At 42.1% G+C, this 57,671-nt stretch carries 46 protein-coding genes (1 of these 46 only partly in view); 36 read left to right on the top strand and 10 right to left on the bottom strand.

Going from position 1 to position 57,671, the window contains the following annotated elements:
• Positions 1 to 305: 305 nt before the first annotated feature.
• A complete protein-coding gene (locus F9Y84_RS10670; RefSeq protein ID WP_147389994.1) occupies positions 306 to 1,139 on the top strand; it encodes a trypsin-like serine protease in 834 nt (277 codons plus the stop codon).
• Positions 1,140 to 1,194: 55 nt separating this feature from the next.
• Here the strand turns inward: F9Y84_RS10670 and F9Y84_RS10665 are convergent, their stop codons facing one another.
• From F9Y84_RS10665 to F9Y84_RS10655, 3 genes are all read right to left on the bottom strand, one after another.
• Positions 1,195 to 1,998: a DUF1338 domain-containing protein gene (locus F9Y84_RS10665; RefSeq protein WP_125253168.1), complete on the bottom strand. Its 804-nt coding sequence runs from the start codon at positions 1,996 to 1,998 to the stop codon at positions 1,195 to 1,197.
• A 73-nt stretch (positions 1,999 to 2,071) separates the two neighbouring features.
• On the bottom strand, positions 2,072 to 3,097 hold the full coding sequence (gene astA, locus F9Y84_RS10660; protein WP_147389993.1) for an arginine N-succinyltransferase: 1,026 nt from the start codon (positions 3,095 to 3,097) through the stop codon (positions 2,072 to 2,074).
• Between the two features lie 30 nt (positions 3,098 to 3,127).
• Positions 3,128 to 4,333 (bottom strand): aspartate aminotransferase family protein, encoded by a 1,206-nt coding sequence (locus F9Y84_RS10655; protein WP_147389992.1) that lies wholly within the window; start codon positions 4,331 to 4,333, stop codon positions 3,128 to 3,130.
• Between the two features lie 184 nt (positions 4,334 to 4,517).
• Between F9Y84_RS10655 and F9Y84_RS10650 the strand changes: the two genes are divergently transcribed.
• Positions 4,518 to 4,946, top strand: a complete 429-nt coding sequence (locus tag F9Y84_RS10650) for an Lrp/AsnC family transcriptional regulator (protein WP_125253165.1) — start codon at positions 4,518 to 4,520, stop codon at positions 4,944 to 4,946.
• A 69-nt stretch (positions 4,947 to 5,015) separates the two neighbouring features.
• Here F9Y84_RS10650 and F9Y84_RS10645 read toward each other — a convergent pair whose 3' ends face one another.
• The gene (locus F9Y84_RS10645; protein ID WP_147389991.1) at positions 5,016 to 6,917 is read right to left on the bottom strand and encodes a putative bifunctional diguanylate cyclase/phosphodiesterase; all 1,902 of its coding nucleotides are present in this window, start codon (positions 6,915 to 6,917) and stop codon (positions 5,016 to 5,018) included.
• Positions 6,918 to 7,462: 545 nt separating this feature from the next.
• Here F9Y84_RS10645 and F9Y84_RS10640 point away from each other — a divergent pair.
• From F9Y84_RS10640 to rluF, 11 genes are all read left to right on the top strand, one after another.
• Positions 7,463 to 7,762, top strand: coding sequence for an isoamylase early set domain-containing protein (locus tag F9Y84_RS10640; RefSeq protein ID WP_125253163.1), 300 nt, complete (start codon positions 7,463 to 7,465; stop codon positions 7,760 to 7,762).
• 8 nt (positions 7,763 to 7,770) lie between these two features.
• Entirely contained in the window at positions 7,771 to 9,750 is a 1,980-nt protein-coding gene (gene malQ, locus F9Y84_RS10635; RefSeq protein ID WP_147389990.1) for a 4-alpha-glucanotransferase, read from the top strand.
• Positions 9,751 to 11,988 (top strand): 1,4-alpha-glucan branching protein GlgB, encoded by a 2,238-nt coding sequence (glgB, locus tag F9Y84_RS10630; RefSeq protein WP_147389989.1) that lies wholly within the window; start codon positions 9,751 to 9,753, stop codon positions 11,986 to 11,988. It abuts the gene before it with no gap.
• A complete protein-coding gene (gene glgX / locus F9Y84_RS10625) occupies positions 11,982 to 14,024 on the top strand; it encodes a glycogen debranching protein GlgX (RefSeq protein ID WP_128732473.1) in 2,043 nt (680 codons plus the stop codon). Before glgB ends, glgX begins: the two co-directional genes overlap by 7 nt.
• 1 nt (position 14,025) lies before the next feature.
• Positions 14,026 to 16,509 (top strand): glycogen/starch/alpha-glucan phosphorylase, encoded by a 2,484-nt coding sequence (locus F9Y84_RS10620; protein WP_147389988.1) that lies wholly within the window; start codon positions 14,026 to 14,028, stop codon positions 16,507 to 16,509.
• Between the two features lie 32 nt (positions 16,510 to 16,541).
• Complete coding sequence (gene glgC / locus F9Y84_RS10615) at positions 16,542 to 17,816, top strand: glucose-1-phosphate adenylyltransferase (RefSeq protein WP_128732475.1); 1,275 nt, start codon at positions 16,542 to 16,544, stop codon at positions 17,814 to 17,816.
• A gap of 16 nt (positions 17,817 to 17,832) precedes the next feature.
• Positions 17,833 to 19,371: a glycogen synthase gene (locus F9Y84_RS10610; RefSeq protein ID WP_147389987.1), complete on the top strand. Its 1,539-nt coding sequence runs from the start codon at positions 17,833 to 17,835 to the stop codon at positions 19,369 to 19,371.
• A gap of 725 nt (positions 19,372 to 20,096) precedes the next feature.
• Positions 20,097 to 21,314 (top strand): EAL and HDOD domain-containing protein, encoded by a 1,218-nt coding sequence (locus F9Y84_RS10605; protein ID WP_125253156.1) that lies wholly within the window; start codon positions 20,097 to 20,099, stop codon positions 21,312 to 21,314.
• Positions 21,314 to 22,411: a DUF418 domain-containing protein gene (locus tag F9Y84_RS10600; protein WP_225740818.1), complete on the top strand. Its 1,098-nt coding sequence runs from the start codon at positions 21,314 to 21,316 to the stop codon at positions 22,409 to 22,411. The genes F9Y84_RS10605 and F9Y84_RS10600 overlap by 1 nt, the downstream gene beginning before the upstream one ends.
• Positions 22,404 to 23,477, top strand: coding sequence for an ABC transporter substrate-binding protein (locus F9Y84_RS10595; protein ID WP_147390579.1), 1,074 nt, complete (start codon positions 22,404 to 22,406; stop codon positions 23,475 to 23,477). The genes F9Y84_RS10600 and F9Y84_RS10595 overlap by 8 nt, the downstream gene beginning before the upstream one ends.
• Before the next feature lie 67 nt (positions 23,478 to 23,544).
• Complete coding sequence (gene rluF, locus F9Y84_RS10590; protein WP_128732526.1) at positions 23,545 to 24,540, top strand: 23S rRNA pseudouridine(2604) synthase RluF; 996 nt, start codon at positions 23,545 to 23,547, stop codon at positions 24,538 to 24,540.
• A gap of 62 nt (positions 24,541 to 24,602) precedes the next feature.
• On the opposite strand, the gene F9Y84_RS10585 is transcribed toward rluF, so the two are convergent.
• Together F9Y84_RS10585 and F9Y84_RS10580 are read right to left on the bottom strand one after the other, a co-directional pair.
• A complete protein-coding gene (locus F9Y84_RS10585) occupies positions 24,603 to 27,671 on the bottom strand; it encodes an efflux RND transporter permease subunit (RefSeq protein WP_147390578.1) in 3,069 nt (1,022 codons plus the stop codon).
• Position 27,672: 1 nt separating this feature from the next.
• Entirely contained in the window at positions 27,673 to 28,752 is a 1,080-nt protein-coding gene (locus F9Y84_RS10580; protein ID WP_125253152.1) for an efflux RND transporter periplasmic adaptor subunit, read from the bottom strand.
• A gap of 100 nt (positions 28,753 to 28,852) precedes the next feature.
• On the opposite strand from F9Y84_RS10580, the gene F9Y84_RS10575 reads away from it, so the two are divergent.
• The 18 genes from F9Y84_RS10575 to F9Y84_RS10490 all read left to right on the top strand — a co-directional run bounded on the left by F9Y84_RS10575 (position 28,853) and on the right by F9Y84_RS10490 (position 44,199).
• Positions 28,853 to 29,755, top strand: a complete 903-nt coding sequence (locus tag F9Y84_RS10575; protein WP_147390577.1) for a LysR family transcriptional regulator — start codon at positions 28,853 to 28,855, stop codon at positions 29,753 to 29,755.
• Complete coding sequence (locus tag F9Y84_RS10570) at positions 29,733 to 30,050, top strand: MGMT family protein (protein ID WP_147390576.1); 318 nt, start codon at positions 29,733 to 29,735, stop codon at positions 30,048 to 30,050. Before F9Y84_RS10575 ends, F9Y84_RS10570 begins: the two co-directional genes overlap by 23 nt.
• Before the next feature lie 87 nt (positions 30,051 to 30,137).
• On the top strand, positions 30,138 to 30,710 hold the full coding sequence (locus F9Y84_RS10565) for an LON peptidase substrate-binding domain-containing protein (RefSeq protein WP_147390575.1): 573 nt from the start codon (positions 30,138 to 30,140) through the stop codon (positions 30,708 to 30,710).
• Positions 30,711 to 30,774: 64 nt separating this feature from the next.
• Positions 30,775 to 31,395, top strand: a complete 621-nt coding sequence (locus F9Y84_RS10560; RefSeq protein ID WP_147390574.1) for a sigma-70 family RNA polymerase sigma factor — start codon at positions 30,775 to 30,777, stop codon at positions 31,393 to 31,395.
• Positions 31,392 to 32,042: a ChrR family anti-sigma-E factor gene (locus F9Y84_RS10555; RefSeq protein ID WP_147390573.1), complete on the top strand. Its 651-nt coding sequence runs from the start codon at positions 31,392 to 31,394 to the stop codon at positions 32,040 to 32,042. Before F9Y84_RS10560 ends, F9Y84_RS10555 begins: the two co-directional genes overlap by 4 nt.
• 15 nt (positions 32,043 to 32,057) lie before the next feature.
• Positions 32,058 to 33,017: a YbgA family protein gene (locus F9Y84_RS10550; protein WP_147390572.1), complete on the top strand. Its 960-nt coding sequence runs from the start codon at positions 32,058 to 32,060 to the stop codon at positions 33,015 to 33,017.
• 2 nt (positions 33,018 to 33,019) lie between these two features.
• Positions 33,020 to 34,393, top strand: coding sequence for a deoxyribodipyrimidine photo-lyase (gene phrB, locus F9Y84_RS10545; protein ID WP_147390571.1), 1,374 nt, complete (start codon positions 33,020 to 33,022; stop codon positions 34,391 to 34,393).
• A 5-nt stretch (positions 34,394 to 34,398) separates the two neighbouring features.
• On the top strand, positions 34,399 to 34,824 hold the full coding sequence (locus tag F9Y84_RS10540) for a nuclear transport factor 2 family protein (RefSeq protein WP_125253144.1): 426 nt from the start codon (positions 34,399 to 34,401) through the stop codon (positions 34,822 to 34,824).
• On the top strand, positions 34,821 to 35,537 hold the full coding sequence (locus F9Y84_RS10535) for an SDR family NAD(P)-dependent oxidoreductase (protein ID WP_147390570.1): 717 nt from the start codon (positions 34,821 to 34,823) through the stop codon (positions 35,535 to 35,537). Before F9Y84_RS10540 ends, F9Y84_RS10535 begins: the two co-directional genes overlap by 4 nt.
• Entirely contained in the window at positions 35,530 to 36,783 is a 1,254-nt protein-coding gene (locus F9Y84_RS10530; protein WP_147390569.1) for an NAD(P)/FAD-dependent oxidoreductase, read from the top strand. The genes F9Y84_RS10535 and F9Y84_RS10530 overlap by 8 nt, the downstream gene beginning before the upstream one ends.
• On the top strand, positions 36,780 to 37,511 hold the full coding sequence (locus F9Y84_RS10525) for a DUF1365 domain-containing protein (RefSeq protein ID WP_125253141.1): 732 nt from the start codon (positions 36,780 to 36,782) through the stop codon (positions 37,509 to 37,511). Before F9Y84_RS10530 ends, F9Y84_RS10525 begins: the two co-directional genes overlap by 4 nt.
• Before the next feature lies 1 nt (position 37,512).
• Positions 37,513 to 38,775, top strand: a complete 1,263-nt coding sequence (locus tag F9Y84_RS10520; RefSeq protein ID WP_125253140.1) for an SAM-dependent methyltransferase — start codon at positions 37,513 to 37,515, stop codon at positions 38,773 to 38,775.
• The gene (locus F9Y84_RS10515) at positions 38,747 to 39,271 is read left to right on the top strand and encodes a DUF2878 domain-containing protein (RefSeq protein ID WP_147390568.1); all 525 of its coding nucleotides are present in this window, start codon (positions 38,747 to 38,749) and stop codon (positions 39,269 to 39,271) included. The genes F9Y84_RS10520 and F9Y84_RS10515 overlap by 29 nt, the downstream gene beginning before the upstream one ends.
• A gap of 153 nt (positions 39,272 to 39,424) precedes the next feature.
• Entirely contained in the window at positions 39,425 to 39,700 is a 276-nt protein-coding gene (locus F9Y84_RS10510) for an HU family DNA-binding protein (protein WP_125253138.1), read from the top strand.
• Between the two features lie 117 nt (positions 39,701 to 39,817).
• Positions 39,818 to 40,285 (top strand): hypothetical protein, encoded by a 468-nt coding sequence (locus tag F9Y84_RS10505; RefSeq protein WP_147390567.1) that lies wholly within the window; start codon positions 39,818 to 39,820, stop codon positions 40,283 to 40,285.
• A 634-nt stretch (positions 40,286 to 40,919) separates the two neighbouring features.
• Positions 40,920 to 42,749, top strand: a complete 1,830-nt coding sequence (gene secD / locus F9Y84_RS10500; RefSeq protein WP_147391430.1) for a protein translocase subunit SecD — start codon at positions 40,920 to 40,922, stop codon at positions 42,747 to 42,749.
• Between the two features lies 1 nt (position 42,750).
• Positions 42,751 to 43,662, top strand: a complete 912-nt coding sequence (secF, locus tag F9Y84_RS10495; RefSeq protein ID WP_147391429.1) for a protein translocase subunit SecF — start codon at positions 42,751 to 42,753, stop codon at positions 43,660 to 43,662.
• A gap of 111 nt (positions 43,663 to 43,773) precedes the next feature.
• Positions 43,774 to 44,199 (top strand): hypothetical protein, encoded by a 426-nt coding sequence (locus tag F9Y84_RS10490; protein WP_125253134.1) that lies wholly within the window; start codon positions 43,774 to 43,776, stop codon positions 44,197 to 44,199.
• Between the two features lie 256 nt (positions 44,200 to 44,455).
• On the opposite strand, the gene F9Y84_RS10485 is transcribed toward F9Y84_RS10490, so the two are convergent.
• A complete protein-coding gene (locus tag F9Y84_RS10485) occupies positions 44,456 to 47,641 on the bottom strand; it encodes an efflux RND transporter permease subunit (protein ID WP_147391005.1) in 3,186 nt (1,061 codons plus the stop codon).
• A 2-nt stretch (positions 47,642 to 47,643) separates the two neighbouring features.
• Positions 47,644 to 48,819 (bottom strand): efflux RND transporter periplasmic adaptor subunit, encoded by a 1,176-nt coding sequence (locus F9Y84_RS10480; protein ID WP_147391004.1) that lies wholly within the window; start codon positions 48,817 to 48,819, stop codon positions 47,644 to 47,646.
• Between the two features lie 204 nt (positions 48,820 to 49,023).
• On the opposite strand from F9Y84_RS10480, the gene F9Y84_RS10475 reads away from it, so the two are divergent.
• A complete protein-coding gene (locus tag F9Y84_RS10475) occupies positions 49,024 to 49,944 on the top strand; it encodes a sensor domain-containing diguanylate cyclase (protein WP_225740819.1) in 921 nt (306 codons plus the stop codon).
• A gap of 143 nt (positions 49,945 to 50,087) precedes the next feature.
• Positions 50,088 to 51,794, top strand: a complete 1,707-nt coding sequence (locus F9Y84_RS10470) for an alkaline phosphatase D family protein (protein ID WP_147391002.1) — start codon at positions 50,088 to 50,090, stop codon at positions 51,792 to 51,794.
• A 26-nt stretch (positions 51,795 to 51,820) separates the two neighbouring features.
• Here the strand turns inward: F9Y84_RS10470 and F9Y84_RS10465 are convergent, their stop codons facing one another.
• Positions 51,821 to 52,765, bottom strand: coding sequence for a metallophosphoesterase (locus F9Y84_RS10465; RefSeq protein WP_147391001.1), 945 nt, complete (start codon positions 52,763 to 52,765; stop codon positions 51,821 to 51,823).
• 204 nt (positions 52,766 to 52,969) lie between these two features.
• Positions 52,970 to 53,860 carry a LysR family transcriptional regulator gene (locus F9Y84_RS10460; RefSeq protein WP_128732522.1) on the bottom strand — a complete coding sequence of 297 codons (891 nt, stop codon included), beginning with the start codon at positions 53,858 to 53,860 and terminating at the stop codon, positions 52,970 to 52,972.
• A 112-nt stretch (positions 53,861 to 53,972) separates the two neighbouring features.
• Between F9Y84_RS10460 and F9Y84_RS10455 the strand changes: the two genes are divergently transcribed.
• The 3 genes from F9Y84_RS10455 to F9Y84_RS10445 all read left to right on the top strand — a co-directional run.
• Positions 53,973 to 55,160, top strand: a complete 1,188-nt coding sequence (locus F9Y84_RS10455) for an MFS transporter (RefSeq protein ID WP_147391000.1) — start codon at positions 53,973 to 53,975, stop codon at positions 55,158 to 55,160.
• 260 nt (positions 55,161 to 55,420) lie between these two features.
• Complete coding sequence (locus F9Y84_RS10450; RefSeq protein ID WP_225740820.1) at positions 55,421 to 56,365, top strand: substrate-binding domain-containing protein; 945 nt, start codon at positions 55,421 to 55,423, stop codon at positions 56,363 to 56,365.
• 258 nt (positions 56,366 to 56,623) lie between these two features.
• Positions 56,624 to 57,671 carry the 5' portion of a DUF642 domain-containing protein gene (locus F9Y84_RS10445; RefSeq protein ID WP_168756757.1) on the top strand. 176 nt of this gene lie beyond the right edge of the window, so 1,048 of the gene's 1,224 nt are visible here — the first part of the coding sequence; it begins with the start codon at positions 56,624 to 56,626; the stop codon falls past the right edge of the window.

Here is a 57,671-nt window from a genome sequence, read left to right as displayed (position 1 = left end):
GTAAGGAAGTCAATCTGACACTCGCTATGTTCAAAATTTTTATTTAGAACAACCAAATAAAAAATTCTCACCTTGTCTGCTTTGATGTAGACACCTTTACGTTAGCAAAATAAGTGGTATAAAGCCGAATTTTCCGTAAGACCATTTCTTTGTATTCAATAGCGGTAAGATACAAAAAGCCCTAGTCATTGAGCGAAAAAGTACGCAGGGGTTGAGCATCGTATTATTATGTTTTATGGTGGTTTTTTACCCATTATAGGACACCACCTTGATGGCTCACTCTGTTTTGATAAAGGAAGTATAAAATGCGGTTTTGGCTTTTGATAATATTAGGTATTTCTTTTAATTCACATAGTATAGTGATCCGACATGACGTAGATGACGCAGACTATAGAGTATCGAGCGATGTATTGCCGCAATTAGCAACTTTTTACATCGATGGTGGGCATGGCACACTGATAGGATCAAAGTGGGTATTAACCGCCGCTCATGCAACATTTTGCCTGCGGCCGAATTCGACAATACTCATAAATAATGTCCCTACTGTGATTGACCAAGTATTTGTTCACTCAGACTATATGCCAGGGAAAAGTCACGATATTGCACTTATCAAGATCCAGCAAGCGCTAAGTGATGTTAAGCCACTGATGATTAACCGTGAAAAAGAAGAGCTTGATGAAGTTTTATGGTTTATCGGCATAGGAGGAACTGGTAATGGTATAACTGGGCAAACGATTGACAATTTAGCTAACCAAGGTCAAATGCGACGGGCACAAAATACCGTAAAAGTAGCCCAAGGTCCGGTTATTAAATTTAGCTTCGACCGTGGTGAAAATGGGCTCCCTTTGGAAGGTGTGTCGGGTGGGGGAGATAGCGGCGGTCCAGCCTATCAATATGAGAATGGGCAAGGTATTGTGTTTGGGGTAAGCTCAAGAGTAGAGGGCGGAAAAATTGGCCGTTACGGTGTGACAGAAGTCTATAGTCGCGTTTCTTATTTCGCTGATTGGATTGATAATATTATTGCTGGTAACAATGTAACCAAGTTGGCTACGCCTAAGTTAACCCAGCTGCCAGCAGGCATTACTGAAGCGATATTGCCGCAAGTTTGTGAAGCAATTAATATAAAAAGCAGCCTTTAAGGCTGCTTCGCAATTTGGGCAGAGTGCTTGAGTACAAGCACTGTCATTTCAGTGACTATCTTGCGTTGGTACTTTCAAAAATCTTGTCAGCAGAGGCTGCAACAAAACCGGTGTAGATCTCTCCATCTGGTTTTTTATAGCGCAGTGCAAACTCATAAAAACAACTAGGGATACTAAATTCACCGTCGCTGAACTTCACTGATTGGTGATCAGCAAGTGTAGAAGATTGCTCAAGTAGCACTTCTGGTGAGCCTTTGATCTCGCCACCTGAGGTGTTTAGCTCAAAGCCATTGTCTTTTAGTGCTTGGTTGACTGCTTCAATTGTGGTGAAGTTTTTCAGATAGTTGATACTGACCGTGAAGTGGTTAGCACGGTAACCCCAGGCCGACATCCATGCTGCGTATTCACTTTCTGCTAATAGTTTTTTATATGTGTCGTGAGATACACTCCAATGCGTCCCTGAGTACAAAAAGTTTTCAGCACTAACCGCTGACTCGTCAATTTGCTCAACCATGTCTTTAACTATTGCTTGTAGCTCTTCAGAGCATTTCTCAACTAGCAGCTCAGAGATGAACACTTTTGGTTTAGTAGGATCTTGGTGCTCATAGTGCTTTGCATATAGTTTTTTTGCTTCGAAGTGATATTCACCACACTCTTTATAACCGACAGCTTTGAAGTGTGCTGCGAGTTTTTCTAGCCCAACTTTTTCGATATTGAAGGTGCGAAGCGCGATATGGTCATTAATCACGTCATCTTTTTGTGTCGAGCCCAGCAGTTCGTGGACCTTTACCGCAGAGGGCGTTACTGCTAGGTAATTATCCCACAGCTGTTCAAATAATGTATCTACGTTGTTGTGCATAATGGTTTCCTAATTTTTTGTCTCGGTGACAGTTGTTAACGTTATACCTTTTGGTATTAGCACGACATGAAATTTATAATTTAAATGCGCTTATTAACTCGCCTTGAGTGACTTCAAGTGCATTTGCAACTTCGGTGGTGAGTTGAATTTTTTCCTCAGCTTCGCACAAATATGCTTGATCGGTAAAAATGGCTTTAAACACGTCTAGTCGACCATTGGAAATTGCGAGGCTGGGGAGGTTATTTGGTACTGAGGTTACAATTTCAACCTCGCCCTTAAAAGATTCTCTTACTGTGCTGATATTTTCGAGTTTAGCCTCAACAGTGGGTCCCGCATCAAATAAATCAACGTAACCACGGTGCTCAAATCCTTCTTTTTGTAATAATCTTAATGCAGGTTTGGTCTTTTCGTGTACATGACCGATAACGGCTTGTGCTTCTGGGCTTAGTAAGTTTGCGTAAATAGGGTACTTCGGCATCAGCTCACAAATAAAAACCTTGTCTCCCAGTCCTACTAAGTGATCAGCTTGTGGAAATTCGATACTAAAAAAGTGTTCTTGTAACCACTGCCAAAATGGTGAATGACCATGCTCATCGCTAACGCCTCGCATTTCTGCAATAACAGTATCGCTAAAACGCTCTGCATGCTCGGCCATAAATAAAAAACGGCTGCGTGATAAAAAACGCCCCGCTAACCCTTGGCGATGACCTTCTCGTAAAAACAGCGTGCAAATCTCTGAACTGCCAGTGTAATCGTTACACATGGACAAAATATCTACGGTGTTGTAAACCCCAAGCGTACTTGAATGATGTACAGTTTTACCCAAGTGGTAGTGATACAGAGGTACAGACATACCAACAGCGGCCTCGATTGCCGTGGTGCCGATAATTTCTCCCGTTTGGGTGTCTTCAAGAACGAATAAATAGCCTTCGTCATACGGTTTTGTAACTGACTTTGTGAAGCTTTTAACTGAGCGATCAATTTTATTCGATAGCAATTCATCGTCGACAGGTAATGAGGTAAACCCGTGACCAGATTCAATCGCAATCGTTTTTAGCGCATCAAAGTCAGTTTTTTGTATTGGTCTTAATACTAACATGAGAAAGAGGGGATCAAGATCCCCAGCTCCTTAGCCGTTAACTACTGCAGCAACCGCTTGTTCAAAGCGTGCTAAACCTTCTGCGATCTCTTCATTTGTGATCACAAGAGAAGGTGTGAAACGAACGACATTAGTGCCTGCCACTAGTGACATTAAACCGTGCTGTGCACTTGCTACAAGGAAATCACGTGCACGGCCTTCAAATTTGTCATTGAGCACGGCACCAAGAAGAAGACCTTTACCGCGCACCTCAGAAAATACATTGTATTTGTCGTTAATAGCGTTTAGACCATCTCTGAATAGTTGCTCTTTGGCTTTTACACCTGATAGCACCGCTTCGGTATTTACTGTATCAAACGCGGCTTCTGCAACGGCACAGGCTAACGGGTTACCACCGTATGTTGAACCATGTGTACCTACTTTTAAGTGTGACGCAATGTCAGTTGTTGTTAACATCGCACCAATAGGAAAGCCGCCACCAAGTGCCTTTGCAGTGGTTAAAATATCAGGTGTTACACCTAGGCCTTGATAAGCATATAGGTCACCCGTACGACCAACACCAGTCTGAACTTCATCAAAAATAAGTAAAGCATTATGCTTGTCGCAAAGCTCACGTACAGCCTGTACAAATTCAGGGTTTGGAGAAATTATTCCACCTTCGCCTTGAAGCGGTTCCATCATTACAGCACAGGTATTATCTGAGATTGTTTTCTCAAACGCAGATAGGTCGTTGTAATCAACATGAGTAACATCAGCAGGCTTTGGACCAAAGCCGTCAGAATAGGCTGCTTGACCACCCACAGTTACGGTGAAAAAAGTACGTCCATGGAAGCCTTTGTTAAATGCAATGATTTGCGACTTCTCTGCACCAAATTTATCTAAAGCCCAGCGCCGAGCAAGCTTAAGCGCAGCCTCATTTGCTTCAGCACCTGAGTTTGCGAAGTATACTTTCTCTGCAAATGTCGCATCGGTTAATTTTTTGGCAAGGCGTAATGCTGGCTCATTCGTCATTACGTTCGATAGGTGCCAAATTTTTTCGCCTTGCTCTTTTAGTGCAGAGACAAGCGCAGGGTGGCAGTGACCGAGACAATTTACCGCGATACCACCAGCAAAATCGATGAACTCTTTGCCTGTTTGATCCCATACACGAGAGCCTTCACCTTTGACAGGGATCACAGCAGATGGGTTGTAATTTGGAACCATGACTTCATCGAATAATTCGCGGTTTGCTTGCATGACGCTTTCTCCTAAATTTTTATCATTGTGCGTTATTTCTGTTGAGCAAAAATTGTTTATTTGATGTTCTGCTCACAGCCAACTTGCTATTTCCTCATTATTACGCGCTTTTATAATAATTTGCAGTGCAATAATTCACATATTTGCTATTATTTATATCAAATTGACATGGTTAAATTGCAAAATGATAAGTTTACAAGACGAAAAGCTCATTGCACTGTTGCGAAATAATGCACGGGAGAGCATCTCAGAGTTAGCACGAAAACTCGATATTTCTAGAACGACAGTACAGAACCGTATTGCGAAATTAGAACAAAATGGAGTGATCAAGGGCTATCGGGTCGAATTTGCTGAACAATATATCGATGACCTTGTGTCTGCCCATGTTGCAATAAAGGTAAAGCAAAAGCTCACCGCAAAAGCAAACTTGGCATTACAACAGTTACCGAATGTTTCAGCACTTTATGCTATAAGTGGAGAATATGACTTGATTGCTATTGTTGAAGCGCAGAGTCTGGAGCAGCTGAGTCATCTACTTGACGAAATCGGTAATTTGGAAGGAATAGAGCGTACTAATTCGTCAGTTATCTTAGAAACAAAATTTAAGCGTTAGAACAATTCATGGATAACGTGAAGTGAGTTTTATAAGACTGTATCTATTTTTCAACGTAAGGCGAGGGGATCACCCTACGTGTTCTGGCAACCAAATACTCGTGCCCGTAGCTGCGATGTGATTTACATTGCCATTGAGCACTTTGCTACCAACGTTGTTGGAGCTTTCTGGTCTGCTGACTAAGTAGCCTTGTACACAACTGATCCCAAGGTTTTTAACTAACTCAAATTGCTCAATTTGCTCAACTCCCTCGGCGACAACTTTTAGCTCTAATTGCTGTCCAAGTTCACTGATCGAATTTAATATTTTACGATATTTCGGATTGCTATTTGCTTGAGTGATAAATAGCTTGTCGATTTTGATTACATCGATAGGAAGGTCAGCGAGTGTGCTCAAAGAGCTAAAACCAGTACCAAAATCGTCAATAGCAACGCTTATTCCTGCATCTCTGCATTGCTGTAGCTGAGAAATTGTTTCATTGCTGGCTTTGATCAGCGTTGATTCGGTAATTTCTAGCATCAATGCACTTGCAGGTAGCCCAGTTTTTTCCAGTGCTGTATTGACCCATTCAAAAATTTTCCGATGTTTAAGCTGAATACCCGAGACATTGACCGAAATTTTTACCTTCTTCATACCTGCATTATGCCAAGCAGACATTTGCCTGCATGACTCAAGCAAGATCCAGTCGCCAAGCTCTAGGATTAAATTAGACTCTTCAGCAATAGGAATAAATTCAGCTGGGGGGATAAGCCCCTCTATTGGATGGTTCCAGCGGATCAGCGCTTCAAAATAATCAATCGCGCAATCTTCAACATGTACGATAGGCTGGAATGAGAGATAAAAGCTTTGTGCTGCAATGGCTAGTCTCAGTTCTTCAAGCAGGTAATGATAGCGCCGCATTTTAGAGCCCATTTCAGGTGAATAGACTTTAAATATGCCGCGACCGTCTGATTTTGCACGGTACATAGCTACATCGGCCATTTGCAACAGCGAGTTTGGCGTTGCTGCACTGTCGGGATAAACCGCGATACCAATACTTGCGCCAATTTTTACCAATTTATTGCCAAGTAAAAAGTCACGCTCTATATCGCACAAGATAGACTGTGCAATTTCAGTACATAAATTAGGGTTAGGAAGTGTGGGAATAAAAATCGAAAACTCATCGCCCCCTAGGCGTGATAAGTTTTGTTCAAGTCCATAGATTGGGTGGGTGTCTTCAAGTCCAAACTGACGAACTACTTTTGATAGTCGTAGTGCAACTTGAATAAGAATTTCATCTCCAAAACTGTGACCGAAAGAGTCATTCACTTGTTTAAAGCCATCTAAGTCAATAAATAGCAGGCCGCATTTTGCTTGATTGAGTTCTGCTTGTTTTAATTTTACCTCGATATGGTCAATGTAGGCATGGCGGTCAATTAACTTGGTGAGCTTATCTTGAAAAATTTGCGACTCGGAATGACGTTTAACCCTCGCCAGGTGACTAGATAAATCATGAATAGAGTGACTTAACCCAGCAAGAGGTGACTTGTGATGAAGCGGTGCACTGTCAACTTCAAGGCGAGTCAGGATATTATGTACATCATTGTTTATCTTGTCCACGTCTCTATCTTGATTACGGTATCGACATTCTGCCTTCAGTAAATAAAAAATAATCGTGAGTAAGGTCGCTAAAGCCGTCAGTGTGATGGGGGAAGTAAATACGTCATACCATACTAAGTTGACGTCAATAAATTTGCGTGTATCAGCTGCAAGGTCAATCACCACAAATAGGTCACTTTCGCTGCTACTAAAATGTATTCCATGTAATAAAAAGGCATACCAAGGTGATGCCACTGAGTTTTCTAATGAACTAACCGCAAAACCAGTAGATAGTAATTCAAAAACGTGCGCTTTAAACGATAGATGAAGCAATATGACAACAAATAACGCGCCTAAAACTAGGGTACTTGTTAGTCTTATAGCACGTGTCATGAATAGGCTTTCCTTAAAAATTCGCTACTCACGTTATCAAGCTAAGATGACATGGTAGGCGATAATGATTTGGTCTGTAAGATAGTTTTTTACACATTTTAGCATTCAGTTGCAAACTTCATCGTGCAAAAGTACCAAAAATCTCATATTGGTCGTGACTTTATATGCGCTTGATCAATTATTAGTTAAATTCACTTTACATGAGAACGGTTCTTTACTAGCTTTCATCTTAACTTTTAACGTAATTGGCTCAGCGATTGCAAGGATCTCATAGCAACCTGGAATTACGACTTGTCAGATTTAGGTTGCGACAAAGTGGTGCAAAAGCGCACCAAATTAGTACTGTCATACAAACTCAATATTTGTTTGCTGTACTTGAGGTTCGTGATTGATAGAGCAGGCTTGATGGTGCTGTGTTAGTACAGTGTCAGATAGCTGGGTTCTTAAAAAATACCCAAAATAAATCGTACACAGTTACCAGTCGTTTGCAGTATTAGCGTACGTCACTGTGAAATATGGACTCACACAAGGTAAATGGGGGTTATATGCTCACCAAACGGTTTTTTAAAACAAAAGACGAAGCAGAAGTTACATTTTCATTTTCACACCCACAAGCTAAAACTGTAGCGCTGGTCGGGGATTTTAATGGCTGGCAACCTGAGCCAATGAAGTTTGTTAAAAAAGAGTGTGCTTTTAAACTTAAACACCGTTTACCAACCGACAAAGATTACCATTTTAGATATTTGATTGATGGCGAGGTCTGGGATAACGATCATCAAGCGGATGATTACGTGCCAAATGGATTTGGGGAAGACAACAGCGTTGTATCCACTTGCAGGGCTTAAGACAATAAATGGACCATATTGCTCAGCTTTTATATTTATATGGTATTGGTTATGAATATCATAAATATACAGGTGATCATGTTATCTTTGATCACCAGACTCGCTTGTCAGCCCTCAAAGAATGTGGTGTAAATACAGATGATATTGATGAAGTAAATGCACTTAATTTTGCTTTGGATATTGCAAAATGGCTAACACCTATCGAAGCTATTACGTTAACAAAAGAAGCCCAGCCTAAGTTAACGTTGAGACTTGAAGCGTGTAGTAGCTTATCTGAGCTTACTATCTCTATTCCTGCATTAAATTATCATTTTGTTTGTGAATGCAACAACCTGTCAGAAGTGGGTGACTACGTTTATCAAGGAACGCGTTATGTAGCATTGTCAGTCGCCATTGCTCCAGTTGTTGTTGGTTATCATCAAGCCAAAGTAACTATAAATGGACAATGCTACGAAACTGAGCTTTGGGTTACTCCCGAGCATTGCTACGATCCCATCTCGGATAATAAAAAGTTACTTGGGATCTCTGTACAACTTTATTCGCTTAAACCTGAAAACTCAAAACTAAGCGCTGATTTTTTTGAGTTGAAAGAGCTGATTGTTTTGGCAGCTGGCGAGGGAGTTGATTACATTTTATTGAACCCACTCCACCTACTGTTTGTTGAACAACCAGAAAAGGCAAGCCCATATAGCCCAAATGATAGGCGCTTACTTCACCCTTTTTATATATCTATTGAGCTGTTATGTGAGCGATTCAATGTAGATAAAAACGTGTTTTTTAAGCAAAGTAATATCGATAAAAGTGACCGTAATCACAGTTACCTTGATATGTCTCGTTGTATGAACGACAAATTAGCTAAGCTGCATAGCTTATGGCAGTACTTACAAAATCAACGCAATGACTGGGATGCTGATTTTAAACAGTTTTGTCAGCGCAAAAAAGAAGAGTTGAGTGGGTTTACTGACGATGAGTTCGCCAGGTTTTTACAGTGGGTAGCGTTTGAGCAGTTGGCACATTGTCAGCTAGTGGCACTAGAACACGGTATGGCAATAGGGCTTATTAATGATTTAGCCGTTGGTTGTGCTGACGGCTCGAGTGAATATGAGAGTAATCGGTCACTCTATGCCGAACATGCGAGAGTTGGAGCGCCGCCAGATCCATGGGCTGAGCAGGGACAAAATTGGGGACTGCCAGCGCTTAACCCTGTCAAGTTAAAAGCTGAACGGTTCGAGTTTTTTAAACAGCTGATTAGAGCAAATATCAGCGGAGTCGGGGGGCTACGGATTGATCATGTGATGGGGTTAAGACGCTTATGGTGGTGCTTTGTAAGTGGGGAGTCTCAGAGTGGCTGTTACGTTTATTATCCTTTTGAATACTTACTCGCAATATTGAAGATAGAGTCGGCGCTACACAAAGTCATGGTGATCGGAGAAGATTTGGGAGTGGTGCCAACGGAAATTAAGTTAGCAATGGCAGAGTCCCACATATACAGCAATATTCTATTTTATTTTGAAAAAGATCATGATGATCAGTTTCTTGCCGTTGAACATTATAAAAAAAATGCTTTGTTAATGGTTGCTAATCATGACGTACCACCTTTTTTTGGCTGGTGGGAGCACGATGATTTGCGGCTCAAAAAGCAATATCAGCTACTCGATGAGCAGCAAACCTCAGTTGCAAATGCACAAAGGGAGACGGAGCGAGACAAGCTTTGTCGTTGGTTGAGTCTTCATGGTGTGCGAGGTATAGACCTAAAAAGCGAGGCTGCTTTAGTTTATCCGGCGTTAATAAAGGTGCTAGCTCAGTCACCGGCAAAAATGCTGACGCTACAATTGGATGATCTCGACTGTCAGCGGCTACCAGTAAATATCCCCGGTACCGATAAGGAATATCCAAACTGGAGGCGGCAGTTAACGCAAACATCAACAGAGATTATCGCAAAATCCCAAATGCTGATCCGCGACGCTGTCACAAGCAGGAATTTATAGATGAATACAAGACCAAATTTAGAAGACGCTCAAATGCCTCATTATGATTGCCAAGTTACCGCGCTGGCGGCAGGTAAGTGTCGTGATCCGTTTGCTTTTTTAGGGCTACATCAATTTAATGATAATCAGTCGGTGGTACGATGCTACATTCCAGGGGCGCAAGAGGTATTTGTACTTACAAAACATAGTAGGTATCCGCTAACGCAATTTCGTCAAAGCGCTCTATTTTCATCGGTTTTAGACAAAAATTTTGCCAATCAAGAATATCAGTTAGAAGTTGTTTATCCAAATCAGACAGTAACCGGTAGAGATGTATATTCGTTTGCGAGCACCTTATCAGATGAAGCTTTGTATTTATTTAATGAAGGTACACAGGCGCAAGCCTATCTGCACCTCGGCGCACATCAACTTACAGTGGATGGTGTTGAAGGGTTTCGCTTTAGCGTTTGGGCACCAAACGCATTATCTGTTTCGGTGATCGGTGACTTTAACCATTGGAACAACACTCAACATCCAATGAGATTGCACCCTGCCAGTGGCGTATGGGAACTTTTTATACCTGAGCTGAATGTCGACCGTTGCTATAAGTTTGCTATTACAACATTTGATGGAGAGCGAATTGAAAAGGCAGATCCACTTGCATTCAAAATGGAGCAAGCGCCAGGGACTGCAAGTATTACGCAATCAAAGCCAACAGCAGTGGTGACTCAACCTGAGCAAATAGAAAAAGCATCTCGCAATAGGATTGATGCACCAATTAGTATATACGAGGTACATCTTGGGTCTTGGAAGCGCCGAGAACAAGAAGGTAATCGCTATTTAACGTACCGTGAACTTGGAGATGACTTAATCCCTTATGTGAAGTCTTTGGGATTCACACATCTGCAATTGATGCCAATCAGCGAATATCCTTTTGATGGCTCTTGGGGTTATCAACCTGTTGGCTTGTTCTCACCCACCAGTCGGTTTGGAGGAGTAGAAGATTTTGCATACTTTGTTGAATGTTGTCATCAAGCTGAGTTGGGGTTGTTAATAGATTGGGTTCCTGGACATTTTCCTTCCGACCCTCACGGCTTGCATAAATTTGATGGCACGCACTTGTATGAACATGCTGACAAAAGACAGGGATTCCACCCTGATTGGAACACATACATTTTTAATTATGACCGCGCAGAAGTAAAAAGCTTCTTATTGTCTAACGCGATGTACTGGATTAAGGAATACGGCATTGATGGCTTGCGTGTCGATGCCGTGGCATCGATGTTGTACTTGGATTACAGCAGAAAGCAAGGCGAGTGGATCCCTAACCAATATGGTGGACGTGAAAACTTGGGTGCGATTGAATGTTTAAAGTCAGTAAATACTCAATGTTACGGTGAAAATGATGGGATCATGATGGTAGCTGAGGAATCTACTGCTTGGCCTGGGGTAACGCGTAGTGTTGAACATGATGGATTGGGTTTTGGCTATAAATGGAATATGGGATGGATGAACGACACTCTGAATTATATGTCAAAAGACCCCATTCACCGTAAGTACCATCATCATGAAATGACCTTTTCCATGGTCTATGCTTACTCTGAAAATTATATTTTACCATTAAGCCACGACGAAGTCGTTCACGGGAAAGGTGCGTTATTGAGCAAAATGCCAGGGGATGATTGGCAGCAATTTGCTAACTTAAGGGCTTATTATGGGTTTATGTTCGCACACCCTGGCAAAAAGCTGCTATTTATGGGGTCTGAGTTGGCACCGCGTGAGGAATGGAACCACAACCAGCAATTAAATTGGCATTTGTTAGAGAGTGAAGCGCATCGCGGTATCTATAAATGTATCAAATCCCTAAATGAAACCTACAAGACAACGCCTCAATTGTTCGAGTGTGATACTAAGTCCACTGGATTCAATTGGATAGATGGTGGAAATGCTGAACAAAGTATCTTTAGTTTTATCCGTTATGGAAACGATGGCTTGACCCCACTTGTCGTAGTGGCAAATTTCACCCCCCAGACACATTTTCATTTCCGTTTAGGCGTGCCGGCTTCTGGCGTTTATCAAGTGATTTTAAACACTGATGACACGGAATTTTGGGGCAGTGGCGTTGGTATTGTTGCACATAAGCAACAATTGATAGAGTCGAAAGAGATTGAAAGCCACGGACTTAGTCAAAGTATTGATATAACCATCCCGCCGCTGGCGACTATTTATTTACAGCTGATCTCTGGTGGCACATGCTAATAAGCTATCGTGGCCACCCTTATACGCTTGGCGCAACTGTTACGGGCAAAGGCGTTAACTTTTGTGTTTATGCGCCAAAAGCGGCAAAAGTGACACTGTGTTTGTTTGATAAAAGCGGGCATAGTGAAGTCAATCGTTTGCCCATGTTTCGCCACGAAGGGGGAAATTGGTCGCTATTTATCGAAGGGGCAAAAGCAGGTGATTTATATGGATACCGGGTTGATGGCGATTATCGTGCAGAGAAAGGTTTATTATTCAACGTCAATAAACTTTTACTAGACCCATATTGCAAAGATTTTTTTGGTGAGTTTACATGGAGTGAGCGACATTTTTGCCACCTGCCTGTGGGGCATTTGAATCCATCAGACAACGCATGTGACATGCCAAAAAGCAAAGTCGTAGCGACCGAAAAGTATGTAGGGGTGCGCCCAAACACACCTTGGAGTAAAACCGTAATATATGAGTGTCATGTAAAAGGAGCCACGGTACGCCATCCTGAGGTACCTGCTAAGCTGCAAGGTAAATATCTGGGCCTTGCCGAACCTGTATTTATTGATCATCTGAAGCATATTGGTGTGACAGCTGTGCAGCTCTTGCCAGTGCATGCCTTTATTAACGAACAGTTTTTGACTACTAAGGGATTAAAAAATTACTGGGGTTACAATACGCTTAGCTTTTTTACTCCACACAAAAGTTACCTCGTCAGTGATGATATTAATGAATTTAAGTTAATGGTCGAGCGACTGCATCAGGCTGGAATAGAGGTGATTTTAGATGTGGTCTTTAATCACACAGCCGAAGGCGGCATAGATGGACCTACGATTAGCTTTAAAGGGTTTGATAATCTCACCTATTACAGCACCTTACCAAATAAACCAAATGTTTATATAAATGACACTGGATGTGGAAATACCCTTAATATTTCAAACCCCGTCGTATTGAAACTGGTATTAGACAGCTTGCGATATTGGGTTGAATATATGGGAGTAGATGGTTTTAGATTTGATTTGGCGACGATCCTAGCGCGTCAAACCTCTGGCTTTTCTAATCAGCATGCTTTTTTGCAAGCGCTTAATCAAGATCCTATTCTGAGTAAGGTGAAATTAATTGCAGAGCCATGGGATATTGGACCTGGGGGTTACCAACTAGGGCAATTTCCAGCACCTTGGCGAGAGTGGAATGATAAATTTAGAGATACTGTCAGGCGCTTCTGGCGTGGGGATGAGGGAGTGCTTCCTGAGCTGGCAATGCGGATCCACGGTTCAAGTGATGTATTTGAACATAATCTACGGGGACCGTTGAACTCTATTAATTTTATTACCAGTCATGACGGCTTTTCACTGTTTGACTGGACGGCCTACGAACAAAAACATAACGAAGCCAATGGTGAAGCTAATCTAGATGGCCATAGTGAAAACTATTCATTTAACTGTGGTGTTGAGGGGTTCAGTGCAGATCCTAAAGTTAATGAACTTAGACTTTGTATGCAAAAAAATGCGCTTCTAACATTGTTTTTATCTAAAGGCGTTCCGATGATTTGTGCTGGCACCGAAATGGCACACTCGCAAAATGGTAATAATAATGCTTATTGCCAAGACAATTGTACGAGTTGGTTAGCGTGGAAAAATCATCAACAGCATCATCCGCTTACTTTCTTCATTCAAGATTTATTGGCAATACGCAAACAGTTTGCGGCCTTTTCTTACTTGTTTTATGTGCATAACAGCGACAGCCGGTTTGCGGTTAATTGGTTTAATGAAGAAGCCAAACCGCTTTCCCCAGAGCAGTGGCGTGAACCGAGTCGAAAATGGCTAAGTTACACCATTACAGATCAGCAATTAGGCCAAAGTTTACTGATTATTTTGAACGCAAGTGACAACACAATAAATATCAAATTGCCACAAAGTGCTTTTTCCTCTAATTGGAAACTAGCGATCACAACGGCTGTCGAGGTACACAAAACAGATATTGACTCATATTTACAGGTTCCGGCTAAGTCAGCATGGATATTTACATCAATCAAAGGGGATGAATAGCATGGCTAATAAAAGTGCACCAGTTTGCGTTGTGAAACATTGGCAAGATGCACCAAAGATAGATGAAGACACCTTAACCGACGATTTAACGCGTCATTTTTATTATACCTTGGGGCGTGACAAAGTCGGGGAATCCCGTTTGTACCTGTATCACGCTTTGGCACTGACGATCCGCGACCGATTAGTTGCTCGTTGCCGAGCGACCAAAGAACACATTAAAAGTCAGAAAACTCGAAAAGCTGCCTATCTCTCTTTAGAGTTTTTGATGGGCCGAGCGTTGTCAAATGCAGTGATTAATCTTGACCTTCATGAACAAGTGCAGTCGGCGCTACAAGAGTACTGCACTGAACTTGAAGAAGTAGCAGAGGCAGAGCATGATGCAGGCTTAGGTAATGGTGGCTTAGGACGTTTAGCAGCGTGTTTTTTAGATAGTTGTGCCTCACTTGCGCTTCCTGTTATTGGTTACGGTTTACGCTATGAGTTTGGTATGTTTAATCAAACCTGTGAGCAAGGTCATCAGGTTGAACAGCCTGATAACTGGCTCCGAGAAGGTCATCCATGGGAGCTGGCAGCACCTGAGCAAGCAAGGCGAGTGAAGTTTTTTGGACATGTTGAGGTACATACTGATAAGCAGGGTAGGCAACACCACGAATGGCTTGATACGCAAGATGTCTTGGCCGTTCCGTACGACGTACCTGTGCCTGGGTATCGAAATGGTGTTGTAAATACCTTGCGGCTTTGGAAGTCTGAAGCGACGGATGAGTTTGATTTAACCGAGTTTAATGCCGGGAGTTATTCAGAAGCGGTTGCTAAAAAAAACCAAGCTGAACAGATCACTATGGTGCTTTACCCTAATGACGCCAGTGAAAACGGTAAAGAGCTTAGACTAAGGCAGCAATACTTTTTATCCAGCGCAAGTTTACAAGATGTTATTGCTACATGGGTTGAACAATATGGAGATGATTTTAAGGACTTTGCAGACTTTCATGTGTTCCAACTTAATGACACACATCCTAGCATCGCGGTTGCTGAACTGATGCGTATTTTGCTGGATGACTATGAGCTGGAGTGGGATGAAGCATGGAAAATAACGACCTCAACGATGGCCTACACCAACCATACTCTACTGCCAGAGGCTTTGGAGCGTTGGTCGGTCAGTCTTTTTCAACGTTTACTACCTAGGCTATTAGAAATTATTTATGAGATAAACGCTCGTTTCCTCTCAGAAGTCGCATTAAAGTGGCCAGGAGATATAGAGAAGCAGCGCGCGTTGTCGCTCATCGAAGAGTCAGAACATCCTCAAATTCGTATGGCATACCTTGCAATTGTTGGTAGTTATTCGGTAAACGGAGTTGCAGCTTTACATACCGAGTTGTTAAAAGCTGGTTTATTCAATGACTTTTATCAACTATGCCCAGAAAAGTTCAACAACAAAACGAATGGGGTAACACCAAGACGTTGGTTGTCACATTGTAATCCACAACTTGCAGCGCTTATTTCAGAGAAAATCGGAGATGGCTGGCAAGCAGACTTTTCAAAAATCAGCGAGCTGCGTCGATTTTATGATAATCACGCTTTCCAACAACAATGGTTGGCGGTGAAGCAGCAAAATAAGCGCCGCTTAACTGAGCTGGTAAAACAAGAGTGTAGCGTAGAGTTTGATCCTGACATGATGTTTGATGTCCAAGTAAAAAGGATACACGAATACAAACGTCAGTTATTAAATATCCTTCATGTGATCCACCTATATGATCGAGTTTGCAGAGGGGAAGTTTCTGGGTTGGTTCCCCGTTGTGTTTTATTTGGCGGTAAAGCAGCGCCAGGTTATTACATGGCTAAAAAGATCATTAAACTCATCAATAATGTTGCAAGCGTTATTAATAATGATCCCGCAGCTAAGCCTTATCTTCGCGTTGCATTTTTACCAAATTACAACGTTTCAAAGATGGAAGTAATATGTCCTGCAACTGATTTATCGGAGCAGATATCAACCGCAGGCAAGGAAGCTTCAGGCACCGGAAACATGAAATTTATGATGAATGGTGCTGTGACAATTGGCACTCTTGATGGCGCTAATATAGAAATTAGAGACTGTGTCGGTGCCGATAATTTTTACTTATTTGGCTTAACAGCAGAAGAAGCTCAGCAGGCCAGACTACATTACCAACCGTTAAAAATCATAGAAAGTAATCAAGATTTAAACCGCGTGATGACACTATTGGAAAGCGGCCATTTCAATCTTTTTGAGCCTAATATTTTCGATGACATTATCAACTCAATAAAAAGTAGCAGCGACCCATGGTTAGTCGCTCAAGACTTTCCTTCTTATGTTGAAAGTCAAGAACATGCGGCTCAAGCATATAAAGACAAGGAACACTGGCTGCGTATGAGTATTCTCAATACAGCAGCGAGTGGAAAATTTTCCAGTGATAGAACAATTCAAGAATACAGCGATGATATTTGGCGATTGAGTCCGATGCAGTAGTCACCGCAACAAAGTTATGGAGAGAACAAATAATGCCTAATTATGCGAATCGTTATATTAGTACCCTCACTCGAGAAACATATGCTTTAATACTTGCGGGTGGACGAGGTTCGCGCCTTCATGAGCTCACCACTTGGAGAGCAAAACCCGCAGTATACTTTGGCGGTAAGCATCGAATTATTGATTTTCCACTGTCTAACTGTATTAACTCAGGGATCAGACGAGTGGGGATTGCCACGCAATATAAATCACACTCGCTTATCCGTCATGTTAATCGCGCATGGGGTCACTTTAAAAAAGAGCTGGGAGAATCTGTAGAGATATTACCGGCATCACAACGATATGGTGATGAGTGGTACTGCGGCACCGCAGACGCAGTATTTCAAAATATGGATATTATTCGTCACGAGCTCCCCAAATACGTGATGATCTTATCCGGTGATCATGTCTATAGAATGGATTACGGTGGACTGCTTGCAAAACACGTAGAAACAGGGGCTGATATGACCGTATGTTGTATTGAAGTGCCTTGTGAAGAAGCGGCAAAAACGTTTGGTGTAATGACGGTCGATGAGAGTAATCGGGTACGTCGTTTCGATGAAAAACCAGTTGACCCAACCTCTATTCCGGGCAAGCCTGGTGTGTGTCTAGCCTCGATGGGAAATTATGTTTTCAATACTGAGTTCTTATTTGAGCAATTAAAAAAAGATGCAGAACGTGAGGGATCAGGCCGTGACTTTGGCCATGATATTATTCCGGCTATTATAGAAGAGCACAATGTGTTTGCTTATCCCTTTAGCGATCCGTCATACGGCGGTCAACCTTATTGGCGCGATGTAGGTACGCTAGATTCGTTTTGGGAAGCGAATATGGAATTAGTTTCGCCAGAGCCACAGCTCGATTTGTACGATCCGCAATGGCCTATTTGGACATATCAAGAACAGCTACCGCCAGCTAAATTCATTTTTGATGATGATGATAGACGTGGTATGGCAGTTGATTCAACGGTCTCTGGTGGTTGTATCATTTCAGGTTCTAAAGTAAAAAAATCCCTACTGTTCTCAAATGTGCATGTACATTCCTATTGCGAAATTGAAGGCGCAGTTGTGTTGCCTGGTGTAAAAATAGGGCGGAATTGTCGTATTAAAAATGCCATTATAGATAGGAGTTGCCAGATACCAGAGGGTATGACTATAGGTCATGATAACGAGCAAGATAAAGCGAATGGCTTCAGAGTGTCGAATAAAGGGATAGTGCTAGTTACCCGAGACATGTTGGCTGAGCTACCAAAAAAACATAATCAATAGTCCATGTAGAGGTATTATGCATGTAATTCTTGTGGCAGCCGAGAATGATCGGTTGCCAAATTGTAAAGTTGGCGGGGTGGCTGATGTTATCCGTGATATTCCCTATGCACTTGCGGAGCTTGGTATTAAAGTATCAGTTGTAACGCCTGATTACGGACAAATTGCGTTAAATCGACACTTTGTAGCAGATATTGCAGTGCCATTCCGTCAACATTTAGAGACAGCAACACTTTGGTCTGTGGAAAAATCTGACGGCGTTACTCAATATGTGGTCTCACATTCTTTATTTAGTGAGCACCATGGAGCAATTTATTGTAATGATACTCATCAACCATTTGCGACTGATGCAAACCGTTTCGCATTTTTTAGTGCGGCGGTGGCTGAGCTTATAGAGCATGAATTAATTGCAGACATAGATGTTGTGCACCTACATGATTGGCATGCCGCTGTGGTTGCGGTGTTGCGTCGATTTAGCCCGAGATTTAAACGCCTAAAGCAGCTAAAAACGGTATACACAGTACACAACCTCGCGCTTCAAGGTATACGACCTTTCAATCATGACTTTTCAAGCTTAGAGTCTTGGTTTCCAACACTGACTTATGATGGCCTTAGTATTTGCGACCCAAAATATCCTCATTGCTTTAATCCGATGCGAGCGGCCATTAATCTCACTGATAGAGTCCACGTCGTCTCTCCCAATTATGCAAAAGAAGTGATGCTTCCAAGCCACCCTGAACTAGGCTTTTTTGGTGGTGAGGGCTTGGAGGGAGATATGCAGCATGCTTGTCACGAAGGGCGGTTGGCAGGCATCTTGAACGGGTGTGTGTATGCTGAAGACGCAGAGACACACTGCCAAACCAATCTTATAGATTACTTGAAACTTGCTGAATCACACGTATTTCAATGGATGGCTAAGTCTAATCAGGTACTGTCTCGGTTTTACATTGCTCACCAGCGGATACAAGCTTGGCTTGGCGAGCCATTTGAAGGAAAAGTGATCACAAGTGTCGGTAGACTCACAGATCAAAAAGCGCTTATTTTAAGGCAGCCGACTCACGCTGGGATTGTTTTGGATAATATTGCTGAGTTGGCTGGTCGAAGCGGTGCTAGAATTATTATCGTGGGTTCTGGGGATCCTGTCTTAGAACAATTGTTCACTGAAATAATGGCAAGGCACGGTAACGTACTATTTTTGAATGGTTACGGCAAAGAGTTGGGTGAGCTACTTTATTTACTTGGCGACCTCTTTTTAATGCCTAGCTCATTTGAACCATGTGGAATAAGTCAAATGCTTGCGATGCGAGCTGGGCAGCCTTGTATCGTTCACAAGGTAGGTGGACTTGCTGATACGGTAAAGCATAACGAAACAGGATATTGCTTTGAAGGTGATACACTTGCAGAGCAAGGTCGACAGCTTATCGCGATTTTTGAACTTGCATTAGCCGATCTGTGTAACAATCAAATCAAATACCAAGCGCTTTGCCAGCAGGCTAAACTACAGCGGTTTGACTGGTATAGTGTAGCCCAAAAATACACAGAGCAACTGTATCGATAAACGACGCTGGCTGTATTAATTAACCTAAACTCGGGATAATAACTGGTTCTCTAGCAGCGGTTATCCCTTACTATTGTGTTAAATTTGTATGCAACAGACTCGCTTTTGACACACAAATTCGCCTTGTATCAAGAAATAACCTTTGGCTAGCCAGATGTTACACTTTTTTAGCTTAGGTATTTTAAGTGATTAATACCAATTTGCTTAATTAAGTGGTCTATTTTGAGGCGAGAAAATCTTGTCGATAACTAGGCAAAAATTTTGCTATTTAGTTGTTCTAAATGAGAAATTTTTAACGCTGTTAGCGTCAGATTTACTCCTTCAAATTGAGCAAGTATTAAGTCAAATTGGTATAACTAATCCTTCCCTCAGTTCTATTAATTACGTTGCGCATTTGCAGACTGGCGAGCACACTCGAAGATAAGTGAACGTTTACCAAAAATATAACCTGGCTAGCGACGAGGATGGCTGCGAGTAAGGACTCTATTGTTTAAAGTTGGATTCACTCATCGCAAATTAGCACGAATCTTAATCAATCTTCTAGGCAAAAGGCAGCAAAAGCTGGCTTCAGCCTTTCTTTTTTTCCAAATTGCATTATCTTTTAAGCTATTATTTTGATTCTTAATAGCTTAGTTTGATTTTCTTTATCATCATAAAGGGTTAAAATCTAAAAAATAGTAAACCAAAAGTGCGAATGGTCACTTTGGCTACAAAGGAGTTTTTGTTTGAAGGTTTTTGTGGCTCGCCAAGCCATATTTAATCGTAAAAAACAAGTTGTTGCATACGAGTTGTTGTTTCGCGATGGTGTAAAAAATAGCTTTCCCAATATTGCAGATGATGCAGCGACAGCCAAGCTGATAATGAATAATCAACTTAACCTCGGTATGCGAAATCTCACTTCAGGGAAGAAAGCGCTAATTAATATTGGTCCAGATTCGCTGCGCCAAGATCTTTGTGAATTTCTGCCTGCCAATGATGTCATTTTAGAGTTGCTCGAGACTATTCCTCCAACAAAACAGAACTATGAACGTATTAGGGGGCTGTTTCATAGTAATTTTAGGTTAGCGTTGGACGATTTTCAGTATTCAAAAGATTGGGATCCTTTTCTGAAGCTGGTTAGATTGATCAAATTTGATGTCATGGAAAACTCACTCGACTCTATCGAGCCGGTTGTTGATATGATCAAAGCTCGAAAAAACATTAAGCTACTGGCGGAAAAGGTAGAAACTGAAGAAGAGTTTGAACAAGCTAAAAAAATGGGCTTCCAGTTCTTCCAAGGTTACTTTTTTGCTAAACCTAAAATGATAGAGCATAAAGATATCTCAATTAATTATGTCATTGTGATGCTTATCTACGAAGAAGCGTTAAAGTCAAATATGAGTATAACGAGGTTGGCTGAGTTATTTGCTCAAGATACTGCACTAGCCTACAAACTGCTGAGATTAATTAACTCAGGAGTATTTCCAATTAAGAGCCGGATTGAATCGTTGAAGCAAGCGCTCGTTTATTTGGGTAACGAACGAGTCAAAAAGTTTGTTAATTTAATCATGACTGCCCATGTGGCAGAGGGGAAGCCAACGGAGTTAACTCGGTTGTCGATAGTTCGTTCGCGTTTTTGCGAGCTTATTGCTCAACAGATCTCTCCTGGCTTGGCAAATATGAGTTTTATGACCGGTCTATTCTCGTTACTGGATGCAATACTTGATAAACCTATGGAGCAGGTAGTAAATAAATTGCCCTTTCCTGAGCAACTTCATGATGCGCTGATTGGCAAGCCCAATACGCTTTATTATATTTTAAATATTGTGAAAGCCTATGAATCGGGCAGCTGGTGGACATTACAGGACGCTTGTAGTTATTTGAATTATAAAGATGAAAACCTTCCTGATTTTCATGCTGCTGCGATAAACTGGGCTGATATGTATAAAAATCGCGTGTATTAATGAAAAGAATTATCGCAATGGATGCAATTCGAGGCTTTGCGCTACTCGGGTTGCTTTCCATGAATCTAGTGCACATGGCCAACTTTGAACTGGGTTATGTAGCTGCAAGTCCTGCTCATCATTTAGACCCCTTTTTTGCTATGGTGAATAGCATTTTTTTTGACGGTCGATTTCGCTCTCTTTTTGCAATGTTGTTCGGCGCAGCACTGTGCGTCCAAGTGGCTAATGCCAGTTCATCAGAACAAGCAAAAATAAGACTCAAATGGCTGCTGCTTTTTGGCATGGTGCATGGTGTGTTGATATGGCCCGGCGATATTCTTTTTAATTATGCCCTAAGTGGTTTTGTCGCTTTGAAATTTATAGACGCTCAGCGTGCAAAATTAATACGTTATACGGCAGGGTTTATCGTATTGCCGGCACTGCTATTGAGTATACTATTGCTTGTTGACCCTGAAGCGAGCATAAACCGTAGCAGTCCAGAATACCTCGAGCTTGTACAACGAGTGCCGAATACTTATTGGCAGCTTGTTGTAAACAATGGTCTTTATTTCATTATTGTTAGTCTGCTTATTCCAGTTATTACTTTATGGTACACCGCAGGTTTAATGCTGCTCGGTATGCTACTTTTTAAAGACGGCTTATTTGAGTTAAATACGCGTGAACCGACAGAGAAAATTAATTTATATGCAGTTCTAGCTATTGTACTTTCATTTGTTGGATTTGTCGTTGAACGAAAGGTTGGTATTGCTTTTTTTGAAGGGATTGACTGGTTACTAGCTATACCAGTGGCTCTATTTTATATTGTGGTGATTAAATCAGTAATGCGAGCAAGTAGGTATAAATTATATACGATGCAAGTTGTGGGGCGATTGGCACTCACCCTTTATATCTCACAATCAATTATTTTTGTTAGCTATTTTCATTTCATTCAACCTGAAGCGATTAGTAAGTGGGATCGAGTGGACTACTTCGCTGCTTTTGTGGTTGCGACTATACTTCAGCTAGTTATTGCGAATCTGTACTTTAAGGTCTTCAAACAAGGCCCGTTAGAAAAGCTACTTAAGTGGTTAACGCTACGAAGGGGTGGTCATGATTAAAAAACTGTTTGTTGCTATGGCATTCTCGGTTTGCAGTGTAAAGGTAAGTGCGGCTGACTCTATTAACGTACTGTTTGTTAATCCTTCTTTACCCGGTGAGCCTTTTTGGCATCGTGTACAAGGCGCTACAGAAGCTGCCGCCGAGCAACTGGGTATACGCCTTAATGTGATTTATGGCGAAGGAAACAGAATAATCCAATTGTCAGAATTGACAAAATATTTGAATTATCGTGCCACACCTGACTATGTTATTTTAATTAATTATCCCGGTGGTGCAGAGGAGAGTCTTAGACTTTTAGAAAAGTATGAAATCAACCATATTACGTTAGAACAGACAATATCGGGACCAGAGAAGCTTGCGATTGGAAACCCAAAAGAAATATACAAATATTGGTTAGGTGAGCTGCATCACGACAACGATAAGGCGGGCTACGTTCTAGCAAAACAACTTTATCTTCAAGCAAAATCAAAGGGTCATAAAGAAATATATCCAGTAGCAATCAATGGGCATTATGGTACGGAGTCAGACATTAGAAGTGGTGGTGCAAGTCGTTTTTTTGCAGAGGTTGGGGTGGCGCTACAGCAAACGGTATATGCTGGATGGTCAAAAGAGCAAGCGTTCGAAAAGACAAAAAAGTTGTTATCCCGTTATCCTAAAACAAACCTTATTTGGTGCGCGTCTGATTTAATGGCAATGGGCGCACTTACTGCTGCTGGAGAGAATAATAATCGTGCAGTTTTTGGCGGGTTTGACTGGTTAAATGATACATTTGAACTAATTAGAGATGATGATCTGCATGCTTCTGTAGGTGGACATTTCATGATGGGGGCATGGGCACTCGTTTCGATTTACGATCATCATAATGGCCATTCCTACTGGCAAAATAATTCAGAGTTAGCGTTTGATCTGATGGTGCTGACAAAAGAAAATCTCGATAGTTATCATTGGATTAAATCTGCAAAGAATTGGCATTCTATAGACTACAAAGCCATGAGCTTAATTGATAAACCAGACGCGCGGTATCAATTTTCACCAAAGTTATTGAGAAAAACCCGACAAAACTAGAAATCCGGTAGTGTAAAGGCCATTAAGCGATTACAATAATCGTTTTTACTCTATGTGGTTCCCTATTGTGACAGAACAAAAGCGCCTCAATAAATACATCAGTGAAACAGGATTTTGCAGCCGTCGAGAAGCTGATGACTTAATTGCTTCTGGCCGAGTTAAAGTAAATGGCACGCTACCAGAAATGGGCACTAAAGTGTCAGACGCTGACACCATTATTATTGATAATAAACCACTCAAAGCAAAGCCAAAATCGGTCTTTATCGCTTACAATAAACCGGTTGGTGTAACCTGTACCACTGAGCGAAAAATTAAAAGCAATATTGTGAGCGCTATCAATTATCCAGAAAGGATCTTTCCTATTGGGCGTTTAGATAGACCGTCAGAAGGGCTAATATTTCTTACTAATCAAGGGGATATGGTAAACAAAATTCTCCGAGCTGGAAATAACCATGAAAAAGAATATGAGGTGGTTGTTGATAAACCAATTGATGAGCGTTTTGTAAAGCGTATGTCATCGGGCATTCCGATCCTTGGCACGGTAACTAAACGCTGTAAGGTACGTAAAACTGGCATAAAGTCATTTACTATCATACTTACTCAAGGTCTAAATCGTCAGATAAGAAGAATGTGCGAATACCTCGGTTTTGAAGTAACGAGTTTAAAACGTATTCGAATTATGAATATCGACCTTACCGGACTTGCCAGCGGCCAATGGCGTCACCTCAGCGAGCAAGAAATGCGCGAAATTAATCGAGCTACGGAATCTTCGGTTAAAACACAAGAAGCCTCAGCGGGGGCGGGTGCAGGAAAAGTTAGCGATAAGTTCAACCGAAACGATGATGAGTCGAACGAAGTAAAGTTGCAGAAGCGCCCTCAAAACCGGAATACCAAAACGAGTGAATCGGGCCAAAATAAAGAAAGAGAGAGCAAAACACGGGGAAAACAATACCCTTTTGATAAAGGCAGAAGTAGTAAAACACGCAAACCCGGTCAGAAAAACAGTGGTAAACCCGCTAACAGAGTGAAGGGTACGCTGTCTTTAAATAAAACTAAAAAGTAGTGTGTCAAAGAAATCAATTTGAACGTAAAGCCCCTTGACAGTTTATCAAGGGGCTTTTTATTTTAAGCGTCTGGTTGCTTAATACCAAAATACACACAGTGAAGTACAGGAAGTACAATCAAGGTTAATATAGTAGCAAATCCAAGACCAAACATTATGGTAACAGCCATCGATTGGAAGAACACATCAAATAGCAGTGGGATCATGCCTAGGATGGTCGTAATAGCAGCCATTGAAACCGGTCTTACACGACTCACACCAGAATCAAAAACAGCTTGATATGGAGACTTACCAGATTCAATTTCAATATTAATTTGATCCATCAGTACAATCCCATTTTTGATGAGCATTCCTGATAAACTCAACAACCCGAGTAATGCCATGAAACTAAAAGGGGCTTGCAATAAAACAAGTCCGGCAGTTACGCCTATAATGGCAAGTGGCACGGTTGACCATATCACTAAAGGTTTCTTCACTGAATTAAATAGCAATACAGTGATCATGAACATAGCAAGATAGCCAATTGGTAGCGAGCCAAAAATTGCAGTTTTCGCTTTACTAGATGACTCATATTCACCGCCCCATTGCATCTCATAGCCTTGAGGAAGCTCGATAGCTTCAATATCGCTTTTGACTCGTGCAAACAGTTTTGCAGGAGTTTCATCACCAATAACGTCATGATCCGCCATAACAGTAATTGTGCGTTTTCTGTCCCTGCGCATGATAAGGCTATCTTCCCATGTAACACTGAAATCATCTACGATCTGGGAAACCGGAACGTAAACACTTAAAACTGGGCTAAATATTTGTAGGTCGCCCAAGTTTTCAACATTTAGCCGCTCTTCTTCCGGCGAACGAGCGATGATTGGTAGTAATTGAGTGCCATCTCGATATAAACCAACTTTACTACCTGATACTGAAGAAAGTAATAACTGATCTAAATCGGATTTGCTGATCCCCAAGCGTCTTGCTTTAAGCTCGTTAAACTGTGGGCGGATGAGCTTAGTTCTCTGGCGCCAGTTATCTCGAATGTTAAATGCTTTCTCATCTCGTCGAATTATATTTTTAGCTTCTTCCGCCAATTGCCTTAAGACAACAGGGTCTGGGCCAGAAAAACGAGCTTCAATTTTAGCATCAGTAGATGGGCCTATTTCCATTCGTTTAATTTTTAGTTGACCGTCTAGTTCGTGTTGATTTTCATACTCACGCAACTTCGCAATCATACTGACAACAGCATCTCTGTCTTTTACTCTGACAATAAGCTGGCCGTAAGCGTCATACTGCTTTTCTGGTGAGTAGGTTAACATAAATCTAGGTGCACCTTGGCCAATCGTTGTGGTGACCTCATTTACAAGTGGATCGGCAAGTAAGAATGATTCTATTTTCTCGACATTTTTCGCTGTGCTACGGATATCAGCACCTTGATAGTGCCAATAATCTACGTAAAACATAGGTGTATTCGATGCGGGAAAGAATGATTGTTTTACTGATTTGAAACCGACGACCGCACCAACAAGTAATAACACCATTGAGATAATAGTTACCGCTCTGTGCTTGAGGCAAAACGTCAGCATTGACTTGTATACAGTAAAGATTACGCCTTTATAAGGGTCATCATCTTCAGCGTCATCATTGTTTTCTTTTGCTTTTGGCTCTTTAAACATGGCATTAGCAAAAAATGGGGTAAGCGTGATAGCGGTAACCCAACTTAGCAATAGTGATATTAAAAGCACCCAGAATAAAGAACCGGCAAATTCGCCACTTGCATCTGAGCTCAATCCTATTGGTGCAAAGGCGGTAATGCCAATCACAGTTGCGCCAAGAAGCGGCCACTTAGTTTGCTCTACAATATTAACCGCAGCTTGGAGCTTTGATTGTCCACGTTTTATATTTATCAAGATCCCTTCGGTTACAACGATGGCGTTATCTACCAACATTCCCAGCGCTATGATTAATGCACCAAGCGAGATCCGTTGTAAGTCAATGGCGAACATCTTCATAAAAATAAATGTACCGAGCACGGTTATGAGTAGGATACCACCTATCAATATGCCACTTTTCACGCCCATAAAAATAAGTAGCACAATAATAACGATAGCAACCGCTTCAACCAGACTGATGATAAAGCCATCAACTGAGGTCTCCACTTCGGTAGGTTGGTTGTATACCGTATTGATGGTAATACCATAAGGTCGTTGATATTCAAGCTGGGTTAAATGTCGGCCGATCTCTTTACCCACTTCAACCACATTAACGCCAGACGTGAAAGAAACACCCACTAATAAAGCGCGCTGCTGTGCAAAACGAGTGATGTGATTGGGGACTTCTGCATATTCACGAGTAACGGTTGCTACATCCCCAAGATATATTAATTCTTTAGCACCAGGCTTTGAAATGAGTAATCCCTCAAGCTCAGAGACATCTGTAAACTCTCCTGTTGGGTGGAGTCGGATTGATTCATCTCCAACTCTGATTTTACCCGCGTTTGAAACAGTATTTTGCGCTTGAAGTAAAGAAAATATGTGGCTTGTTGGGATACCAAGCTGGGATAGTTTCTGCGTTGATATTTCAACAATGACTTGGGCTTGCTGCTCACCAGCCACGGTCACTTTACTTACGCCATCGACTAAAACTAACTCTCGTTTCAAAAAGTCCACATAATCTTTTAGCTCGTCGTATGAGTAGCCTTCGCCTGTCACGGCATATAGCTCTCCGTATACATCGGCGAAATCATCAATAACGCTGGGTGTCATGACTCCCGGAGGGAGTTTGGGCGCTAGATCATTTACTTTACGTCTTAGCTCATCCCAAATTTGTTGTAGATCTTTTTTTCGATATTTACTCTTCATCTCAACCGTGATCTGGGACTTACCCGGTGATGAGATGGAAGTTACATAGTCTACGTAGGGCAAAGATTGGATTGCATTTTCAATTGGAAATGTAACTTCCTCTTCGACTTGCTGAGGTGAAGCACCAGGGTACATCGTCACAACCATGGCTTTTTTCAACGTAAACTCAGGGTCTTCAAGTTGACCTAAGCCGAGATAAGATACTGCACCTGCTATCAGTAAGAGCAAGGCAAACATCCAACTGATAACTTTATTCTCAATTGACCATTTGGCTAAACTCATATTACAGGCCTCTTTCTTTCGTCCAAGGTCTCACTTTCGCACCTTCTTGTAGATAATGTACGCCAGCTGCGACGATCTTTTCACCGGGTTCAAGACCAGAGGTGACCTCTATCCCTGTGTGATTGAGCTGACCAACAGTAACCTTGCGTTTGCTCACCGTTTGTTGGTCGTTGTGGTAAATCCAGACATAGCTGTTTCCATCCGTGTTTTGCTCTTTATCGGAAAAAACAGCTTGGTTAGGGATAATAATTGCCGTATTGTCTTTGTTTGTTATCTTGCTTGGGTCGACATATACATGACCGGTCATGCCAGCAAAAAGGTTAAAATCTTCTGGAATAGGCAAACTAAAAACAACTTTATAAGTAAGGGTTGCAGGATCAGCTTGTGTATCCCACTCCTTAATTGTCAATGGATATGATTTACTCGGATAACCATCAAAAACAACCGTTGGCTTGTAGTCTGAATCTTTGTCTACGCGCGCAACAATACGCTCTGGCACTTGAATAACAACGTCCATCATATCGCGAGTTTCTAAGCGAAGAATATTTTGTTTTGCAACGACATTCTCGTAATTTTTTACAAATACTTTTGCAACTGTACCGCTAAAAGGTGCTCGTAGTTCACTGTATTCCAAATTTGTTTTAGCGATTTTAAATGCCGATTCTGCTACTTGTTTATCCGCTAGAGCTTTATCAAATTCAGCTTTAGTCGCAATGCCTTTTTCGTAGAGTGGCTCTATTCTTGAGAGTTGCGCTTTCGCTAGTTCAAATTGGGCTTTGCGCTGCTCGTATTGGAGATTGAAATCTTCAGGATCTAACTTTGCCAACAGTTGGCCTTTTTGCACGTCTTGGCCGGCAAGAACAGGAAACTCAATGAGTTCACCATTGACACGAAAAGCGAGGTAGGAGCCTTGGTTTGCAACCACTTCGGCAGGAAAGCTGCGTAGTGTACTACTATTTGGATCTGAGACCGTGTGGATTTTTACAGGTCTTGTTGGGGCTTCTACTTGAGTTTGTTCAACTTGTTCTTGGCAGCCCAGTAATAAAGTAGCCAATACAAGCCCAGAAAACACTCTTAACATTTTGTTCTCCATGACAACGTTAATTATAATGCGTGCAGAATAATAGAATTACTTATAAAATAAAAATTATAAAACATTCTCTACTGCATAAGATTTATTTATGAAGATTTCAGACTTAGCAGTATTTTGTACTGTTGTTGAAGCACCTAGTCTTACCGAAGCTGCAAATAAGCTTCATAAAACGCAGCCAGCGGTCTCGCAATCAATAAAAAGATTAGAACAATCTATGGGATTTGCGCTGTTTGAGCGTGAGAAATACCGTAATATATTGACAGAACAAGGCCGCCGATTTTACTTCGAGGCTGAAAAATTATTAAATCATCATAGAGATCTTTCATTACTCGCGAATGAATTTGCGGCTGGTAATGAGCCAAGCTTTAATATCTGCTACGAACCAATTGTCTATCAACATCAAATTGATGAAGTACTAGGCCGTGCATTTATGAAATTTCCGTCGACAGAAATGAACATTTCAAGTGGTAAGCGTTTTTTTGCGTTGGAGCAGGTTACCCAAGGAGCTGCAAACTTAGGTATAGGCCCTTGGTTTGATTTATTTCATTCAACAGGCGATCTTGAAACCATGCCGATAGGGAAAATTAAACTCGGTCTAGTCTCATTACATGGCTACATGCCGCAATCGTTGGGTTTTGCTGAGCTTGCTAATTACCCGTCTCTTGCGATGAAAGAGAGTAAATTTAATTTTGACAGCGAACGTCTGGCGTATGGTAATAGTAAAAACGTGATGAAACTAGACGATGCGTTGGCGATAAAAAGATACCTTTTACAAGGCATGGGATACGCGCTTATCGGCCTTAACTTTTGCCGCGAGGAAATTGACTCTGGTATTTTACAACGCGTACGTGTTAATGATCGAAAAGACGAGTTTGAAGCAGAGATCCATGCTTTTCGCCTACATATTTCTCATCATGGGCCAGTAGCTAGATATTTTTGGGAACAACTAAAGGTGTTGAATAAAGCATATGAAGACCATCGAACAACATGAACTAGCAGAAAGAATGTTTACCGTGATAGGTGCCATTCCAAGGGGAAAAGTAGCCTCTTATGGGCAAGTTGCACGTTTAGCCGGTTTTCCTAATTATGCCCGTAAAGTAGGGCAGTTACTTAAACATTTACCACCAGAATCGACTCTGCCTTGGTATCGGGTAGTGAATAGTCAAAGGCGCATTTCATTTGCATCAGATAGCGATAAATTTCAAGAACAAAAACAACGCTTAGAAGCTGAGGGTGTGACCTTTTCAGGCACAAATCTAATTGCAAAGCAATGTTTTTGGGAGTAACAAATTTAGAACCCTTCATATTCAACTGATCCAGATAAATAACATAGCCGTAATTATCGTTAGTTTTTGAGTATTTGAACGGGAATTATGAAACTAGCTTTATTTCCATTGCCGATATTTTTGCTTCCGGGTGGCTTTACCCGCTTGCGGATTTTCGAGCAACGTTACTTATATATGGTGAAAGAAGCGGCCAAAACCAATCAAGGTTTTGTGTTGTGCGCTGACGTGGAGGGGGCGCCTAAAGATAGACAAAATGAAGGGGTTCACGTGAAAATAGTGGATTTCTCTCAAGGTGAAGATGGCCAACTATTGATAGATGTTGAGGCAATCAAACGAGTTTCGATCAGTAACGTTGAGGTTGACCACCAAGGTCTTAGGTATGGAGAATGTAGCGAGATAGAAGGGCCACCGTGGCTGTGTAATGACACGGCTTTCAAGCTAATTGATAGCACCCTCAAGGAGAAGCTTCGCAATGTATTCATCGCCAATCCAATACTGGACGATTTATACAAAGACAAGCGTTTTTCAGAGCCGCTCTGGGTTGCGTACAGGTGGTTGGAGATTTTGCCTATATCGATGGCACAAAAATTAAAAATAAAGCAAGCCCAGACATTTGAACAGGTAGCCGAATTCTTACATACTGTGTTAGATGAAAAATAAAAGTGATCGATTCTCAGCTTCAAATCGTAAAGCACGGTAGTAAGTATAATCAGGAAGGTGAGCTATGATAGGCCAACAGCAATCAGTTGATTGCAACGTTAAATCAGGAACTCGCAAAGCAGTGCAAGATACCCCTTCACAAGCGTTGTCAGACGCACTAGTCAAAGTCGCGACAAGCAGGGATCGAAAGGCCTTCGCGTATTTATTCGAATATTTTGCTCCTAAAATTAAACGATTTGGAGTGAAGCAATTTGGTAACGAAGCACAAGCAATGGAGTTAGTGCAAGACACCATGACGTCGGTATGGCGAAAGGCTCATTTGTATCACCACGATAAGGGAGCTGCGACGACATGGATTTATACGGTGATGAGAAACGCCTCTTTTGATGCTTTACGCAAGATGAAGAGCAACAAAGAAGAGCATATAAGCGAAGACATCTGGCCGATAATTCAAGATTCTCAAACAGACGATGAAGGCTTCAAAGACCACCTTCAAACTGCTCAAATACAAAAATACATTAACAAGCTACCACCTGCCCAACGTGATATTGTCAAAGGGGTTTATTTTCAAGAAATGTCACAGGAGCAACTGGCTGAACATTTGAATATTCCGGTTGGCACGGTGAAATCTCGTTTAAGACTAGCACTACAAAAGCTTCGCGCAGAGCTGGGAGATCAGGCATGATTAAGCATCACCCTAATGAATCATTATTAGAACAATTTGTTGAGGGCAGTCTGCCCGCAAGTATTAGCGTCGCGATTGCTGCACACGTAGAGCTTTGTCCTTGTTGTCAAAAGAAAACCCAAGCATTAGAGGAAGCCAAAGCAAGTCAACAATTCAGTGACGCAGCGCCACTTGCTTTGGACGCTGATATGATACAGCTGATGGAGTCGATTGCGTTGACTGACGATGTTGACGAAGTACATGATTACATTCAACCGACGTTTAGCTATCAGGGACGTGATGTGCAACTACCACGAGCCATAGCCAATATTGACAGAACCAAGTTCTCTGGCGTGGGGAAAGTATCGCGCGCTCGCTTGTTGCTTGAAGACGGTGAGTTGCGTTCAAGCCTGCTGGAAATAGAAGCGGAAGGTGAGATCCCTGAGCATACTCACACCGGTTTTGAGATCACTTTGCTATTGGACGGTGATTTTTCTGACGAGTCCGGTGAATACGTTCCCGGAGACTTTATTTGGCAAGATGGCCGACATAATCACTCGCCCCGCACCAAATCAGGCTGTCTGTGCTTTACTGTCGTCAGCAGTGCGCTACACTTCAATAAAGGGCTTAGTAAGTTGTTAAATCCAATTGGCAATCTGATTTATTAAGGAAAAAGTCTCAGTATGAAGTTTTCATCTTCGATAAAAATTGGTATTAGCGCTTGTTTGGCCGGTGATAAAGTAAGATTTGATTCCGGCCATAAGCGTTCAAACTTTTGTATGGATGAATTTGCAGAACACGTTGAATATGTTAGGTTTTGTCCTGAGGTCGCTATAGGCCTCCCAATTCCAAGACCCACCATTAGACAAATCAGGGTCGGTGACATCATCAAGGTAAGTCGACCTGACGGCATAGAAGACGTAGCGCCAAAACTTAAATCGTATGGCGAGCAAATCGCCACGTCACAGGCTCAAAATTTATCGGGGTTTGTATTTTGCGCCAAAAGCCCAAGCTGTGGCATGGAGCGTGTGAAGGTATATAACGAAGCGGGTACGGGCAATACCTCTGAGGGTATCGGTGTGTTTGCTGAGCAAATTATGAAACACAATCCACTACTACCTTGTGAGGAAAATGGCCGTCTCAACGATATGTACCTCAGAGAAAATTTCGTTATGCGTGTGTTTGTTTATAAAAGCTGGCAAGAATTAGTCAGTCAGGAACACGTTGGCTTACATGAAATCACTACGTTTCACGCCATGCATAAGTACCTTTTGATGAGTCATAATTATCAGGCATACAAAAATTTGGGAAGGCTGTTGGGCGATGGCAAGCAATTAGATATTGAAACGCTCAAGCTGCAATACATAAGCGGTTTGATGACAGCGCTCAAAAAGCCTGCAAACAGAAAAAATCAGGCTAACACGTTGACCCACTTACAAGGGTATTTCAAAAATGAGCTGTCGAGCGTTGAGAAGCAAGAAATGTGTACGGCAATTGAAGAGTATCGTAAGGGTATAGTGCCGCTTTACGTTCCTCTTACATTGTTAAAGCATCATTTAACAGTACATCCCAAAGCCTACTTGCAGAGTCAAGTCTACTTTGACCCATACCCCAACGAGTTGCGCTTAAGATTCGGAATTTAACCATGAAAACTGCTTTTTGGTTTCGCCGTGACCTGAGGGTATACGGCAATGAGGCTTTGATAGAAGCCATAAATGAAGGCGCACGAGATGCGCTTTTTTTTTATTGTAAGCCACAGTGGCAACAACACAATACCGCGTCTATCCAGATAGACTTATTGGAGCGGAGGCTGGTTGAGCTTGGCGCGTTATTGAGCGAGTTTGGTGTCCAGCTACATATTATTGAGGCGGGCATGTTCACTGAGCTGCCAGAGCGGCTCAGCGCATTTTGCGAAGAAAATAACATCAGTCGTCTGTTTGCAAACAAAGAATATGAAGTAAATGAAATTGCACGCGACAATGAGTGCTCTAAGCGGGTTTCACTGAGATGTTTTGATGGAGATGTAATTGCCCCCCCGGGTACCGTGCTGACGGGCTCTGGTGAAATGTTCAAAGTATTTACGCCATTCAAGAAAGCGTGGCTCAAATTATTTTCAGATCAGCGGTTTAACTTTCAACATTGGCCACTTGAAAAGCGCAGCGCCGGTGAATTTACTACACCATCTTTTTTTGCAATGACCATGGAATCACAGAAGTGGCCGGTTGATGATGAATCTATCGTGGCAGTTGTTAATCGTTTTATTAAAGATAAGTTGACAGACTATCAGGGCGATAGAGATTTCCCTGCAATCAAGGGAACTTCAGGTTTAAGTCCATATCTTGCACTTGGCATTATTTCACCTAAGCAATTGCTAACCCAGATCCAACTCGATAACCCTGAAGTACTAGAGAGACCGAGCCAGCCGGAGTTTTGTTGGATAAATGAAATAATTTGGCGTGAGTTTTATCGACACCTAATCGTTGCATTTCCTAAGTTATGCAAAGGCTCTAACTTTAACGAAAAATACAATGCTGTTGCATGGCAGGCAGTTCCCGAGGTGTTTCAATTGTGGTGCGAAGGTCAAACAGGTTATCCCATTGTAGATGCGGCTATGCGTCAACTAAACAAAACTGGATGGATGCACAATCGGTTACGCATGATAGTGGCTAGCTTTTTAACAAAACACCTATTGATCGATTGGCGTCAAGGTGAAGCCTACTTTATGTCTAAACTTATTGATGGGGACTTAGCGAGTAATAATGGTGGTTGGCAATGGGCTGCAAGTACAGGATGCGATGCTCAACCGTATTTTCGAATATTTAATCCTATTACGCAAAGTGAAAAGTTTGATCCTGATGGTACTTTCATTCGTACCTATGTGCCTGAATTGAAAAACGTTCCAGCTAAGCACATCCACTTTCCGCACGACTACTTGTCGGCTTTTGGCGGTCAGTATTGTGCACCAATTGTGGATCACAAAGAAGCCAGAGCAAGAGCGCTTGAGGCATTTAAGGTATAAAAGGTATGGATCACAAAACCCAGCGATTTGTGTCAGTGTATAACGAAATCGACAAGCATTGTCTAGACAAGCTAGCAGAGATTTATACAGACGATATTAATTTCACAGATCCGCTCCATCACATCCAAGGACTTGAACAGCTAACACTGTACTTTCAAGCTTTATATGAAAATGTTGCTGACATCAATTTTACAGTGACAAGCGATTACCAGTCTGATGATGTTAGCTTTATTTACTGGATAATGTCTTATCGTCATCCAAAGCTTAATGGTGGAAAGACCATTGATGTTGATGGGCACAGTAGATTGAGCTTTAAAGGTGATAAAGTTGCTTACCACCGAGATTATTTCGATAGCGCACAAATGTTATACCGTCAGGTTCCTGTACTTGGCAACATAATTCGTATGCTTGATAAGAGGGTGACTGGATGAAACATGTACTGATCACGGGTGCAACATCAGGCATAGGTAAGGGGTTGGCCAGATATTATGCTAACCAGGGCGATACCGTTACGGCATGTGGGCGAAATACTGAGATTCTTAGTTCGCTAGCACAAGAGAGTGGCGTAAAAACGAAAGCGTTTGATTTAACGAAGCGTGAAGAAATAGAGCGTCAGTTTGCCGACCTTGATGAGCTAGATTTGGTTATTCTAAATGCTGGCGGTTGTGAATATATTGACAACCCGAATGACTTTGACGGCCACCTTTTTGAACGGATCATGACCATTAATGTGATTTCAATAGGGCATTGCTTAGACATTATTCTACCCAAAATCAAACGAGGCGGTCAGCTATGTATCATCAGCTCTAGCAGCTCTTTTTTGCCATTGCCTCGTGCTGAAGCATATGGCGCGTCAAAGTCGGCACTCAGCTATCTAGCTAGAACGCTTTCTGTTACTTTAAAAGGTGTGGACGTCACAGTTGTACATCCAGGTTTTGTTGAAACACCGCTAACAGACAAAAATGATTTCCCGATGCCATGTATAGTCAGCGTCGAAGACGCAGTAGGATACATAAGCGCGGGGATCTCTAAGCGCAAAAGGGAAATACACTTTCCCAGACGTTTTACCTTATTTTTGAAACTTCTTAGGCTTTTACCATTTTCTTTATGGTTGCCTCTCGCGAAAAGGATAGCCCGTGGCTAAAATTGCAATCATTGGTAGTGGCATCTCAGGTATGGCTGCTGCGTATTTACTGAACCGTAAACACGATATCAAAGTGTTTGAAAAAAATAATTATATTGGTGGTCACACGGCAACTATTGATGTAGAAAATAATGGCGAAAAAATCGCAATAGATACCGGTTTTATTGTATTTAATGACAGAACATACCCAAAGTTTGAAAAGCTGCTCGCAGAAATAGGCGTTACGCGTAAACCAACAGAGATGAGCTTCAGCGTTCACAATAGCCAAACAGAGTTTGAGTATAACGGGCATTCACTATGGACCCTATTTGCTCAAAAACGCAACTTGTTTAGACCCAAGTTTTGGCAGCTACTAAAAGATATTGTTCGGTTCAATACAGTATGTAAAGAGTTACACCAGCGTGATGACTATAATGGCGTCGAAACATTAGGTAAGCTCTTAAGCCATCATAATTTTAATGAATTTTTTAAACTGCATTACATCCTACCTATGGGGGCGGCAATCTGGTCTACAAGTATCAAAGAGATGCTCGACTTCGAGGCTAAGTTCTTTGTGCGCTTTTTCTTCAATCATGGTCTCTTGGATATTGCTAACCGCCCACAGTGGTATGTGATCCCTGGTGGCTCCAGAGAATACATTGCGCCATTAGTGGAACAGTTCCGTGAGAATATTGTTCTGAATGCCAAACTCACTAGCGTACAACGCGACGATGATGGCGTGACTTTGGTATTTGAGGATGGTCACCAAGAGCAGTTTGATAAAGTGGTGTTTGCGTGCCACAGCGATCAGGCGCTTGAATTATTGGCCTCGCCGTCGGAACAAGAAACACAAATTCTTGGCGCTATTCCATATACGGCAAATTCAGTTGTGCTTCACACCGACACAAGCCTGCTGCCTAAACGTAAAGCGGCATGGGCGAGTTGGAACTATTTGCTAAACGAGGCGACCGACAAGGCCGCAGTCGTGACCTACCAAATGAACATACTTCAAGGGCTAGACGCAAAACATCAATATTGTGTCACACTAAACCATGATAGCGGCATTGATGAAAGCAAAGTGATCCAACGATTTGTATATCATCATCCGGTCTTCAACACGGCCAGCATTGATGCACAAAAAAGAAAGCCTGAAATCGATGGCAAACATCATAGCTATTTTTGTGGCGCTTATTGGTTTAACGGCTTTCACGAAGATGGTGTCAAAAGTGCTGTAGATGTCGCAAGGCAGCTTGGAGTTGAATTTTGAACAGTGCCATCTTGGTAGGGAGAGTGAGACATAGGCGTTTTGCGCACGCTCATCATGCTTTTTCTTACCCGATGTATATGATGTGGATTGACTTACATGAGGCAGAGTCCCTGAACGGGATCTCGTCAGTGTTTGGCTCCTCTGGCTTAAAACTGCTCAAGTTTAATCAGCAGGACTACATCAAAGATGGTGAAGGCAGCTTACTACAACGCGCTTATTTAAAGTCTAAACAACTAGGCCGACCTGTAACAGACTCGACCAAAGTTTATCTGATGGCACAAATGCGCTGCTTTGGTATTTATTTTAGTCCAGTGAACTTTTACTTCTTTGAGCATGAAAACGGACAAGGCTTCAGTCATATGCTTGCAGAGGTGAGTAACACGCCTTGGAACGAGCGCTATTTTTATTCAGTTGATTTACATGAAGATGTGAACTTTGAAAAAGCTTTTCACGTATCACCTTTTATGAATTTGGATATGCGTTATCACTGGAAAGTAAAGCCGCCAGGACAAACCACAGTTATCCATATAGAGAACAGAAAAGGTAACGAATTGCTATTCGATGCGACTTTGGCGTTGAAAAAGCAGGCACTGACTAACAAGAACATCAACCGCTTGTTACGTCGCTTTCCTGCGATGACGTGGAGTATAGCAAAGGGTATCTATTGGCAAGCGTTAAAGTTATTTTTAAAGAAGGTACCCTTCATTGGGCATCCGGGAAGAGTTTAAGATGGAAAACACCACAACAATCACCTCATCAATATCACTCAGCACGCTAGATAAGTTATACAAGAAGCTCGTCTTCGGCGCTTTAAATACCTTGGAGTCTGGCAAGGTCGTGCTTGTCGAAGGCGGTAACCGACATCACTTTGGCTCAATGGACTCAGAGCTTATTGCTGAAGTTGTGGTTCACGACGCCGCAATGTATAAATTGTTTGCGCTCGGAGGAAGCGTAGGCGCTGGAGAAGCGTACATTTTGGGTCATTGGAGTTGCTCTAATTTAACAGCATTAATAGAAATATTCGTGCTCAACCAAGCACAGTTGGATGCCTTTGAAAGAAAGTTTGCGGTTTTATCTAATATCGCACACAAGCTTAAGCACTTTAGGAACAAAAACTCAAAACAAGGTTCGAAACGTAATATCGAAGCCCATTACGATTTAGGAAATGACCTTTACGAGTCGTTTCTCAGCGAAGAAATGCTTTATTCGAGTGCTGTTTACCCCAGTAAAGAGGCGACACTTGAGCAGGCACAGCAATATAAACTCGCTGCAATATGCAAACGTCTAGACTTGCAAGCCTCTGACAAAGTGGTCGAGATAGGCACTGGGTGGGGGGCTTTTGCTATCTATGCCGCCAAACACCATGGGTGCCATGTAACGACCACAACAATATCTGAGGAGCAACACGCTTATGTGGAGAAGTTAATTGTAGAGGAAGGACTTGGTGATAAAATTACTCTATTGAAGAAAGATTACCGAGACTTACAAGGGCAGTACGATAAATTGGTTTCAATTGAAATGATTGAAGCCGTAGGACATGAATATCTTTCTGGCTTTTTTGCGAAATGCGATGCACTCCTAAAGCCGTCTGGTGCCATGTTGATCCAAGCAATCACCATCGCGTGTCAACGTTATCAGCACTATCTAAAGCAATCTGATTTTATCCAACAATATATTTTCCCGGGCGGATGTTTGCCTTCAGTCACCGAGATGAGTAAACAAATCTCAAGCGCAACAGACATGGTAGTACATGAGCTACATGACATAGGGCTTCACTACGCAAGAACTTTGTATGATTGGCGAGTTCGCTTTGAAAAGTCTTGGCCATCTTTGGATAGCAAGCGATTTGATGAACGTTTCTACCGTTTGTGGGAGTTTTACTTGTGCTATTGCGAAGGCGCGTTTAAGCGTCGAGCAACCAGTGCCATTCACCTAGTTGCTAGAAAACCCGGATATCAGTCAAATGATTGTGTTGCAGCATTGGATTACTAACGCGCTGATATTTCAAAGTGTTTGGTTTGCAGCTTTGTTCTTTCAGTCTCAGGCACTTTGGTTTATGACAGCGGGCTGCGTGATAATGCTGTTGGGGCATTCAAACAGACGGTTGAACATGATATTGGCATTAGCTGGCTCCGTGATAGGTGTGCTCGTTGAGTATACAGCGGTTGAAAGTAATCTAATGAGCTATCAAGGAGAGGCAATTATCCCTCTTTGGCTTTGGGTACTTTGGATAGCGCTGCTATTAACATTAAATAAAGCACTCGCTAAATTGCTTACTTTACCAATGCCTGTGCAAATATTACTTTTTGCGGTGTGTGCGCCGCCCAGTTATCTAGGCGCTGCGAACTTTGATGTGTTGACAATACATCAACCTTGGTACGTTTTTTGGCCGACATTTGGGGCAATGTGGAGTGTTGGCTTTTATATTATTATTTGTATTAATCGGTTTTTGTTAGGTACAAACCTTGCGCGTGGACACGCAAATTGATAGCTTTTGGTCTCAAACTGTGCGCTTTGAGCTAAAACAGCGCAAAATAATAAATATTTAGTCTAAATTATCAATTTTGGGGTTGCACACAAAGGCAAAATGCATAACCATAGGTTTTGCTTAGGCAAATTATAAAGTTATAGGAATCTAATAATGAATAAAGCTCAACTAGTTGAAAAGATGGCGGCAGACGCAGAAATTTCAAAAGCAGCGGCAACTCGCGCTCTAGAATCATTCACTGGCGCAGTAACGGACACTTTGAAAGAAGGTGGTTCAGTTGCTTTAGTTGGTTTCGGTACTTTCACTGTAAAAGAGCGTGCTGCTCGCACTGGCCGTAACCCACAAACTGGTGCTGAAATCCAGATCCCAGCTGCGAACATTCCTTCGTTCAAAGCGGGTAAAGGTCTAAAAGACCAAGTAAACTTGTAATCCATACGCTGGACAGAAAAACCTCCGAAAACGGGGGTTTTTTTATATCTCGGCAGTCTTGAATCTGCTAACATCGCCCCAACTTATGATTTAAATTATCTTACACTAATAATTGCAATGAAACGTTTTAGTCTGCCAGCAATACTCTCGCTACTTATACTCTTATGGGTTGGTGCTGCGTGTGCGACAGAACTTGATTGCAATACTACTTCTCCTATACCGGTAACAAAGTCGATGTCTATTACCGATGATGCTATTCAGTTACCAGTTAATCAACCAGATCAGCATAAGCAAGTTATGCCGTTCAAGCTTTCACATGATGACAACGATCATGATACTGGCTTTTTACCAGAGAGAGAGCGCTCCAATCATCCTAGTTATTTCTTGCATCCAAAACAGCAAGCGGAATATGCACTGGCGTTTGCGCTAGCAGAGCCAAAATATGTTCCTGCCATGGTTTATCAAATGGAAAAACCCAATGATTTACCGTGGTACATGTCTGATACACGGCCAGCAAACGGCTCTATCGATACCTGCAAACCAGCCAACCTCATCTTCAAAGGTCGTCTAAGCTACGACGTATAATCATCGTTCATTTCGGATTTAAAGTTAACCTTATACCAATTAGACCTAATACTTGCTCAATTTGAAGGATAAAATCTGACGCTAACAGCGTTAAAAATTTCTTATTTAGAACAACTAAATAGCAAAATTTTTGCCTGGTTATCGACAAGATTTTCTCGCCTCAAAATAGATCACTTAATTAAGATACTTGGTATTAATTTGAATTTTGAGCATCCAATATTGGTCGATGGTTTACTTACTTTGCGTAATTTTGCTGGTCAACGAAGGCAACATACCAGTGCCCGTGTAGGCAAGTTGATCACTTAATTAAGATAATTGCCACAACTGATTTGGTAAATACAAAATTAGTAAAAGTCGAAATAGTATTGGCATGCTCGCCAGTTTTAATACTAATTTGTCCTAATATGAGCTCAATTTGAAGCAGTAAATCTGATGCCAACTGTGTTAAAAGTTTCTAGTTTACAGCTACTAAATAGCGAAACTTTCCTTGCTCAGAGCATGTAGATACCTTTACACGAGCAGGGACTATGGTGTTATAGAGACGATTTTCTTGCCACAAAATGAACTACTTATCATCGGAAATCAGGATCAAGCAAATTGGTATAAATAAATTGGCTCGACCAATGAGAATAAAATGCAGAATATAGAACAATTGAATAGCAAGCACGGCATGACAACTTCGTCGCGCTTCAAGAAATTCTTTACCGCAATTATCATAGTGATACTGATAATTTGTGCTACACCAAACTTATACCCAAATAAGAACTTAATACAGGTTCAGGCAAGCGCTAACAACGTGCTTGTTGTATCTGTACCTGAGCTAAAAAATAATCTGGAAAATGAAGGCTTTAAGGTAAAAAAGGTAATATCACATCAAGGTGGATACTTAGTAGAGCTAGAAAATCGAGCACTTACCGCAGAGGCTAGGGCGCATATAGCCGCACTGCACAATGAACTAAATGTTAAAGTAATAAGTGCATCCACAATGCCTTTATGGCTTGAGTATACTGGATTAAAGCCAATCAAGCTCGGTTTAGACCTAGATGGGGGAGTATTGTTTGTTCTCAAAGTTGATGTTGAGCAGGCAATGCTGAGCCAACTGCAATCTGTTGCAGATGAGGCCAATAGCATTCGAATTAACAACCGCTATCGCCATCTATCTTCGCCTCAAGTTGTCAATGCTCAAGAGGTCGAGATAGTTGCAACAGTACAAGGGAAAACAGAGTTACAAGCATTAAGCACTACTTTACGCGACCGGTATCCGCACCTTAGCAGCAATAGAAAAGCCCATGGTAGTCTCACTACATTGACTTTATCTTTTCCCGAGGCAAAAAAAATTGAGCTTCATAAGCAGTTAATGACTCAGGCATTATCAACATTGCGCTCGCGAATTGAGGAACTCGGGATCACTGAAGCGGTAACCCAACGACAAGGTGATAATTATATCCGTATTGAACTACCGGGGGTGCAAGACCCTGACCAAGCAAAACGCATAATAGGTGCCACTGCCAAATTATCTTTCCATGCGTTACAGACAGCAGGCGGCCAGAGAATAAAAGATAAATTAGGAAACGTTATCAATATTGACCCTACCGCAATTTTTGGTGGTGATGAAATTGAATCGGCCACGGCCGGTAGAGATGAATACGGTAAACCGCTGGTAGAGCTATTTTTATCATCAAGTGGTGGTAAAAAGATTAACCACTTTTCCCGGCAAAATGTCGGCAAGCCAATGGCGACTGTGTTTGCACAGTACTACGTCAGTACCAGTGGAGAGACTAAAAAGCATACAGAGGTGATATCGGTTGCAACTATACAACAAGTACTAAATACCCGCTTTAGCATTACCAATATGCAATCAATGGAACGAGCGCAAGAGTTAGCGTTGTTACTAAGAGCAGGATCGTTGGATGCACCAATCACAATAGTAAAAGAGCAAACAATAGGCCCATCTTTGGGTGAGAAAAATATTGAAAGCGGCTTTAAAGCTCTTGCGCTTGGACTCAGCATCACCTTGTTATTTATGGCTCTGTGGTATCGAAAGCTCGGAGTCATCGCAATTATTTCGTTACTCGTCAATTTAGTATGCCTCATTGGCTTAATGTCATTATTGCCAGGAGTTGTGTTGACGCTTCCAGGCATTGCTGGTTTGGTGCTGACAATTGGTATGGCAGTGGATACAAACGTTATTATTTTTGAACGGGTAAGAGAGCTGAGGTCAAAAGGAGCAACCATGGTGATAGCATTAAAGCAAGGTTACCAACAAGCAATGTCCAGTATTGTTGACGCTAATTTAACAACGATGATCACAGCACTTATTCTGCTTGGGATTGGATATGGGCCGGTGAAAGGGTTTGCTATCACGCTAGCGCTTGGCATTGTGACTAGTATTTTTGCTGGGGTTATTGTATCGGGGTTACTGTCTGAGTCTTTATATTCTCAGCAGCGTCAAGGAGGAAAGTAATATGAAAAGTAATATGCAACACATCAGATTGATAGGGCTTATTTTAGGGGTGGTATTGGTTTTCGCGAGCTTGGTTACAATAGCCCAAAAAGGAATCGCTTTTGGGCAAGATTTTACAGGTGGGTATGTCACTGTAATTGATGTACCAAAGTCCGTCACTGTTGATGAAATGCAACTGAAGTTACATCAGCTCGGGGTGGATAATGCTCGAATTGACCTGCAAATGGATGGCAGTTGGCGAATATTTCAGACTCCTTCTTCTACTAATGATTTAAAGGTAAAAGAGTGGAATTCGGAGCTAAACTCACAATGGCATGCAACGGTATTAGATGCCAGTTATCTTGGCGCTCAAGTTGGTGATGAACTTATTGAGCAAGGCGGACTGGCAGGATTATTTGCTTTACTGAGCGTGCTGCTCTATTTGGCATGTCGTTTTGAGTGGCGTCTAGCGGTATCAGCAAGTATTGCATTATTTCATGATGTCGTTATTACGTTAGGGTTATTTTCTGCCACGCAGGTTGAATTTGACCTAACGGTATTAGCTGCGTTACTGGCTATCATCGGGTACTCTCTCAATGACTCCATCGTGGTTGGAGACAGAGTGAGGGAGCTGCTTTTTGAGGAACGTTACAAGCAAGCGCCTGTGGCAAAAGTCATTGATCAAGCGATAAAAGATTCGTTGAGTCGTACGTTAATTACCTCATTGACAACATTAGCAACTGTACTGTCAATATGGTGGCTCGCAGGAGCCGGGTTGAGTAGTTTTGCCATGGCGCTATGCTGTGGCATAGCAGTTGGTACACTATCATCACTTGCAATTAGCGCGACTTTGCCACAGTTTATGGGATTATCATATAACAATTACCGCAAAGAAGAGTCAGAAGCAACGAAGAAGCAGCTTGCAGAACCCTGATTTTAGCAAGCATTTATCAAGTGGAAGGTTAAAAAAGTAGTGCAAACTCTTTTTTAACCTTTGTTGACTAAGATATAATTCACGGCTGTTGAAAGGAGTTGGTGGGCGCTAATGTCAAAATACAGTTTTCAGACTCGTTGCGGTAAGGTCACCCTTTGGACTGAAAAAAATATCCTATTTGCCTGCTTTGAAGGCAATATTAATGAATCCATGATCCATTTCTTTTCTCGGACGATGGAACAATGTCGTGATGAAATTGCGGTGCCAGCATGGGGTTATGTTAGTTATTCAGAAAAAGCGATTGCCGCTACACCGCAAGCCTATGATTTATTGGTTAATGTCGCCAAACGGTGTCTGCAACTAGGGTGTGTAAGTGCAGGTTATGTACTAAATTCAGCGATTGCAAAGCGCCAAATGGAAAAGCTTCGAAAAGAAATTGGGATGCCAGAGCCAATAGAGCAAGTGCTGTTTGTCGATCTGGACACTGCCGTTGAATACGTTAATCAAAATCTATCTTTCCACTATAATGCCAATTAGACTTAATTGTTGCTCAATTTGAAGGAGTAAACCTGACGCTAATAGCGTTAAAAATTCCTTATTTAGAACAACTAAATAGCAAAATTTTGTCTTTCCTACATGGATATAGGTATCTTAGCGGTAGTAGGACGCGATAGCGAAGTTATAGACAAGATTTTCCCGCCTCAAAATAGACCTCTTAATTCAGCTCCTTAGATTGGGGGAATAAAAAAGGCCTCCTTGGAGACCTTTAAGATGATTACTACTTACCTTCAAACTAATTGACGTCGGTTTCAACCTGCTGGTGAGCCGCTTTTATCTGGTGGCTGGCAGAAGTATGAAAGCGTTTGGTCATCGCCATAAAAAATATTGGCGTGAACAATAAGCCAAATAACGTTACACCAATCATGCCAGAGAATACCGCAATTCCCATTGTTTCTCGCATTTCAGCGCCAGCACCCGTCGCTAAAACTAAAGGAACGACACCAGCTGTAAACGCAATAGATGTCATCAGAATTGGGCGGAGCCTTAATTTGCATGCCTCAATAATAGCCGCTAAATTTGTTTTTCCTTGCTCATATTCCTCTTTAGCAAACTCGACCATTAAAATGGCATTCTTACAGGCTAAAGCAACCAGTACGATCAATGCAATCTGTGTGAAGATGTTATTATCACCACCTGTCAACCAGACACCGACCAGGGCAGACAAAATCGTCATAGGCACAATTAATATAATTGCAAAAGGTAATTTTAGACTCTCATACTGTGAAGCTAAGACCATAAATACCAATAAGACGACTAACGGGAAAATATAAATCATCACATTACCAGCTAGAATTTGTTGATAGGTTACTTCGGTCCATTCAAACGCCATACCCTCACTTAAGGTTTCATTTAACACCGCTTCAATCGCAACTTGCGCTTGATCCGATGAAAAACCTGGAGCTGGGCTACCATTTAATTCTGCTGTTGGATAACCATTGTAATGCATAACTCTATCAGGACCCGTGGTTGGCGTTACCTTTAATACCGCGCCAAGCGGCACCATCTGGCCGTAGTTGTTCTTGACTTTATACGACAATATTTGTGCAGGATCTGCTCTAAAGTTAGCGTCAGCTTGTGCTGTCACCTGGTATGTACGACCAAACAAGTTAAAGTCATTAACATACATCGAGCCAAGGTAGATCTGTAATGTGTTAAATACTTCCTCAAGCGGCACCCCTTGCACCATTGCTTGTTCACGGTCGATGTCAATATCCATTTGTGGTACTTGGATCCGAAAACTAGAATAAAGTCCCATCAGTTCAGGTTGTTGCTGAGCTTTGGCTATTACTGCTTGCAGATCTGCGAATAGCTTTTCGAATCCGAGGTTAGCACGGTCTTCAATTTGCAATTTAAAACCACCAGTTGTGCCAAGACCTTGAATAGGAGGCGGTGGAAATACGGCAACAAATGCTTCATCTATGGCAGTAAATTGCTGATTTAACTTTGCTGCGATTGAGGAAGCATAAAGTTCAGGTGTAGTGCGATTTTCAAATTTATCCAGAGTGACAAATACAATGCCACTGTTAGGGCTGTTTGTGAAGCCGTTAACAGATAACCCCGGAAATGATACAGAGTGCAATACGCCCGGTGTATTTAATGCAATTTGTTCCATTTCACGAACAACAGCCTCTGTTCTATCTAAACTGGCTGCATCTGGGAGCTGAGCGATAGCAACGAGGTATTGTTTATCCTGTTGCGGTATAAAGCCTCCAGGGATGGTATCAAACAGTTTTGTTGTGGCAAAAATCAACCCTAGATAAATGACTAGCACGATAGCACTTAAGCGGATCAGCCTTTTTACAAGCGCGACATAGCCTTGTGCTGCTTTGTCAAAAAATCGGTTAAATGGCTTGAATAACCACTGTCCAAATAGTTTATTCAATATCACAGTGAGCCTATCAGGCTTGGCACCGTGTGGTTTTAGCAGTAACGCCGCAAGCGCTGGAGATAATGTCAAAGAGTTAAAAGCGGAAATTAACGTAGAAATAGTAATAGTAAGGGCGAATTGTTTGTAAAACTGCCCCGATAGTCCTGTAATAAATGCGGTGGGAATAAATACGGCACACAGCACTAGCGCGATGGCAATAATCGGGCCTGTTACTTCAGACATCGCCTGCTTTGTGGCTTCGAAAGGTGCAAGACCGTTTTCAATATTACGCTCTACATTCTCTACAACAACGATAGCATCATCGACGACAATACCAATGGCAAGTACTAAACCAAATAAGGAGAGGGTGTTAATGGAGACGCCAAGCCACTGCATGGCAGCAAAAGTGCCCACTAACGATACTGGTACCGCGACAAGAGGAATGATAGATGCGCGCCATGTCTGTAGGAATAAAATAACCACCAATACAACTAAAACAATGGCTTCTAGAAGGGTTGAGATAACCGCATCTATAGAGCCGCGTACAAAGATTGTTGGGTCATACACAATATCGTATTCGACTCCTTCAGGAAAACGTGTCGCAAGTGATTTCATGGTTTCACGCACCTGATCAGAAAGCTCGATAGCATTTGAGCCTGGGCGCTGGAAAATAGGCATCGCAACAGCCTCGTTTCCATCTAATAGTGCACGTAACGCATAATTATCTTGTCCAAGCTCGACTCGACCTATATCTCGTAATCGAGTGATTGCTCCATCGTTAGATACACTGACGATGATGTTTTCAAACTCGTTTATCTCTGCCAAGCGGCCCTTTACGTTTAGCAGTATTTGAAATTGGTTATCATTGGTGGTCGGTTGTGCACCTAATGAGCCTGCCGCAACTTGACGGTTTTGTTGTTTTATCGCCTTAACTATATCGCTGGCAGTTAGGTTACGCTCAGCTAATTGTTCGGGGTTTAGCCAAATCCGCAACGCATATTTTCCTCCACCGAACAGCTGTACGTCGCCAACACCAGGTAGTCGTGCTATCTGGTCTTTAACATAAATATCCGCGTAGTTTGAAAGGTAACTCGTGTCATGGGAGCCGCTGGGTGACACCAAATGCACGACCATAGTAAGATCTGGAGAAGCTTTTTCTGCGACTACACCAAGGCGCTGCACTTCTTCTGGTAATCTGGGCGTGGCACTGTTTACACGGTTTTGTACCTGAACCTGTGCTCTATCTAGATCTGTGCCTAGTGCAAACGTAACGGTGAGTGTCAGTCGGCCGTCACTAGTTGCTTGTGAAAACATGTATAACATATTTTCAACCCCATTGATCTCTTGCTCTAAAGGCGTTGCTACGGTTTCGGCAATGACTTTGGGGTTAGCGCCTGGGTAAGTTGCTGACACTACAACAGTCGGAGGTACGACTTCAGGATACTCACTGACCGGCAGCTGAAACAAGGAGATGGCACCGGCGATAAGTATCACCAGTGACATCATTGCGGCAAAGATAGGCCTTTTAATGAAAAAATGTGAAAATTTCATTGTTAATTTAGTCCCTGTGTTGACTCAATCTCGGTCATTGCAACGACTTGAGCTGAAATGGATTCGGGAAGCGTAAGTGTTACATTGTTTGGACTTATGGGCATTCCAGGGCCCACCCGAGCAGGGCCATTGACTGCAATGCGCTCACCTGCGCTCAGTCCTGACTCAATCGCACGAAACTCACCATAGCGATTACCCAGCGTGATTAACCGATATTCAAGAGTGTTAGCATCGTTTACGACAAGCACAAAACGATTTTTAAGATCTGTACCAACAGCTTTATCAGGTATTATCACGCGGTTATTAAGTTCTCCGGATGATAAACTCACACGAGCAAACGACCCTGGACGTAGCAAACCATTTTTATTATCGAAAGAGGCTCTTACTTTTAGGGTGCCTGAGTGGTTATCGATAGCATTGTCAATAAAGTCTAGCTGGCCGATAATTGGCTGTGCCTGGCTACCTAAAAGCTCAAGTTTTACTGGTAATTTATCTGTGTCGGTTACTGTGGCGAATTGACTGTTCCATGTGCGTTCATCAATATCAAAATACGCATACATTTTGTCGGTCGCGACAATCGTTGTGAGTAGCGTGTCATTTGCACGGATCGTATTGCCTTGGGTCACTTCAGCAAATGAAATTTTTCCACTAATAGGAGCCGTGACTTTGCTAAATTCCAAATTAAGTTGTGCAGACTTAAAAGAGGCTCTTAAGGCGTCTAATTCAGCCTGACGCTGTGCCGTAAGTGAAACTCGAGCGTCTACTTCTTCAGTGGATATGGCTTTTTGTTTACTAAGACGAAGAGCTCGAGCAGACTCACTTTTCGCTTGCGAAAGCGCTGCCTCTGCTCGAGTTACTTGCGCAGCAAGGCTGGCCACGTCAGCTAAAAAAGTACGGTCATCAAGCTCAAAAAGAACCTCACCTCTTTCAACAGTATCACCTTCTCTAAAATTTACCGATCGAACAACGCCAGTTACGCGGGCGCGTAACGCGACCTCATTGGGAGAAGAAAGACGCGTTGTATAAGTGTGCCAATCGGCAACATTTATCTGTGGTGTGGCAGCTACATCGATAGGTTGTAACTGTGGAGCGTTAGTTATCGCTTGCTCTGATCCACCGCATGCGCTGAGTAAGAGTAAAGCAGAAATGAGTGTGACAAGTCTGGTTGGTTTGAACATAGTGCCTCCTGTGTATATGACGCACACTATACGTTTCATTTGTTGCGTTAAATACAGATAATTGGGAAAATGATTGGTGCCAAATTAGAATCAATAAATGTTGATTGATGTGTATTCCAAAATAAGAGAGCGCTTTATCTGAGATAGAAGATAAATTAAATAAATTGTTTTACAGTATGGAAAAGCCAAGGGAGAACCATTATTTTGAGCGAAAACCATTTAGAAATGACACTGATTGAAGCGCTGAACAAAAGTGAAGATGCAGTAGCGATAGTGAGCCAACAGAATGTGATAACCTTTTGTAATGATACGATGGCAACATTGCTTGGTAAGCACAACAAGTCGTTAATTGGCAATACAATAGAGGCGCTATTTTCATCTGCTCAGGGGAGTGTTTTTGAGGACAGAATTGACGGCGATGAATTGGCTGACTGGTTTTTAAGTCTGAAGGGCAATCAAGACCTGGGCGCTACCGAATTGGAGATTGATACCCTGACCGGCGTGTTTTTTAGTGTAAAGTGCCTCCCGTTAAGTTCCCATGCTTATCTCATCTACGGTAAAGATATTACCGCGATTAAGGTGCTCGAGAGTGAACGAGCGCATTTGCAAAACGAGCTCGACTTTGTGTCTCAGATCGATCCGATGACACGGGTTGCTAGTCGCAGACAACTTAGTGAAAAGCTTGATGGTCAAATTAAGTTATATGAGCGCTACCGAGTTCCTTTTAGTCTAATTATTACCGACATTGAACATTTTAGAACAATTAATGAGCAATATGGTTATGCCGCAGGGGATAGGGTACTTGTTGAATTTAGTTCCCTACTTAATGGAATGTTAAGAGAAACCGACATAATAGCACGGATCAATGGTACTGAGTTTGCCCTGTTATTGCCCAATACTGCTCTTGAAGGTGCCTCATTGTTGGCGACTCGTGCTAAAAATCTTATTGTGCAGCAAGCCTTTGAGGTGGCTTGTGATAAAAACATCGCGCTTACTAGTTCGTTCGGGGTAGTGGAGTTTTGCGGTCTTCAAAGCTCGGTAGAAGCAATGATCCACCGCGCTGAGGAAGCGCTGAGCGAGGCAAAACGTCAAGGACGAGGTAGCGTGGTTGCCATGGAGCAATAAACAGATAAGACCAGTCCTAAAATTGTCATAATGCCCCATTAAGCTTGTCAGTCCAAAAAGTTAGTCAGTGCATCTCTGTTATCTATTTATACAAAAAGGAGAATAGAGCGTAAGGTGCACTGTGTAGTTAAGGAACGAGAATAATGGCAAGTTTTACCCGTCGAGATTTTATCAAAAGTGCACTGATTGGCATTGGGGCAGCAACCGTGAGTGTTTCGCTAACCGGATGTGGCAGTAGTGGTAGTAAGGATATAGCAAGCAATGATTTTACCGTGGCGTTTGACCATGGTGTTGCCAGTGGCGACCCGTTATCAGATAAAGTTATCCTATGGACTCGCGTAACGCCGCAAGGCAATCCAAGTAGTGTTGCACTCACTTTGCAAGTTTCTGAATCTCAGGATTTTGGGGTGCTGTTACAAAGCCATCAGCTAGTGGCACAGGCGAAGAACGATTATACGGTGAAGGTCGATCTTAGTGATCTAAGCGCAAATAGCCAATACTTTTACCGTTTTGTGACCACAGAAACCCATTCACCAATCGGTAGATGCAAAACCTTACCTGTTAATGACGTAAACCAAGTTAAATTGGCGGTTATGTCTTGTGCAAATTATCCTGCTGGGTACTTTCATGTTTACGCAGAAGCTGCAAAGCGTAATGACCTAGACGCTGTATTGCATTTAGGTGATTATATTTACGAATATGGTATGGGCGGCTACGCGACTGATAATGCGACGCAAATGGGCAGAGCGTTAGAGTCCGATAATGCAGAAGAAATCATTTCGTTAAATGATTATCGCTTGAGATATGCAAAGTATCGTACGGATCCTGGCTTACAAGCACTCCATGCTAATACGCCTTTTATTGCAGTGTGGGATGACCATGAAGTTTGTAACGACTCCTATTTAGATGGCGCTGAAAATCATAATGAAGGTGAGGGAGAATACTCTGACCGTAAGCTTGCTGCCCTTCAAGCGTATTATGAGTGGATGCCAGTACGCCCTATGGTCAAAGGGCAATTAGAAAGTCTGTATCGAAAGTTTGAATTTGGTGATTTACTATCACTCTATATGCTAGACACACGCCACGAAAGTCGAGCAAAATCTTTAGATTACCAAAACTATATTGACCCCTTAAGCGGTCAACTTGATATAACTGGATTTCAAGCTGATCTCACTGCACCGACGCAACAACTGTTAGGACTTGAACAGCTTACGTGGTTAACCGATAATATGAAAACTTCATCTGCCAAATGGCAAGTGTTGGGACAGCAGGTATTAATGACCAAAATGATGATCCCTGCTGAGTTACTCATGTCATTAGCAAACCCTTCTGCGCAGATGTCAGCACAACTGTCTGAGCTTGCGCAAATAAAAACACGATTAATAGCGGGCGATCCGACCCTAACTGTCCAAGAAAAAGCACGAGTAGATTTTACTGCACCGTACAACCTTGATGCGTGGGATGGCTACCCGATTGAGCGTGAAGTTATTTTACAGACAGCAAAAGCCGCTAATAAAAACCTAGTCGTTGTTGCGGGTGACACACATAATGCGTGGTCAGGTAAATTATGTAATACCAAGGGAGAGGTTTGCGGCTATGAATATGCAACGGCCTCGGTGAGCTCTCCTGGTCTTGAGCACTATTTGCAATTGAGCGATGAGCAGGCGTTACAGTTTGCTGAGGTATTAACATTGTTAGTAGATGACCTTGAATATGCCAATATTCATCAGCGCGGTTATTTAACACTTAATATCAGCAAAGAGAAAATAGAAAGTGAGTGGGTCTTTGTAGACACAGTGCAGCAAGAGCAGTTTGAAAGCCATAGTAAACAACAAGAGCTGTTATTATAACCTTAGACTCATACAGTAAAGGGGCTTTACAGCCCCTTACATTTGGCAACCTTTGCCTTTGAGTGCAATGCCGAAACCGAAAACGGTTTATTTTTGTCGTCAGTAACAGTGACTTTTGCGATATCTAAAAACTGAAAATCTCCCGGTGCATTGAGCCGCCACAGGTTGTTTGCAAGCTTAGTAAAGCAAAACTCACCGGTATCGCCATGGATCAGCAATAGTGGATAACTAAGCCTTGCTGCATATTGTGCAAATGTTTCGCGATATAGCTGATAGCCATCGCACTTGGCTTTAGTCGTTTTGTTACAGTGTCCAGAGTACTTATGTGGCTGATATAGGTCGGCTTGCATGAATATAACCGCCGCTTTACGCTTAGAAGATAGCAAGCTATTCAGCCATTTTATATTTTCTTCATCACGACTTTGGGATGCATTGTACGCCGCTTTTTTATTTGAAAGTAAAATCTGCCTGCGGCCATTATTGGTACCGGGGATATGCAAGGTTAAAAACTGTACGTCATCAATTACCCATGCCTGATTTTCTGGTAGAGTGAGTTGGCGCTTAAATTGTGGCAAATGAGGGCTTTGGACTGCAAAGTTATCGCGAATAAAGTTCAGCCTTTCTAGCTCATCATATCTTGGCGAGAGTGTTTCACGATCGCAGTCTGTCCAATCATTGTCCCCAGGTGTGTAGACAAAGGGTTTGCTACTCACATTAGAAATCAGAGCATAATTGCTGCGCAGTAATTCATTCGTGCATGAAAGTGAGCCAGACTTCATATCACCAACATGGACGATAAAGTCATGCTCAGTCGCATTCGCTAACTTATGTAACACCCCTGTTGATGTCAGCATTTCATGGCCTACCTGTGTGTATGGCATATCGCCAAAAGCTAAAAAGGAAGTTGCTGAAGCATGAAATGTGCAAATCAGAAAAGTAAGTACGATAGTAAATGAGAATATTTGTGACACGATAATGCTCCTTGGATTGAGCTAGGCATCATACACTATCTCTGTGACAGAATTAGTATCTACAATGGGGATTTTAAGCGATAGGCTTTCATGGCTCGCGGTTGTATTTTCAACACATAGCGAGCTGTGATTGTAGATTAAAATGAAACACATTGATTGATCTATAGCGTACATACTGAATTTGTAACTTGTTTAATTTGATAATCAAAGTTGCAGTCTAGGGGTAATGTAATCTAAAAATGCAGAAACCCTCGATGAGACGGCACTATTTTGATAGTAAACAGCTTGCACTGTTTCTCGTCTATTAGGTGAAACAATGCGCTCGTGAAATACCTCAACCAGTTTACCTGAACGTATATCGTCACAGACCATAAAGTGAGATAAAAGTGCGATACCGTGGCCAGCAATACAAAGTTGCCGCACAGTTTCGCCACTCGACGCACTTATGGAAAATTTTAGTTGTTGTGGTGTGTGTAGTGGCCAATGATTGAGATGCGGCGCATCAGTAAAGCCAATTAAGCGATGATCAGCAAGTTCAAGAGGCTCATTCTTTGGGTTTTCAAGCTTTTCAAGATAGTCAGGGCTTGCGACTAGATGTAATTTACTGCGCCCTAATAGGCGAGCATGGAGGTTAGAGTCAGGTAAATCGCCAATTCTAATTGCAATATCAGTTTTGTATTCCAGCAAATTAATGATGCTATCATGACTGGTAATTTCAAGATTAATCGCGGGAAAAGCATTATTAAAGCCTTTAAGTAAAGGGGTAAGCTGGTGGAGTACAAATGGACTGGCAGCATCTACTCTTAGCCTCCCTGCAGGGGAAAATCGCAGAAGCCGCAACGCTTCTTCTCCTTGGGCAAGCGTATTCAGCGCTTGGCGCGCATAGTTCAAAAATAGTGTTCCTTCTTCAGTTAACTCGATACGCCGCGTGGTACGATTTAATAACGTTACATTCAATGACTTTTCTAAGCGGGTTACAGCTCTAGATACTTTTGCAACTTGTTGATCCATCAAATTGGCAGCGGATGAGAAGCTTCCTGTATCTACCACACTAACGAAAGCGTCGAGATCTTCTGATTTTGAATTCACAGCCATTGGGTTACCTTTTCAATTTTGACAAAAGTATTTTGTCATTTTTACTGTTTTTGGCAAATAAAACTTCACGCACACTACAGCAACTATTTAATCTTGGCACAAAAGGTACACTATGCCGTTTGCTTTACTCGCACTGACCCTCAGTGCATTCGCTATTGGAACCACTGAATTTGTCATCGTTGGGTTAGTCCCAACCATTTCTGCTGATTTGAACGTGTCTTTGCCTAGCGCAGGTTTATTAGTGAGCCTTTACGCGATTGGCGTAGCGATAGGCGCTCCACTATTAACTGCGCTTACAAACACATGGGAGAGAAAGCGGTTGCTTATCAGTTTAATGGTGCTATTTATTCTCGGTAACCTTATCGCTTGGCAAGCTCCAAGTTATGAAAGGTTAGTTATTGCTCGTGTTCTAACTGGGCTTGCACATGGGGTGTTTTTCTCTATTGGTGCGACAATTGCAGCTAGTTTAGTGGCCAAAGAAAGCGCTGCTAGCGCAATTGCTATTATGTTTACAGGCCTGACCGTTGCTTTAGTCACCGGGGTGCCGTTAGGTACATGGGTAGGGCAAATATTTGGCCGGCGGGCGACGTTCTTAATTGTGGCTGGGCTTGGTTTTATCGCACTCGTTGGTTGCGTATTGCTTATTCCTAAAAATCTTGAAAAAGCGCCTGCCGCAAGGTTTTCAGAGCAAGTAAAAGTGCTTGCACAGCCTAGGCTACTCCTTGTGTTTTTAATCACAATATTGGGGTATGGTGGCACGTTTACCGCTTTTACCTATCTGGCTCCCATATTACAACAAGCTGGGTTTAGTTCTACTGCGGTAAGCCTTGTCATGCTAGTGTATGGCGTTTCTGTTGCGGTCGGGAATATTTATGGTGGTAAACTAGCTGATAAAAAGGGGGCTGTCAGTGCGCTTACCATTATTTTTACCATGCTTAGCCTGGTGTTGTTGGCACTTACCTTCACTATGCAGTCCAAAGTCGGTGTGATAATAACGGTCGTATTATGGGGAGCTTTTGCCTTTGGTAACGTGCCTGGGTTACAGGTCTATGTTGTGCAATTGGCTCAGCAGGTTTCTCCTAAGGCGGTTGATGTCGCATCAGGTTTTAATATTGCGGCATTTAACATAGGGATCGCACTTGGATCTATTCTTGGGGGGCAGATTGTTGACAGCATGTCACTGCAAGATACCGCTTGGGTCGGTGCAGTGATAAGCATGATGGCGTTGATAGCAACCCGCTATAGCGGACATTTGGATAGTAAACCCAAAGACAGAGAGTTTACGAACGCCAATAATTAAAATAAACCTGCAATGCTTAGCGTTCTGTGAATTGTTCGTTATTGAAGTGCTTCTAGATGAGTAGGGCGACTAGCCTAGGCATTGCATTAATTGTTCATCCTGTTGCTTGCTTTATATGCCGGTTTATTGAGGGTTGCGTTGTCTAAAATATCGGTTATGCTTGCTGTAGAGATTAAAAATAGTCCACTCGAAACATGCAGTTAACTCATAAAGTACAGCGTTTTATTGTAATCGCAATAGGCTTGATAAGCCTATTAGTTATGAGCCAGAACGCGTACGCCAGCATAACCATTGCCGTCGTTGGTAAGACTAAAAACGACAGCTTTTATGAGCAATCTTTCAAAGGCTGTGTTCATTTTGCACGTCGTCATGTTGACTTGACATGTATTTACGATGGTGCTGATGATTATCAGGACTTTAGAACACAAAGCTTAGTGATAAATGACTTATTATCGCAAAAAGTAGATGGGTTATTAATTTCCACGACTGATTCTGATTTCTTGGTTTCGCGTTCACTGAAAAAAGCAAAGCAGCTTAATATACCAGTAATAACCTTTGATTCAGATTTACTGGAAGCACATAAAAGTTATCGCCTCGCATATGTAGGTACCGATAATTTTTCGTTCGGTGTTGCGTTAGGTGAAGCCGCCAAAGCATTTAAGTCTAGCGAGCCACAACAAATCTGCATACAAACAGGGCACCACTCAACACCAAACCTAGATAAGCGAATGAACGGTGTCAGGTATGCACTATCTGAGCACTCAAGTATAGAGCCACTTAAAGGCGAGCATGGCTGGATTGAGTTTGAGCGCTGCCCACTATATACGATGGGCAAGCGTGACGATGCTCTTAGCCAACTATTGGCACTAATGCAGTATGAGAAACCGCCTATTTTTTTAGCGGTAGCAGGTTTTGCTCAGTTTCATCCGAAATATATAACGAAGTTGGCTCCGTACAGGGAAAAAGTGAGTAGCGAAAAAGCCGTAATTATTTCGGCTGATACTGAAGAAATACAGTTGAGAGCCTTAGAAAGCCGCTTGTCCACAATAAACATTGGTCAAAACCCGTTTGAAATGGGTCGCAAGGGAGCTGAGCTGCTGTATCACGCCATTAAATTGGGAAAAATGCCATCACAAGACAGCTACTATTTAGACTTTCATTATTGTAACCAAGAAAATACACGAAGCTGCACGGTAAATTACTAAAGACCCCCTTCTATGTTTAACAACCCCGAGTTTAATGTACGCATTCTTTGAAATGGTAGTGTTACTTTCAATCGCACCCATAACACTCTAGTTAAAAAGTATTGTTTTTTATGAGTGGAAATGGATTAAATAAATGATTAAGTCTGGTTTTTTGATTACTCATTGACCATGGAGTAGAAAAGTACGACAATGGTAGTATGTTGTTTTGGTTTTTGTAAACATTTAATTTACAAATTCAGCTTGTGGTTTGGAGTAGGTATGAAATTAAGCGTTATTGCAGGTGCGATGTTGTTAGCAGTTGGGTCAGCCAATGCTGCTGATAATTTAGTCATCAATGGTTCATTTGAAACATCAGGTAGTATTTCTGGCAATTGGGCTTTGTTTAATGACTTACAGGGCTGGAATCGAGACGGAGCAAGGTTCGAGATCCAAAAGCAAAGTCTTGGTATCATTAACGCACAAGACGGGGATCAGTATTTAGAGCTTGATTCAACGGCTAATTACACGATTTATCAAGACATACCGACTACAGCTGGTAAAAAATACAAAGTGAGCTTTTATTACTCGGCTCGTGTTGTAGATAATAACTCAACAAATCTTGCACGCGCTTGGTTTGGCGAAAATACGCTGGCAACAATGAATGCGACGACACGAGGATGGTCAAAATACGAGTTTACTGTAGAGGCGACATCAAGCTCAACACAACTCAAATTTCAAGGAGTTGGTACTTCTGATTCTTATGGTGCGTTACTCGACAACGTTGTTGTGACAGAAGAAGCACTGACACCAGCACCAACGACGGGTTGTAAAGTGGGTGTTTATGGCATAAACAACTTCGGCGAACAGAGCAATAGTTATGTTTATCACTTTGATACCAGTGGTGGTACGTATTCATATGTAGAAGGCGTCGATAACACCGCCTCTAACATCGCGGCGCACAACGGTGAGCTATATTTTATGGAGCAGACTAACGGTACGACCAAAGCTTCATCACTGTGGAAAGTTTCGCTAGATAGCGCTGAGCAAACGCTCGCAGCCAATACCGTGTCTTGGCCGATTTACCGCTCAGCGGTTACACCAGATGGTACAAAGCTCCTTTCAAGCAGTAAAACGTACTTGTACGAGTTTGACTTACAAAGTGGTGCAAAAACGGTACTAGGCAAATTAAGCTATGCAGGTGATGATCTCTCACATGGCGATATTGCATACTCAGCTGACACGAATCTAATTTATGTGTTAACAGGCAAAGCATTGTATGTGCTTGACAAAGGAGCCATGACGTTAGACTTAGTGGGTGAGCATGGCG

The sequence above is a fragment of the Pseudoalteromonas peptidolytica genome, from assembly GCF_012641745.1.
GTDB lineage: Bacteria > Pseudomonadota > Gammaproteobacteria > Enterobacterales > Alteromonadaceae > Pseudoalteromonas > Pseudoalteromonas peptidolytica.
This window is presented reverse-complemented; position numbering and strand designations above follow the sequence as displayed.

Coding starts and splice junctions, on each gene's coding strand:
- F9Y84_RS10670 (WP_147389994.1), top strand. CDS start 306: ATGCGGTTTTGGCTTTTGATAATATTAGGTATTTCTTTTAATTCACAT.
- F9Y84_RS10665 (WP_125253168.1), bottom strand. CDS start 1,998: ATGCACAACAACGTAGATACATTATTTGAACAGCTGTGGGATAATTAC.
- astA (WP_147389993.1), bottom strand. CDS start 3,097: ATGTTAGTATTAAGACCAATACAAAAAACTGACTTTGATGCGCTAAAA.
- F9Y84_RS10655 (WP_147389992.1), bottom strand. CDS start 4,333: ATGCAAGCAAACCGCGAATTATTCGATGAAGTCATGGTTCCAAATTAC.
- F9Y84_RS10650 (WP_125253165.1), top strand. CDS start 4,518: ATGATAAGTTTACAAGACGAAAAGCTCATTGCACTGTTGCGAAATAAT.
- F9Y84_RS10645 (WP_147389991.1), bottom strand. CDS start 6,917: ATGACACGTGCTATAAGACTAACAAGTACCCTAGTTTTAGGCGCGTTA.
- F9Y84_RS10640 (WP_125253163.1), top strand. CDS start 7,463: ATGCTCACCAAACGGTTTTTTAAAACAAAAGACGAAGCAGAAGTTACA.
- malQ (WP_147389990.1), top strand. CDS start 7,771: ATGGACCATATTGCTCAGCTTTTATATTTATATGGTATTGGTTATGAA.
- glgB (WP_147389989.1), top strand. CDS start 9,751: ATGAATACAAGACCAAATTTAGAAGACGCTCAAATGCCTCATTATGAT.
- glgX (WP_128732473.1), top strand. CDS start 11,982: ATGCTAATAAGCTATCGTGGCCACCCTTATACGCTTGGCGCAACTGTT.
- F9Y84_RS10620 (WP_147389988.1), top strand. CDS start 14,026: ATGGCTAATAAAAGTGCACCAGTTTGCGTTGTGAAACATTGGCAAGAT.
- glgC (WP_128732475.1), top strand. CDS start 16,542: ATGCCTAATTATGCGAATCGTTATATTAGTACCCTCACTCGAGAAACA.
- F9Y84_RS10610 (WP_147389987.1), top strand. CDS start 17,833: ATGCATGTAATTCTTGTGGCAGCCGAGAATGATCGGTTGCCAAATTGT.
- F9Y84_RS10600 (WP_225740818.1), top strand. CDS start 21,314: ATGAAAAGAATTATCGCAATGGATGCAATTCGAGGCTTTGCGCTACTC.
- F9Y84_RS10595 (WP_147390579.1), top strand. CDS start 22,404: ATGATTAAAAAACTGTTTGTTGCTATGGCATTCTCGGTTTGCAGTGTA.
- F9Y84_RS10585 (WP_147390578.1), bottom strand. CDS start 27,671: ATGAGTTTAGCCAAATGGTCAATTGAGAATAAAGTTATCAGTTGGATG.
- F9Y84_RS10580 (WP_125253152.1), bottom strand. CDS start 28,752: ATGTTAAGAGTGTTTTCTGGGCTTGTATTGGCTACTTTATTACTGGGC.
- F9Y84_RS10575 (WP_147390577.1), top strand. CDS start 28,853: ATGAAGATTTCAGACTTAGCAGTATTTTGTACTGTTGTTGAAGCACCT.
- F9Y84_RS10570 (WP_147390576.1), top strand. CDS start 29,733: ATGAAGACCATCGAACAACATGAACTAGCAGAAAGAATGTTTACCGTG.
- F9Y84_RS10565 (WP_147390575.1), top strand. CDS start 30,138: ATGAAACTAGCTTTATTTCCATTGCCGATATTTTTGCTTCCGGGTGGC.
- F9Y84_RS10560 (WP_147390574.1), top strand. CDS start 30,775: ATGATAGGCCAACAGCAATCAGTTGATTGCAACGTTAAATCAGGAACT.
- F9Y84_RS10555 (WP_147390573.1), top strand. CDS start 31,392: ATGATTAAGCATCACCCTAATGAATCATTATTAGAACAATTTGTTGAG.
- F9Y84_RS10550 (WP_147390572.1), top strand. CDS start 32,058: ATGAAGTTTTCATCTTCGATAAAAATTGGTATTAGCGCTTGTTTGGCC.
- phrB (WP_147390571.1), top strand. CDS start 33,020: ATGAAAACTGCTTTTTGGTTTCGCCGTGACCTGAGGGTATACGGCAAT.
- F9Y84_RS10540 (WP_125253144.1), top strand. CDS start 34,399: ATGGATCACAAAACCCAGCGATTTGTGTCAGTGTATAACGAAATCGAC.
- F9Y84_RS10535 (WP_147390570.1), top strand. CDS start 34,821: ATGAAACATGTACTGATCACGGGTGCAACATCAGGCATAGGTAAGGGG.
- F9Y84_RS10520 (WP_125253140.1), top strand. CDS start 37,513: ATGGAAAACACCACAACAATCACCTCATCAATATCACTCAGCACGCTA.
- F9Y84_RS10515 (WP_147390568.1), top strand. CDS start 38,747: ATGATTGTGTTGCAGCATTGGATTACTAACGCGCTGATATTTCAAAGT.
- F9Y84_RS10510 (WP_125253138.1), top strand. CDS start 39,425: ATGAATAAAGCTCAACTAGTTGAAAAGATGGCGGCAGACGCAGAAATT.
- F9Y84_RS10505 (WP_147390567.1), top strand. CDS start 39,818: ATGAAACGTTTTAGTCTGCCAGCAATACTCTCGCTACTTATACTCTTA.
- secD (WP_147391430.1), top strand. CDS start 40,920: ATGCAGAATATAGAACAATTGAATAGCAAGCACGGCATGACAACTTCG.
- secF (WP_147391429.1), top strand. CDS start 42,751: ATGAAAAGTAATATGCAACACATCAGATTGATAGGGCTTATTTTAGGG.
- F9Y84_RS10490 (WP_125253134.1), top strand. CDS start 43,774: ATGTCAAAATACAGTTTTCAGACTCGTTGCGGTAAGGTCACCCTTTGG.
- F9Y84_RS10485 (WP_147391005.1), bottom strand. CDS start 47,641: ATGAAATTTTCACATTTTTTCATTAAAAGGCCTATCTTTGCCGCAATG.
- F9Y84_RS10480 (WP_147391004.1), bottom strand. CDS start 48,819: ATGTTCAAACCAACCAGACTTGTCACACTCATTTCTGCTTTACTCTTA.
- F9Y84_RS10470 (WP_147391002.1), top strand. CDS start 50,088: ATGGCAAGTTTTACCCGTCGAGATTTTATCAAAAGTGCACTGATTGGC.
- F9Y84_RS10460 (WP_128732522.1), bottom strand. CDS start 53,860: ATGGCTGTGAATTCAAAATCAGAAGATCTCGACGCTTTCGTTAGTGTG.
- F9Y84_RS10455 (WP_147391000.1), top strand. CDS start 53,973: ATGCCGTTTGCTTTACTCGCACTGACCCTCAGTGCATTCGCTATTGGA.
- F9Y84_RS10450 (WP_225740820.1), top strand. CDS start 55,421: ATGAGCCAGAACGCGTACGCCAGCATAACCATTGCCGTCGTTGGTAAG.